The sequence below is a fragment of the Actinomadura sp. NBRC 104425 genome (genome assembly GCF_030269545.1).
In the GTDB taxonomy this organism is placed as follows: domain Bacteria; phylum Actinomycetota; class Actinomycetes; order Streptosporangiales; family Streptosporangiaceae; genus Spirillospora; species Spirillospora keratinilytica.
In genome coordinates, this window is the sequence record NZ_BSTN01000037.1 from 1 (window position 1) to 41843 (window position 41843).

At 74.0% G+C, this 41843-nt stretch carries 40 protein-coding genes and 1 pseudogene; 24 read left to right on the plus strand and 17 right to left on the minus strand.

Annotated elements, in window-relative coordinates; translation table 11 throughout:
- Positions 1 to 667: 667 nt before the first annotated feature.
- The 3 genes from QSK22_RS31015 to QSK22_RS31025 all read left to right on the plus strand — a co-directional run bounded on the left by QSK22_RS31015 (position 668) and on the right by QSK22_RS31025 (position 3355).
- Complete coding sequence (locus QSK22_RS31015) at positions 668 to 1543, plus strand: DMT family transporter (RefSeq protein WP_285498025.1); 876 nt, start codon at positions 668 to 670, stop codon at positions 1541 to 1543.
- A gap of 252 nt (positions 1544 to 1795) precedes the next feature.
- The gene (locus tag QSK22_RS31020; protein WP_285498026.1) at positions 1796 to 2584 is read left to right on the plus strand and encodes a tetratricopeptide repeat protein; all 789 of its coding nucleotides are present in this window, start codon (positions 1796 to 1798) and stop codon (positions 2582 to 2584) included.
- 153 nt (positions 2585 to 2737) lie between these two features.
- Complete coding sequence (locus QSK22_RS31025; protein WP_285498063.1) at positions 2738 to 3355, plus strand: lytic polysaccharide monooxygenase auxiliary activity family 9 protein; 618 nt, start codon at positions 2738 to 2740, stop codon at positions 3353 to 3355.
- Here QSK22_RS31025 and QSK22_RS31030 read toward each other — a convergent pair.
- Positions 3352 to 3540, minus strand: a pseudogene (locus tag QSK22_RS31030) (ATP-binding protein); the annotation flags it as partial. The gene QSK22_RS31025 and the pseudogene QSK22_RS31030 overlap by 4 nt on opposite strands.
- Positions 3541 to 3838: 298 nt before the next feature.
- Between QSK22_RS31030 and QSK22_RS31035 the strand changes: the two are divergent.
- Positions 3839 to 4489, plus strand: coding sequence for a TetR/AcrR family transcriptional regulator (locus QSK22_RS31035; RefSeq protein WP_285498028.1), 651 nt, complete (start codon positions 3839 to 3841; stop codon positions 4487 to 4489).
- On the opposite strand, the gene QSK22_RS31040 is transcribed toward QSK22_RS31035, so the two are convergent.
- Positions 4486 to 5031, minus strand: a complete 546-nt coding sequence (locus tag QSK22_RS31040) for a MarR family winged helix-turn-helix transcriptional regulator (RefSeq protein ID WP_285498029.1) — start codon at positions 5029 to 5031, stop codon at positions 4486 to 4488. The genes QSK22_RS31035 and QSK22_RS31040 overlap by 4 nt on opposite strands.
- Before the next feature lie 125 nt (positions 5032 to 5156).
- Between QSK22_RS31040 and QSK22_RS31045 the strand changes: the two genes are divergently transcribed.
- Positions 5157 to 5915: a dioxygenase family protein gene (locus QSK22_RS31045; protein WP_285498030.1), complete on the plus strand. Its 759-nt coding sequence runs from the start codon at positions 5157 to 5159 to the stop codon at positions 5913 to 5915.
- 43 nt (positions 5916 to 5958) lie between these two features.
- On the opposite strand, the gene QSK22_RS31050 is transcribed toward QSK22_RS31045, so the two are convergent.
- The gene (locus QSK22_RS31050) at positions 5959 to 6792 is read right to left on the minus strand and encodes an NAD-dependent epimerase/dehydratase family protein (protein ID WP_285498032.1); all 834 of its coding nucleotides are present in this window, start codon (positions 6790 to 6792) and stop codon (positions 5959 to 5961) included.
- Positions 6793 to 7448: 656 nt separating this feature from the next.
- Between QSK22_RS31050 and QSK22_RS31055 the strand changes: the two genes are divergently transcribed.
- Entirely contained in the window at positions 7449 to 7961 is a 513-nt protein-coding gene (locus QSK22_RS31055) for an O-acetyl-ADP-ribose deacetylase (RefSeq protein ID WP_285498033.1), read from the plus strand.
- Positions 7962 to 8003: 42 nt separating this feature from the next.
- On the opposite strand, the gene QSK22_RS31060 is transcribed toward QSK22_RS31055, so the two are convergent.
- Complete coding sequence (locus QSK22_RS31060) at positions 8004 to 9644, minus strand: AMP-binding protein (RefSeq protein WP_285498034.1); 1641 nt, start codon at positions 9642 to 9644, stop codon at positions 8004 to 8006.
- A gap of 220 nt (positions 9645 to 9864) precedes the next feature.
- On the opposite strand from QSK22_RS31060, the gene QSK22_RS31065 reads away from it, so the two are divergent.
- Positions 9865 to 10689 carry a class I SAM-dependent methyltransferase gene (locus tag QSK22_RS31065; protein ID WP_285498035.1) on the plus strand — a complete coding sequence of 275 codons (825 nt, stop codon included), beginning with the start codon at positions 9865 to 9867 and terminating at the stop codon, positions 10687 to 10689.
- 12 nt (positions 10690 to 10701) lie between these two features.
- Here the strand turns inward: QSK22_RS31065 and QSK22_RS31070 are convergent, their stop codons facing one another.
- Positions 10702 to 11460, minus strand: a complete 759-nt coding sequence (locus QSK22_RS31070; RefSeq protein WP_285498036.1) for an SDR family NAD(P)-dependent oxidoreductase — start codon at positions 11458 to 11460, stop codon at positions 10702 to 10704.
- Positions 11461 to 11619: 159 nt separating this feature from the next.
- Between QSK22_RS31070 and mshA the strand changes: the two genes are divergently transcribed.
- From mshA to QSK22_RS31085, 3 genes are read left to right on the plus strand one after another with little or no spacing between them, the layout of a single operon-like run.
- Positions 11620 to 12930: a D-inositol-3-phosphate glycosyltransferase gene (gene mshA / locus QSK22_RS31075; protein ID WP_285498037.1), complete on the plus strand. Its 1311-nt coding sequence runs from the start codon at positions 11620 to 11622 to the stop codon at positions 12928 to 12930.
- The gene (locus tag QSK22_RS31080) at positions 12927 to 13442 is read left to right on the plus strand and encodes a type III secretion system chaperone family protein (protein ID WP_285498038.1); all 516 of its coding nucleotides are present in this window, start codon (positions 12927 to 12929) and stop codon (positions 13440 to 13442) included. The genes mshA and QSK22_RS31080 overlap by 4 nt, the downstream gene beginning before the upstream one ends.
- A gap of 36 nt (positions 13443 to 13478) precedes the next feature.
- Positions 13479 to 14225 carry a phosphoglyceromutase gene (locus tag QSK22_RS31085; protein WP_285498039.1) on the plus strand — a complete coding sequence of 249 codons (747 nt, stop codon included), beginning with the start codon at positions 13479 to 13481 and terminating at the stop codon, positions 14223 to 14225.
- A gap of 161 nt (positions 14226 to 14386) precedes the next feature.
- Here QSK22_RS31085 and phoU read toward each other — a convergent pair whose 3' ends face one another.
- The gene (gene phoU, locus QSK22_RS31090; protein WP_285498040.1) at positions 14387 to 15046 is read right to left on the minus strand and encodes a phosphate signaling complex protein PhoU; all 660 of its coding nucleotides are present in this window, start codon (positions 15044 to 15046) and stop codon (positions 14387 to 14389) included.
- A 222-nt stretch (positions 15047 to 15268) separates the two neighbouring features.
- Here phoU and QSK22_RS31095 point away from each other — a divergent pair, with 222 nt between their 5' ends.
- The gene (locus QSK22_RS31095) at positions 15269 to 16573 is read left to right on the plus strand and encodes a sensor histidine kinase (RefSeq protein WP_285498041.1); all 1305 of its coding nucleotides are present in this window, start codon (positions 15269 to 15271) and stop codon (positions 16571 to 16573) included.
- Positions 16574 to 16664: 91 nt separating this feature from the next.
- Positions 16665 to 17336, plus strand: a complete 672-nt coding sequence (locus tag QSK22_RS31100; RefSeq protein ID WP_502872392.1) for a winged helix-turn-helix domain-containing protein — start codon at positions 16665 to 16667, stop codon at positions 17334 to 17336.
- A gap of 110 nt (positions 17337 to 17446) precedes the next feature.
- On the opposite strand, the gene QSK22_RS31105 is transcribed toward QSK22_RS31100, so the two are convergent.
- Together QSK22_RS31105 and QSK22_RS31110 are read right to left on the minus strand one after the other, a co-directional pair.
- Complete coding sequence (locus tag QSK22_RS31105) at positions 17447 to 18472, minus strand: copper chaperone PCu(A)C domain-containing protein (protein ID WP_285498043.1); 1026 nt, start codon at positions 18470 to 18472, stop codon at positions 17447 to 17449.
- 227 nt (positions 18473 to 18699) lie between these two features.
- Positions 18700 to 19503: a hypothetical protein gene (locus tag QSK22_RS31110; protein ID WP_285498044.1), complete on the minus strand. Its 804-nt coding sequence runs from the start codon at positions 19501 to 19503 to the stop codon at positions 18700 to 18702.
- A gap of 371 nt (positions 19504 to 19874) precedes the next feature.
- On the opposite strand from QSK22_RS31110, the gene QSK22_RS31115 reads away from it, so the two are divergent.
- Together QSK22_RS31115 and ispF are read left to right on the plus strand one after the other, a co-directional pair.
- Positions 19875 to 20357: a CarD family transcriptional regulator gene (locus QSK22_RS31115; RefSeq protein ID WP_067910339.1), complete on the plus strand. Its 483-nt coding sequence runs from the start codon at positions 19875 to 19877 to the stop codon at positions 20355 to 20357.
- Positions 20358 to 20379: 22 nt separating this feature from the next.
- Positions 20380 to 20850: a 2-C-methyl-D-erythritol 2,4-cyclodiphosphate synthase gene (gene ispF / locus QSK22_RS31120; RefSeq protein WP_285498064.1), complete on the plus strand. Its 471-nt coding sequence runs from the start codon at positions 20380 to 20382 to the stop codon at positions 20848 to 20850.
- A gap of 390 nt (positions 20851 to 21240) precedes the next feature.
- Here the strand turns inward: ispF and QSK22_RS31125 are convergent, their stop codons facing one another.
- Complete coding sequence (locus QSK22_RS31125; RefSeq protein WP_285498046.1) at positions 21241 to 22212, minus strand: hypothetical protein; 972 nt, start codon at positions 22210 to 22212, stop codon at positions 21241 to 21243.
- Between the two features lie 190 nt (positions 22213 to 22402).
- On the opposite strand from QSK22_RS31125, the gene QSK22_RS31130 reads away from it, so the two are divergent.
- Positions 22403 to 23179, plus strand: coding sequence for a DUF6585 family protein (locus QSK22_RS31130; RefSeq protein ID WP_285498047.1), 777 nt, complete (start codon positions 22403 to 22405; stop codon positions 23177 to 23179).
- Positions 23180 to 23187: 8 nt separating this feature from the next.
- Here the strand turns inward: QSK22_RS31130 and QSK22_RS31135 are convergent, their stop codons facing one another.
- Positions 23188 to 24834 (minus strand): LCP family protein, encoded by a 1647-nt coding sequence (locus QSK22_RS31135; protein ID WP_285498048.1) that lies wholly within the window; start codon positions 24832 to 24834, stop codon positions 23188 to 23190.
- Positions 24835 to 25115: 281 nt separating this feature from the next.
- Between QSK22_RS31135 and QSK22_RS31140 the strand changes: the two genes are divergently transcribed.
- Positions 25116 to 26315: a glycosyltransferase family 2 protein gene (locus QSK22_RS31140; RefSeq protein ID WP_285498049.1), complete on the plus strand. Its 1200-nt coding sequence runs from the start codon at positions 25116 to 25118 to the stop codon at positions 26313 to 26315.
- A gap of 121 nt (positions 26316 to 26436) precedes the next feature.
- Complete coding sequence (locus QSK22_RS31145) at positions 26437 to 27318, plus strand: hypothetical protein (protein ID WP_285498050.1); 882 nt, start codon at positions 26437 to 26439, stop codon at positions 27316 to 27318.
- On the opposite strand, the gene QSK22_RS31150 is transcribed toward QSK22_RS31145, so the two are convergent.
- Both QSK22_RS31150 and ispD read right to left on the minus strand, forming a co-directional pair.
- Complete coding sequence (locus tag QSK22_RS31150; RefSeq protein WP_285498051.1) at positions 27315 to 28109, minus strand: glycerophosphodiester phosphodiesterase; 795 nt, start codon at positions 28107 to 28109, stop codon at positions 27315 to 27317. The two genes, QSK22_RS31145 and QSK22_RS31150, sit on opposite strands and share 4 nt — an antisense overlap.
- A complete protein-coding gene (ispD, locus tag QSK22_RS31155) occupies positions 28106 to 28882 on the minus strand; it encodes a 2-C-methyl-D-erythritol 4-phosphate cytidylyltransferase (protein ID WP_285498052.1) in 777 nt (258 codons plus the stop codon). The genes QSK22_RS31150 and ispD overlap by 4 nt, the downstream gene beginning before the upstream one ends.
- Positions 28883 to 29058: 176 nt before the next feature.
- Between ispD and QSK22_RS31160 the strand changes: the two genes are divergently transcribed.
- From QSK22_RS31160 to QSK22_RS31185, 6 genes are all read left to right on the plus strand, one after another.
- Positions 29059 to 30567, plus strand: a complete 1509-nt coding sequence (locus QSK22_RS31160; RefSeq protein WP_285498053.1) for a CDP-alcohol phosphatidyltransferase family protein — start codon at positions 29059 to 29061, stop codon at positions 30565 to 30567.
- On the plus strand, positions 30564 to 31196 hold the full coding sequence (locus QSK22_RS31165) for a DUF5941 domain-containing protein (RefSeq protein WP_285498054.1): 633 nt from the start codon (positions 30564 to 30566) through the stop codon (positions 31194 to 31196). The genes QSK22_RS31160 and QSK22_RS31165 overlap by 4 nt, the downstream gene beginning before the upstream one ends.
- Positions 31193 to 31924: a phosphocholine cytidylyltransferase family protein gene (locus QSK22_RS31170; protein ID WP_285498055.1), complete on the plus strand. Its 732-nt coding sequence runs from the start codon at positions 31193 to 31195 to the stop codon at positions 31922 to 31924. Before QSK22_RS31165 ends, QSK22_RS31170 begins: the two co-directional genes overlap by 4 nt.
- 89 nt (positions 31925 to 32013) lie before the next feature.
- Positions 32014 to 33069, plus strand: a complete 1056-nt coding sequence (locus QSK22_RS31175) for an iron-containing alcohol dehydrogenase family protein (protein WP_285498065.1) — start codon at positions 32014 to 32016, stop codon at positions 33067 to 33069.
- On the plus strand, positions 33059 to 33886 hold the full coding sequence (locus QSK22_RS31180) for a CDP-alcohol phosphatidyltransferase family protein (RefSeq protein ID WP_285498056.1): 828 nt from the start codon (positions 33059 to 33061) through the stop codon (positions 33884 to 33886). The genes QSK22_RS31175 and QSK22_RS31180 overlap by 11 nt, the downstream gene beginning before the upstream one ends.
- 94 nt (positions 33887 to 33980) lie before the next feature.
- Positions 33981 to 34835, plus strand: coding sequence for a glycosyltransferase family 2 protein (locus QSK22_RS31185; protein ID WP_352231505.1), 855 nt, complete (start codon positions 33981 to 33983; stop codon positions 34833 to 34835).
- A 3-nt stretch (positions 34836 to 34838) separates the two neighbouring features.
- Here QSK22_RS31185 and QSK22_RS31190 read toward each other — a convergent pair whose 3' ends face one another.
- The 4 genes from QSK22_RS31190 to QSK22_RS31205 form a co-directional block, all read right to left on the minus strand.
- Entirely contained in the window at positions 34839 to 37388 is a 2550-nt protein-coding gene (locus QSK22_RS31190) for a HelD family protein (protein ID WP_285498058.1), read from the minus strand.
- Positions 37389 to 37539: 151 nt separating this feature from the next.
- Positions 37540 to 38274, minus strand: a complete 735-nt coding sequence (locus QSK22_RS31195; protein WP_285498059.1) for an acetoacetate decarboxylase family protein — start codon at positions 38272 to 38274, stop codon at positions 37540 to 37542.
- Positions 38275 to 38295: 21 nt separating this feature from the next.
- Positions 38296 to 38799, minus strand: coding sequence for an SRPBCC family protein (locus QSK22_RS31200; RefSeq protein WP_285498060.1), 504 nt, complete (start codon positions 38797 to 38799; stop codon positions 38296 to 38298).
- Positions 38800 to 38886: 87 nt separating this feature from the next.
- Positions 38887 to 39552: an HD domain-containing protein gene (locus QSK22_RS31205; protein ID WP_285498061.1), complete on the minus strand. Its 666-nt coding sequence runs from the start codon at positions 39550 to 39552 to the stop codon at positions 38887 to 38889.
- A gap of 109 nt (positions 39553 to 39661) precedes the next feature.
- Here QSK22_RS31205 and QSK22_RS31210 point away from each other — a divergent pair, with 109 nt between their 5' ends.
- On the plus strand, positions 39662 to 41695 hold the full coding sequence (locus QSK22_RS31210) for an outer membrane protein assembly factor BamB family protein (RefSeq protein WP_285498062.1): 2034 nt from the start codon (positions 39662 to 39664) through the stop codon (positions 41693 to 41695).
- Between the two features lie 22 nt (positions 41696 to 41717).
- On the opposite strand, the gene QSK22_RS31215 is transcribed toward QSK22_RS31210, so the two are convergent.
- Positions 41718 to 41843: integrase core domain-containing protein (locus QSK22_RS31215; RefSeq protein WP_285498066.1), on the minus strand; the 126-nt coding region annotated here is incomplete at its 5' end.

Sequence of the window (41843 nt, forward strand, 5' to 3'; positions counted from 1 at the left end):
GGCCATCGCGTTGTCTCCTTCTTCTTGATCATCCATCTCGAAGGATCTACGCGGTGGCCGTCTCACGTCACGACGCCACGCTCTTCACCTGCGGAAACTCGTACACCACCTCCGTGGACGCAACCGGTCTCTCTGCTGATTTTGCAGCGATCCGGCGGTTGTGCAACTGCGCAGGTCAGCGCGGCGCCTACGCGGTCCCACGCAGCATCTCATAGCGCCACGATGCTACTGAGCTTTGCGTCAGTTGCGGGTTCGGCCGCGCGCATCCGCCGCACCTCGGCTGACTGCGGCCGGGGCAACGGTGGGACGGGCTCCTCGGAATCTTCGGGCCGGGCGTCGGGGGACATGCCGCGATACCGATAGACCCCACCTCTCAGTAGTACGTCGAGCTGTGCGAAGTACAAGCCGCCGCCTACCGGCAGGGCGGTCGCGCCGGGGAGGCGTGTGGCGGCTGGTCGAGGGCGTTCGAGTGGACGCCGGCCCGGGTTAGGGTGGCGCTCATGAGTTCGGCCGTGCTCTCCCCTCCCGCCGCGTAGGGCGGGCCACCAGGGTTGACGAGCGCGCGGGATGAGGTTCCTCCGCGCGCCGGTGCGGTGTGCCCGCAGACGGAAGTACACGACCACTTCCTCACGCGGAGAACGAACACGTGTCGAACACCGTCGTCCGCGTGCCTGCGGCACGCGGACTTCTGTATCTGGCCATCGCCGGAACGACCTGGGGCACCACGGGCGCGGCCGTGGACCTGGCCTACCGGTCGAGCGACCTGGGGCCGATGGCCGTCTCCTTCTGGCGGTACGTCAGCGGCCTGGCCCTGCTGCTCCTCGTACGGCCCGCCCTACGTCCGTCCGGGACACAGCCACGCCTGTCCCACCGCCTGGTGACGGGGCTGGGGCTCGCCGTCTTCCAGACCGCCTACTTCGGCTCCGTCCAGGCCACGGGCGTGGCGGTGGCCACCATCGTCACGCTGGGGGCCGGGCCGGTGCTCATCGCCGTGGGCGCCCGTCTCGGGTTGGGCGAGCGTCTCGGCGGGGGCGGCGTCGTGTCTCTGGCAGCGGCTCTTACCGGGCTCTCGGTGCTCGTCCTGGGGGACGACGCGGGGACGGTGCATCCGCTAGGCGTGGTGCTCGCTCTGCTGTCGGCCGCCGGATACGCCGTGGCCACGTTGCTCACCCGCTGGGCGGGCCCGGACCAGGACTCGTTCACCACAACCCTGTGGGCCTTCGGCATAGGCGCCGTGGTGCTCCTGCCCTTGGCGGCGGCGGAGGGGCTGCTGCCGCACACCGCCGACCCGGTGCGGGTCCTCGGCCTGCTGGCCTACGTGGCGGTGATCCCGACCGCCCTGGCGTATCCGCTGTACTTCGCGGGCGCCGGGGCCGTCCGCGCCGCCACCGCGTCGGTCGTCATGCTGCTGGAACCGGTCAGCGCGGCCGTCCTCGCCGTGGCCGTGCTGGGTGAGCACCTCACGCCCGCCGCACTGGTCGGTTCCTTGTTGCTGCTGGCTGCCGTCATGGCGCTCACCTTCGCCGAGACCCGCCGCTCGTAGCCGCTGCGCCCTGGCCGCCCCAGTGGCGGCCAGGGCCGGTGCCGTCCGCGCGGTCAATGCGTCGGGGTGCTCGTGGCGGGTGAGCGCTTCACCCTGCGGCCCTGGTGGGCGTTGCTCGTCGAGACTCGGCGCTCGTGGCCGCTGTGTCCGGTCGTCCTGGCGGCGGTCGGGCATACGGGCCGGAAAGGGACGTGTTGCCAGCGCGATCCCGGGGGGTATTTCCGGCGTCCCAAGTCATTGGAGGCGATGTGCATGGGGTCGGTTGTTGAAGCAGCGGTGGAGGCGTTCCGGGCGGCGCAGCGCGGGAGCCGGGAGGCGCGGGCGCGGCTGGAGGAACTGCGGGGGCCGCTCGTCGCGCTTGCCGACGAGGGCGACGTGGAGGCGCAGAACGCGCTGGGCGGTATCGCGCTGGAGCACGACGGCGACGCGGAGACCGCGCTGCGGTACTGGACGCTCGCGGCGCAGCGGCGGCATCCGGCGGCGCAGCGGGGGCTGGGGCATTTGTACGCGTCGGGCAAAGGCGTGGAACGGGACGTGGAGAAAGCGGCGGAGTTGTTCCGTCCCGCGGCGCTCGCCGGCGACCATTTCGCCATGTACAACCTGGCGCTGCTGCATCTGCGGGAGGAACGGCTCGCCGGGTGCATGAGCCGGGATGAATTGGTGTCCCTGCTGGAGGGGGCCGCCGACCGGGGGTTGGCGGAGGCCGCCGCGGAGCTGGGGAATCTGCTGGCCAAGGAGGACCGGGACGAGGAGGCGTTGCAGTGGTATCTGCGCGCCGCGCACGCCGGGTACCCGGAGGCGATGTACGTGGCGGGGTGCTGGTACCGGGACGGCTACGGCACCGAACCCGATTCGGTGCAGGCCGTGCGGTGGTTCCTGGCGATGCTCGGCGCGGGCTGCGGGGACGGCGTGCACGAGGCGATCAAGCTGGCCGGCGGCATGACCGACGAGCAGATCCGCCGCGCCGCCGCGCTGGCCGGAGATCCCAACTGCGGTGACGCCCTCATTTCCACCGTTCGGGGACGCACCACCGTCGATTAGCGTTTCCGGCCGTGAAAGCTTTCACGGCTTGGATGACGTCTTTGCGGCACCGGGTTAGCATCCGGCCTGGGAGCGCTCCCAATCCGGCAACCCCGCCACCGGAACGGAGAATGCGCGATGCGCCTCAACCGAATGCTCCGCCGTGCCGTGACAATGCTCTCCGCGGCGGCGCTCCTGCCGCTCGTCTGGGTCGACACCGCGGCGGCGCACGGATCCGTCATCGACCCGGCGTCCCGCAACTACGGCTGCTGGCTGCGCTGGGGCAGCGACTTCCAGAACCCCATCATGGCGGAGCAGGACCCCATGTGCTGGCAGGCGTGGCAGGACAACCCCAACGCCATGTGGAACTGGAACGGCCTGTACCGCGACAACGTGGGCGGCGACCACCAGGCCGCGATACCCGACGGGCAGCTGTGCAGCGCCGGCCTGACCCAGGGCGGCCGCTACCGCTCCCTGGACGCCGTCGGCCCGTGGACGATGACCGACATCTCCAGCACGTTCACCATCAACCTGTACGACCAGGCCAGCCACGGCGCCGACTACATCCGCGTCTACGTCACCCGCCAGGGCTACGACGCCCTCACCCAGCCGCTGCGCTGGAGCGACCTGGAGCTGGTCCGCGAGACGCCCAAGTACGCCCCCGCCAACAACTACGTGGTGTCCAACGTGAGCGTGTCCGGACGCAGCGGCCGCCACGTCGTCTACACCATCTGGAAGGCGTCGCACATGGACCAGACGTACTACTTCTGCAGCGACGTCAACTTCCGCTAGAGCCGCCCGTCCCGTCCCGCCGGAACCCGCGCCGCGTCCGGCGGGGCGCCCTTTTCCCCGCGGGCGGGCAGCCGCACGGTGACGACCAGCCCGCCGCCCTCCCGCGGCTCGGCGGCGACCGTCCCGCCGTGGGCCGTGGCCGTGGCGCGCACGATCGACAGCCCGCGGCCCGAGCCGCGCGGTCGGTGAACAGTCGGCCCAGCCCGAACGCGGCGGCGGTCACCACGGCCGGCGCGCCGGCAGCTCCTCGAATGCGAACGGCTTGACCGGGTAGTCGTCGGCGCCCAGGCGCGGCCGGGCGACGCGGGCGGGCACCGCGGACGCGGCGGTGGGCATCATCGCCGCCACCCTGGTGATCGGGGCGGTCGCCGGGCTGTATCCGGCGGTCCGCGCGGCCCGGCTCGCCCCGGCCGAGGCCCTCGCCGCACCGTGATGACCGTGTTCGGCCGGGCGGGGAACCCCGGGTTCCCTACGATGACCTGCATGGAGTCGACGACGCGGAGGGTGACGGACGAGGCCGGGGCGCGGCCGCCGGGGCGCGGAGCCCAGGCGGCCCGCAATGACCGGCTGATCCGCGAGGCGGCCCGGGCGGTGTTCACCGCCGACCCCGAGGCGCCCATCGCGGCGGTGGCCCGGCACGCGGGCGTCGGCATCAGCGCCCTGTACCGCCGGTACCGCAGCAAGGAGGACCTGCTCCGGCGGCTCACCGCCGAGGCCATGGACCGCTACCTGGCCGAGGTGGAGCGCGCGCTCGCCGACGACCGCGACCCGTGGACGGCGTTCGCCGACTTCATGCACCGCTGCCTGGACCTGGGCGCCGGTTCGCTGGGCATGCGGCCGGTGCGCGGGATGCCGGCGACCGAGGAGATCGCCGACCGGGAGGAGCGGATGCAGGCGGCCACGCGCCGGCTGCTGGACCGCCTCAAGGCCGCGGGGCTGCTGCGCCGCGACATCGAGGTCGGTGACGTCGCCGTCGTCCTGGAGAACGTGCAGGCCCTGCGCGTCGGCGACGCCGAGCGCACCGCGCGGCTGCGGCACCGCTACCTGACGTTCCTGCTGGCGGGGCTGCGGCTGTCCGCGGACGTCGAGCTGCCCGGCCCCGCCCCCGCCTGGGAGGAGCTGCGCGCCCGTTAGGACGGGCCGGCAGGCGTGCCGGCGGGGCAGTCGGTGGCGTCGGTTCCGCAGGGGCCGAAGATGTCGGGGCTGCCGGCGGCGCCGGGGTCCAGGTTGGCCAGCAGCGTGCGCAGGATCTCGCGCAGCCGCAGCACGTCCTCGCGGCTGAGCGGGTCGAACAGGTGGCGCCGCACCGTTTCCACGTGCCCGGGTGCGGCCGCCTCCAGGACGGTGAAGCCCTCGTCGGTGAGCTCGGCGATGGTGGTGCGCCGGTCGCCGGGGTCCTTGACGCGGCGCACCCAGCCCGCCTGCTCCAGCCGGTTCACCGCGTGCGACAGGCGGCTCGGCGAGGAGCGCACGACCGCGGCCAGCTCGGTCATGGTCAGCGCGCGGCCCGGCGCCTCCGACAGCATGGCCAGGATCACGTAGTAGGTGTGCGGCAGGCCCGAGTCGCGCTGGAGCTGCCGTTCCAGCGTCTCGTTCAGCAGCCGGGTCGTCCACAGGAAGGCCCGCCAGGTCTGCTGCTCCTCGGCGTCCAGCCAGCGCGTCCCGTCCTCGGCCATGCCCGTGATTTTACTTGAAGATTCAAGACTTGAAGATTCAACAAACCCGGCGTATGCTGCCGCCAGGTTTGTCCAATTTTGAACTACATGGACCGAGTGGAACGGGGACGATGATGACCGCCCGGATGCCCGTGCTCTACCTCAGCCACGGCGCCCCGCCCCTGGCCGACGACCGCGTCTGGAGCGGCCAGCTCGCCCGCTGGTCCGCCGGACTGCCGCGCCCGAGCGCCGTGCTCATGGTGTCCGCCCACTGGGAGGAGGCACCGCTCACGATCGGCGCCACCCGCACGGTGCCGCTGGTGTACGACTTCTGGGGCTTCCCCCGGCGCTACTACGAGGTGACCTATGAGGCCCCCGGCGCGCCCGAACTCGCCGACGCGGTGCGCCGCATGCTGCCCGGCGTCCACCACGACCCCGAACGCGGCCTCGACCACGGAGCCTACGTGCCGCTCAAGGAGATGTATCCGGACGCCGACGTGCCGGTGCTGCAGATGTCCATGCCCACCCTCGACCCCGAGCGGCTGTTCGAGCTCGGCCGGCGGCTGGCCCCGCTGCGCGACCAGGGCGTGCTGATCGTCGGCAGCGGCTTCACCACGCACAACCTGCGCGCGATGGCCCCCGCCTCCGACGCCCCGCCCCCCGCGTTCACCGTCGAGTTCGACGACTGGGCCGACCGCTCGGTCGCCGCCGGAGACGTCGACGCACTGCTGGACTTCGAGGCCAAGGCCCCCGCCGCCCGCCTGGCGCACCCCCGCACCGAGCACTTCGCGCCGCTGTTCGTGGCCCTGGGCGCCGGCGCCGACGACGCCGACGCCCCCCGCGGCCGCTCGGTGATCGACGGCTACTGGTTCGGGATGGCCAAGCGGTCCTTCCAGTTCGGCTGAGCACCCCCCGCGCGGCCCCGGAGCGGGGCGCCGCGCCGTGCGGTCAGCCCATCTCCTTGAAGCCGTCCCGCCAGGTGGACAGCCGCGGCTTCCAGCCCAGCTTCTTGGCCTTGGCGTTGGAGATCGGACGGCCGTTGGCGGCGGCGTGCCGCGCGGTGCCCGGCGTCGGGGCGCCCAGCGCCGCGCAGAAGACCGGCAGCCAGTCGGCGGTCGTGGCGGGCTCGTCGTCGACGACGTTCACCGTGCCCGCCGGCCAGTCCAGCGCCGCCAGCGCGGCCGAGGCTGCGTCGTCGACGTGCACGAACGAGGTCCACGTGGGGTTCAGCCGCAGGTTGCCCGCCTTCGCCCGCTGGGCGATCGCGCCGTCCGGCGCGTACCAGGTGCCCGGGCCGTACAGCGCCCCGTACCGCAGCACCACCCCGCGCGGCATGCCGCCGACCATCTCCTCCAGCGGGCCGACGCCCGCGTACGGCGGCAGGGACGGGTCGAGCGGGTCGGTCTCCACGGCCGGGGTCGTCCCCGGCGCGTACAGCCACGCGACGCTCTGCGCGATCATGAACTCCACGCCGGCGGCCCGCGCCGCCGCCACCAGGTTGCGGGTGCCCTCCACCCGCAGCCGGGAGTTGGCGTCGAAGTCCTCCTCGGACAGGTCGGTGAGCTGGTGGATGATCACGTCGGGCCGCGCGGCCAGGACGGCCTCGCGCAGCCCGTCGGCGTCGTAGACGTCCACGACGGCGGGCGTCGCATGCTGGTCGGCGATGGACTTGGCGCGTTCCGGCCGCCGGGTCGTCCCGGTGACCTGGTGGCCCGCCTGCACGAGCATCGGGACCAGCCGGCGCCCGATCACCCCGGTGGCGCCGGCGACAAAGATCTTCAAGGGGGGTACCTCCACGACATTCATGCCGTTGTGGTCGTCACCACGGCAGGATAATGCGGCATCGCACACCGTTTCGCCTCCGCCTGACGGACCGGTGGCTTGTGGCCCGTGTCCACCATCGGTTCGGTCGCTGTCCCATGTCGATGATGCGGCAAGTGTCGCCCAGACCGCGTGCGGCACGCGGATCGACTCCAGCTTTTCAGGTATCTCGCGTTTCCGGTAGTTGAATTTCGAACGACGCGCCCGCCGCCGGAGCCTCACCGGCGACACGATGTGCAGGCGCATGCCTTTCGGGCCGCCAGAGCCGTCTCTATCGGGTCTGTTCGGGCTGCGCCATAAATCAGCTCATAAAACTACTACCCGTCGCAGGCGGCCACCGGGGCCGCCGCGGACGACGGGAGGAACCACGGGTTCGGTCGAAGAAGTGCTGACGGGGCGCGGTCTGCCGGTCGCCGGACTGGCGGGCCGGCCGCCGCGTTCGCCGTCGGGGAGCGGCGGCGGACGGCCGCGAGCGCGAACTGCACGTGGACGCCGCCACCGGCAAGGTCGTCGCCGACGACTCCGATGACGACTCCGATGACGACGGCTGAGGAACGTCCGGCAGAGGGCGACACCGCGCCGCGGGAATGAGATCGTACGCGGGGAGGTGACGGCCGATGCAGATCACGCTGGTTCAGGGGGACATCACCGAGCAGCAGGTGGACGCGGTGGTGAACGCGGCCAACTCGTCCCTGCTCGGCGGAGGCGGAGTGGACGGCGCCATCCACCGCAGGGGCGGCCCGCAGATCCTGGAGGAGTGCCGCAGGCTGCGCGCCGCCCAGTACGCCGGGGGCCTGCCGACGGGCCAGGCCGTGGCCACCACCGCCGGACGGTTGCCCGCCCGCTGGGTGATCCACACGGTGGGGCCGGTCTACTCGGCCTCCGAGGACCGGTCGGAGCTGCTGGCGTCCTGCTACCGCGAGTCGCTGCGCGTGGCCGACGATCTGGGCGCGCGGTCGGTCGCGTTCCCCGCGGTGTCGGCCGGTATCTACGGCTGGCCCATGGACGACGCGGCGCGCATCGCGGTGCGGACCGTGCGCGGCACGGCCACCACCGTGCAGGACGTGCGGTTCGTGCTGTTCACGCCGGACGCCTACGAGGCGTTCGCCAAGGCCGTCGGCGACGGCTGAGCACCCCGGGCCCGTGGGCATGCGGGCCCGGGGCGCGGGGCGTCAGGCATCGGCGGCCAGGGCGCGGGCGGCGGCGTAGTCGGCCTTGCCGTTGGGCAGGCGCAGGCTGCGCCGCGTCCGCGCGAACGCCTTGGGGATCTTGTATCGGGCCAGGTGGCGGGCGCATCCGTCGCGCAGCTGCGCATCACTCGGGCCGTCGTCGTCTCCGTCGCCGGCCACCCGCAGCACGGCGACGATCTCGGTGCCCCACCGCTCGCTCGGTCGCCCCACGACCAGGGCGTCCAGCACGCCCGGCAGGTCGCGCAGCACGCCCTCCACCTCTTCGGCGAACACCTTCTCCCCGCCGGTGTTGATCGTGGTGGCCTCGCGGCCGTGCACCTCGACCGTCCCGTCGGCCAGCAGCCGGGCCCGGTCGCCGGCGATGACGACGCGTTCGCCGTCCACGGTGCGGAAGGTGGCGGCGGTGCGCTCGGGGTCGCCCAGGTAGCCGAGCGGGATCGTACCGGCCTTGGCCAGCCAGCCCAGCTCGTCCTCGCCGGGGGACAGGCGGCGGGTGCGGTCGGCGCTCACCACCCGCGCCTCGGGCGTCGGGACGAACGGGCCGTCGGCGGCGCCGCGCCGGGTCACCTGGAAGCCCGACTCCGAGGAGCCCAGCACGTCCACGATCCGCACGTGCGGCAGCCGCTCCTGCAGCCGCCGCTTGACGTCCGGGCTGATCGCGGCGGCCGAGTTCAGCAGCGTGCGCAGCTCGGGCAGCTCGACCTCGCCGCGCTCCAGCTCCGCCAGAATGGGCCGGGCGAACGCGTCGCCGACCACCGGGATCCGGGTGACGCGCTCGCGCGCGGCCGTGGCCACCAGGTCGGCGGCGTCCAGCCCGTCGGTCCGGCCGGGGAACACCACGCAGGCGCCGCCGCACCAGCCGCCCAGCGCCGACCACGTGCCGCCGCCGTGCATCAGCGGCGGGCCGACCAGCACCCGGTGCCGGGAGCGCTTGGCGCGTTCGACGGCCTCGTCCAGGTCGGTGATGGGCGTCCCATCGCGGCGGGCCAGGCCGAGCGGGCCGATCATCAGGTCGCCGATCCGCCACAGCACGCCCTTGGGCAGCCCGGTCGTCCCGCCCGTGTAGAGGATGTGCAGGTCGCCGGGGTCGGGCCGGACGCCGTCGAGCGGGGTCGCGGGGGCCTCGGCCAGCGCGGTCTCGTAGTCCAGCGCGCCGGGCGCGAGGGGCGTGCCGGAGTCGTCGGGCACCTGGATCAGCAGCGGGGCCCGGTCGAGCCGCTTGGCCACGCGCTCGATCACGGGGGCGAAGCAGGCGTGGTAGAGGATGGCGGCCGGGCGGGCGTCGCCGAACAGCTGCGCCAGCTCGTCGTCGACGTACCGGTAGTTGACGTTGAACGGCGCGACGCGGGCCTTGTGCGCGCCCAGCAGCCCCTCCAGGTACTCGGGCCCGTTGTGCAGGTAGAGCGCCAGGTGGTCGTGCGGCGACTCCCACGGGTGAGCGGCCTCGCCCCGTACGCCGAGGCCGTGGGCGTGCAGGACGTGCGCCAGCCGCCGCGTCCGCTCGGCCACCTCGGCCCAGGTGCGCCTGCCGTCGCGCCACACCACGCACTCGCGGTCGGGCACCGCGGCGGCGATCGCCTCGTGCAGGGTCGCCAGGTCGAGTTGCGCCTTCGGCTGCGGCATCGGCACTCCCTTCGCACACGCTCCAGGAAATCACCGTAACCAAATACTTACCGAATCTCATTCAGTTGTGGCGAAAAACGCCCGGCGTGTCCGTGTTCGCCCTGCCCACCGCCGGGGGCGACGGCCATGACCACATGGTCGTGCACCGCCGGTTCGCCGGACGACCTGGCCGGAAGCGGCAACGACCTGTGCACAACAGGACACACGGCACAATCACTGCGTGACCCCCCGCACGACCAGGCCCCGGGGAGAGGTCACCCGGGGCACCACCGCCCCCAACCGGCTGCGCCGCGTCGACCGCTGGATCACCGCCACCCAGACCGGCCCCCTGCGCACCGGCCCGCGCCCCCTCGTCGTCGACCTCGGCTACGGCGCGTCACCCGTCACCACCGTCGAGCTGTACACGCGGCTGCGGCGCGTGTCCCCGCGCGCGGAGGTCGTCGGCATCGAGATCGAACCCGCGCGCGTCGCCGCCGGCCTGGCCTTCCTGGACAAGGCACCCGGCCGCTACCAGGGGCTGTCGTTCCTGCGCGGCGGCTTCGAACTGCCCGTCGAACGGCCGCCCGTCCTCGTCCGCGCCTTCAACGTGCTGCGGCAGTACCCGGAGGCCGCGGCCTGGCAGGCGTGGGACGAGCTGTCCGCGCGGCTGGCGCCCGGCGGCGTCCTGGTCGAGGGCACCTGCGACGAGATCGGCCGCCGCGCCGTCTGGGTGACGCTGCGCGGCGGCCGACCGCAGACCATCACCTTCGCCACCCACGTGGCGTCCCTGGAACACCCCTCCGACCTGGCCGAACGCCTCCCCAAGACGCTGATCCACCGCAACGTGCCCGGGGAGCGGGTGCACGCGCTGCTGAGCGCCTTCGACCGCTGCTGGGCGATGGCCGCACCCCACTCGGCGTTCGGCCCCCGCGCCCGGTGGATCGAGGCGGTCGCCCTGCTCGCCCGCACCCACCCGGTGCACACCCGCCCGCCCCTCGGGGGCCGGGCGCGCTGGCGGCTGGGCGAAGTCACCCTCCCCTGGTCGGCCGTGGCGCCCGGCCCGTGACGCGTCGCGCGCTCAGACCCGGTGGACCTTGTGCGCGGCCGCCTGGACGCGGGGCTGCACGTCGATGCGGTCGATGTTGACGTGCGACGGCCGCGTCACCACCCACGCCACGCAGTCGGCCACGTCCTCGGCTACCAGGGGCTCCGGGACGCCCGCGTAGGTCTGCTCGGCCTTTTCCGCGTCGCCGCGGAACCGCACCAGGGAGAACTCCTCGGTCTTCACCATGCCCGGCGCGATCTCGGTGATCCGCACCGGCTCGGCCACCAGCTCCAGACGCATGACCTCGTTCACCGCGTACGCGCCGAACTTGGCCGCGTTGTAGCCCGCGCCGCCCTCGTACGGCTGGTGCGCGGCCAGGGACGTGATATTGACCACGTGCCCGTCGCCACTGGCGATCAGCTTGGGCAGCAGCGCCTTGGTGACCCGCAGCAGCCCCAGCACGTTGATGTCGTACATGCGGGCCCAGTCGGCGGGGTTCGCCTCGGCCACAGGCTCCAGCCCGAGCGCGCCGCCGGCGTTGTTGACCAGCACGTGGCACGTGTCGACCGCCGCGGCCAGGGCGTCCACCGACTCCTGCGAGGTCACGTCCAGCGTCACCGCGACCGCCTTGCCCGCGCCCGGCACGTTCTCGGCGATCTCCTTGGCCAGGGCGTCCAGCCGGTCGCGCCGCCGCGCCGCCAGCACCACGTTGAACCCCTCGGCGGCCAGCCGTCTGGCCGTAGCCGCCCCGATACCGCTGCTTGCTCCGGTCACTACCGCCGTCTTACGCATGCCCCCCAGCTTTGCAGGACACGACCGGTGCGCGCACAGCCGGGACCGGGGCTCGGCCGCGCCGTGACATCGATCACGGCCAAGGCGCACCCGGTTGGCGACCATCGCCCGGGAACACCGATGCGGGGGGATAGGTTGCAGTAGCGGAGGTGGTGTCCGGTGCCGCGTCGAATCAACCATGTTGCGACGATCAGCGTTCACACGTCCCCTCTCGACCAGCCCGGTACCGGAGACGCGGGCGGCATGAACGTGTACGTCGTCGAGGTGGCCAAACGGCTCGCGGCACGCGGCGTCGAGGTGGACATCTTCACCCGCGCCACCTCGCGCGCGCTCCCGCCCGTCGTCGAACTGGCCCCCGGCGTCGTCGTCCGCAACGTCGTCGCGGGGCCGTTCGAGGAGCTGGACAAGACCGAACTGCCCCGCCACCTGTGCGGCTTCACCACCGAGGTGCTGCGCGCCGAAGCCGACCACGACCCCGGCCACTACGACCTCCTGCACACCCACTACTGGCTGTCCGGGCAGCCCGGATGGACCGCCAAACGCCGGTGGGGCGTGCCGCTGGTGCACTCGATGCACACCATGGCCAAGGTCAAGAACACCGCGCTCGCCGACGGCGACACGCCCGAGCCGCAGGACCGCGTCGAGGGCGAGGAACGGATCGTCCGGACCGCCGACCGGCTCGTCGCCAACACCGCCGAGGAGGCCGGCCAGCTCACCCGGCTGTACGGGGCGCGGCCGTCCCAGGTCGAGGTCGTCGCCCCCGGCGTGGACCTGTCGGTCTTCCGGCCCGGCACCGCGCTCGCCCGCGGGCTGCTGCCGCACCGCACCGGACCCGCCCGCCGCCGCCTCGGCCTGCCGCGCGACGCCTACGTCCTGCTGTTCGTCGGCCGCATCCAGCCGCTCAAGGCCCCCGACGTGCTGCTGCGCGCCGCCGCGCGGATGCTCGCCGACGAGCCGCGCCTGCGCGGACGGCTGGTCGTCGCGGTCGTCGGCGGCCCCAGCGGCAGCGCCCGCTGCCGCCCCGAGGGCCTGCGCTCCCTGGCCGCCGAACTCGGCCTGGCGGACGTGGTGCGCTTCGAACCGCCCTGCCCCCAACCTGAGCTGGCCGACTGGTACCGCGCCGCCGACGTCACCGTCGTCCCGTCGCACAGCGAGTCGTTCGGCCTGGTTGCGGTGGAGTCCCAGGCGTGCGGCACGCCCGTCGTCGCGTCCGCCGTGGACGGGCTGCGCACCGCCGTGCGCGACGGCGAGTCCGGTGTGCTGATCGCGGGCCACGACCCCGCCGACTACGCCGCCGTTCTGCGCCGCCTGCACGCCGAACCCGGGCTGCACGCCCGCCTCGCGCGCGGCGCCGTGCGACACGCCGAGCGTTTCGGGTGGGACGCCACCGTGGACCGCCTCCTGGAGGTGTATACCGGTGCACTGTCCACGTTCGCGACGTCCCGCATCCTCGCCGAGGTGACAGTGTGAGTGCCGCAGGTTCCTCCGATCCGGTCTCGGTGATCGAGAAGACGCTGCGCGAGGCGGAACTGGAGTACCAGACGCCGCGCGACGGGGCGTTCCTGGTGAAGCTGCCCGGACAGCGCAAGCTCGCCACCATGACGTGGCTGATCGTCGGCGACCACAGCCTGCACGTCGAGGCGTTCTTCTGCCGCCGCCCCGACGAGAACCACGCCGAGTTCTACCGCTTCCTGCTGGAGCGCAACGGCCGCATGTACGGGGTGAGCTTCGCCCTGGACGAGGTCGGCGACGTCCACCTCGTCGGCCGCCTGCCGCTGGCCGCCATCACCCCCGACGAGATCGACCGGCTGCTCGGCTGCGTGCTGACCTACTCCGACGACAACTTCAACAAGGCGCTGGAACTCGGCTTCAAGACCTCCATCCAGCGCGAGTGGGACTGGCGCGTCAAACGCGGCGAGAGCCTGGCCAACCTGCGGGCCTTCGCCTCCTTCGCCGACCCCGCCAACCGCGACCCGCGCTGACCCCCGGTTCACGCCGGACGGATAAGCTTCCTTGCCATGGCGACCCTGGTACTGCTGCGGCATGGCGAAAGCGTCTGGAACGCGGAGGGGCTGTTCACCGGGTGGGTGGACGTCGACCTGTCCGCCAAGGGCGAGAGCGAGGCCACCAAGGGCGGCGACCTGCTGCTCGACGCCGACATCACCCCCGACGTGGTGCACACCTCGCTGCTCAAGCGGGCGATCCGCACCGCCAACATCGCGCTGGATGTGGCCGACCTGCTGTGGATCCCGGTGCGCCGGTCCTGGCGGCTCAACGAGCGGCACTACGGCGCGCTGCAGGGCAAGAACAAGGCGCAGACCCGCGAGGAGTTCGGCGAGAAGCAGTTCATGATCTGGCGCCGCTCCTACGACACCCCGCCGCCGCCGATCAAGGACGACGACCCGCTGTCCCAGGTCAACGACCTGCGCTACGCCGGCCTTCCGTCCGAGCTGATCCCGCGCACCGAGTGCCTGGCCGACGTGGTCGACCGGCTGCTGCCGTACTGGTACGACGCGATCGTCCCCGATCTGGCCGCGGGCCGCACCGTCCTGGTCGCCGCGCACGGCAACTCGCTGCGCGCTCTGGTCAAGCACCTGGACGACATCTCCGACGAGGACATCGTCCACCTCAACATCCCCACCGGCATCCCGCTGGTGTACGAACTCGACGACGACTTCGCCCCCCTCAAGCGCGGCGGCGAATACCTCGACCCGGCCGCCGCCAAGGCCGCCATCGAAGCCGTTGCGAACCAGGGCAAGAAGTAACCCACCCGCCGCACCGCCCGGCAGCCGGCCCGTCACGGCATCGCATGCGGCCGCCCGGTGATGTGGGGCATGCCGGGCAACCCTTCAAAGAACGGCGAACGTGAAGGCCCCGTCCCCGCGTGACGCGGGGACGGGGCCTTTCGCGGGTTCGGGGTTGTGGGTCAGGGGTCGACGATCTCGGCGGGGCGCTGGCCGGTCACCATGTAGACGACGTTCTCGGCCACGTGCACGGCGTGGTCGGCGAACCGCTCGAAGTAGCGGCCCGCCAGGGTGATGTCGACGGCGGGCTCGACGCCGTGCTTCCACTTGGGCGACAGCAGGATGTCGAACAGCTTGCGGTGCAGCCGGTCCATGGCGTTGTCGTCCTCGTCGAGCTCCAGGCCCATCTCCACGTCCCGCGCCGCGATCACGCTGCCGGTCTTGGCGATCATGCGCTCGGCGATCTGCCCCATCTCCAGCACGACGGCCTGCAGCTCCGGCGGGACCGCCGAGTCGGGGTGGCGGCGCCGGGCGGTCTTGGCGATGTGCACCGCCAGGTCGCCCATCCGCTCCAGGTCCCCGCTCATCCGCAGCGCGGTGATCAGGGTGCGCAGGTCCCCGGCGACCGGCTGCTGCCGCGCCATCAGGTCGAACACCGTCTCCTCGATCTCCGCGTCGATCTTGTTGACGTGCTCATCGGCGCTGATGACCTCCTCCGACAGCCGCAGGTCGGCGTCGAGCAGGGCGGTCACCGCGCGGGCCATCGCGGATCGGACCAGCCGGGTCATCTCCACCAGCTTGTCCGAAAGGCCGTCGAGTTCCTCGTGGTAGAGGTCGCGCACTTGTGAATCCTCGCGTGTTCCGGGACGGGGGAAAGGACTGGGGAAAGGGAGTGGTCGGGGCACGGGCCGGGGGAACGGGCCACCGGGCGGACTCGCCCACGCCACAGCCTGCCCGATGGGCATGAACGATGCCGAATGGCCGGGTGAACATTGGAGGAACGCCGCCGCGTCCGGTACCCCTGCGGTGTCTGACAGGCGTCAATAACACTTACGATCCCATATGTGGAGGTGGAGATTGTCGCTGGTCTGGCCGCGGTTGCGGGTCTCGCGATCGGGCTCGCGACGGGATTGGCGGTGCGAGTGAGCGAAAGGGCCCAGCGCGCAGTCCCGCCGACGACCCAGCAGAGTGTGCTGCCCCCCGGGGTGGCCTCGGTGCTCAGCGTGCTGCGCTCGTCCGGCGTTGTCGTGGACGCCGAGGACCGGGTCGTGCGGGCCAGCTCCGCAGCCCGGGCGTTCGGCCTGGTCAGCGGCGACCGCCTCATGGTCGACGAGGTGCTGGCGATGGCCCGCCTGGTGCGCCGCGACGGCGAGATCCGGGAGACCGAGATCCAGGTCGGCCCGTCCCGCGCCCGCGGCCGCGCCGAAGGGCGCTGGTTCGCCGTGCGGGTCGCCCCGCTCGGCTCCCAGGGCCTGGTGCTGGTGCTGGCCGAGGACCTGACCGAGATGCGCCGCGTCGAGGCGATCCGCCGCGACTTCGTCGCCAACGTCAGCCACGAGCTCAAAACGCCCGTCGGCGCCCTGTCGCTGCTGGCCGAGACGGTCGAGAGCGCCGCCGACGACCCCGAGGCGGTGCGCCGCTTCGCCGGGCGCATGCAGCAGGAGTCGGTCCGGCTGACCAACCTGGTCCAGGACCTGATGACGCTGTCGCGCATCCAGGGCGACGAGCCGCTGCCCGAGCTGCGGCCCGTCCCGCTGGACGGGGTGATCGCCGAGGCGATGGACCGCAGCCAGATCAAGGCCGGTGCCAAGAACATCCGGCTGACCAGCGGCGGGCAGCGCGGCCTGGAGGTGCGCGGCGACGAGGAGCTGCTGGTCACCGCGCTGCGCAACCTGATCGACAACGCCGTCGCCTACAGCCCCGAGAACACCCGCGTGGTGGTCGCCACCCGGCGCTGCGACGACCAGCGGCACGTCGAGATCAATGTGACCGACCAGGGCATCGGCATCCCCGAAAGCGACCTGGAACGGATCTTCGAACGCTTCTACCGGGTCGATCCGGCCCGCTCCCGCCAGACCGGCGGCACCGGCCTCGGCCTGGCCATCGTCAAGCACGTCACCACCAAGCACGGCGGCGAGGTGACCGTCTGGAGCAAGGAGGGCTCCGGGTCCACGTTCACCATCCGGCTGCCGCTGCTCGGCGGGGCGCACGCCGCCCGGTCGGAGACCGGGGCGGGCGGCCTGCACGGCGGGCCGCCGTCCGGCGAGCGCGCCCGGATGGGCGACCGCCGCCCGCCGATGCCCGCCGACGACGGCTCCATCGTGTACCCGACCCCGCCGACCTCGGAGGGCCCGGCGTGGATGTCGTGACCACCGCACCGCCTGCCCTGCCGGCGGGGGCCGCCCCGCCCGTCCAGGGACCCGCCAAGTCATACGCCCGGGAGGCAACACCGTGACCCGCGTGCTCGTCGTGGAAGACGAGGAGTCGTTCAGCGACGCACTTTCCTACAACCTGCGCAAGGAGGGCTTCGAGGTCGCCGTGGCGGCCACCGGCCCCGACGCGCTGGACATCTTCGAGCGCAACGGTGCCGACCTCGTGCTGCTCGACCTGATGCTGCCCGGACTGCCCGGCACCGAGGTGTGCCGGGAGCTGCGCGCCAGGTCCAACGTGCCGGTGATCATGCTGACCGCCAAGGACAGCGAGGTCGACAAGGTCGTGGGCCTGGAGCTGGGCGCCGACGACTACGTCACCAAGCCGTTCTCCACCCGGGAGCTGATCGCCCGCATGCGCGCGGTGCTGCGCCGCCAGGGCGAGGTGGAGGAGCTGGCCCCGGCGGTGCTGGAGGCCGGGCCGGTGCGCATGGACGTGGAACGCCACGTCGTCAGCGTCAACGGGTCCCCGATCCAGCTTCCGCTCAAGGAGTTCGAGCTGCTGGAGGTGCTGCTGCGCAACGCGGGCCGGGTGCTGACCCGCATGCAGCTCATCGACCGGGTGTGGGGCGCCGACTACGTGGGCGACACCAAGACCCTGGACGTCCACATCAAGCGGCTGCGCGCCAAGATCGAGGAGACGCCGTCCCAGCCGCGCTACATCGTCACCGTGCGCGGCCTCGGCTACAAGTTCGAGCCCTGATCCGCTCCGCGGCCCCGAACGGCGGCGGCCCGTACGGCGTCAGCCGTACGGGCCGTTTCGTGCGTTCCGCACGGCCCTGAGATGCGCTCAGAGCCGCTCGCGGCGTGTCGTCAGTGGTCGTCCGCAGAGTCGTCCGCGGCCGGGCTCTGCGACGTCTCGGCCGCCGGGGACTCCTGCCCGGCCTCCTCGCCGGCGGGCGAGGCGGAGCCGGTCGGCCGGTGCGCGCCCTCGTGGCCGCCTGCGGTGGGGCTCGCCGGGGCGGACGGCGTGGCGGTGGCGCCCGCGGCGGGCGTTCCGTCGGACACCGGGGCGTAGGTGGCGAACTCGCCCTGCTGCGGGATCACGGGGACGTTCACCTCGATGCTGCCCGCGTGCTCGAACCGCAGCGTCACCCGCACGACCTCGCCGCCGAGCAGCTCGTCGTTCGGGCCCGTCAGTACCACGATGGGGCCGCCTTTTCCGGCCTGGGTGGGCTCGGGCGCGGGCGCGCCGGTCTGCGGCGCCCCGGTCCGCTGACCGGCGGTCGGCGACGGCGAGGACGTGCTCTCCTCGTTCGCGGTGGCGGTGGCGGTGGCGGTGGCGGTGGCGGTGGCGGTGGCGCGGGGCGTGGCCGTGGCGCCGCCCTCCTCCGTGCCGGTCGGGCCGGCCTCCGGACTGGGCGACTCGTCGCCGGCCTCGGGCGAGCCGGTCGCCTTGGGGGAGGCGCTCGGGCTCGCGGTGGCGCCGGGCTCGGCCGCGGCGCCGCTCAGCGTCACAGCGGTGGCCACGCCGTTCTCCTGCGCGGCGGGCAGCACCACCGCGCCGCCCGCGATACGGGCCTGCGCGAACGTGGGCGAGGAGACGCTCACCAGGCGGTCCTGCCGGCCCCTGACCTGGTTGATGATCGTCGCGTACAGCGGCAGCGAGCTGTTCGGGCCGAACTGCATGCCGGGCTTGGGGCCCAGCAGGAACATGTTGCGGACGTCGACCTGCGAGATCTTCGCGCCCTTCGGCACCGAGGCGTTGACGCCCTCGGTCAGCTGGGTGGGCGCGGCGGTCTGGGGTTCGCTGCCGGCGCCGCAGCCGGAAATCACCGGCGCGATGGCGACGGCACCCGCGATGGCGAGTGCGACCACTCGACGGCTGTCTCGGATCACGGCGTCGTTAACTCCTCGCGAAAGGGCGTTTGGAAGGCGTGGCGGCGGTGTGCAGGGGGGCACGACCCCCGCGCTCCGGGGTACGGACGGCGTAACCGCGCCAGGGGAAGCGTAGCGAGGTCTCGCAGGTGACTGCGTTCTGGGGGGCCCTTCAGCGTGGAACGCCACGTCGGCCGCCGGTGGCGCGCGCCCGCGACACGCCCCGACACGCCCGGGGCGCGCCCCGGCTACGCCAGCGCCTTGATCTTTTCGGTCAGGTCCGCGCCCGGCTGCGGCGAGTACAGCACTGCGGAGACGACGCCGTCCGGCGCGACGAAGACGGCGGTCGGCACGGCGGACGGTGCCGCGGACGCCGGTGCGGCACCGGACGCGGTCGCCGTCGGGCTCGCGGACGCGACGGGCGGGGCGTAGGTGCCGGCCAGGACGTTGCCGGTGTCCTCCAGGAGCACCGCCGTGCCGTGGTGGGCGGCCCCCGCCAGCTGGCGCAGGCGCCGCACGGCCTCCTCCGGCCTGCTCTTGTCGGCGCGGCGGTCGACGGTGAGCCAGAACCGCAGCTCGAACTCCTGGGTGCGGGCCGCCAGTTCGGCCACCAGCGCCTCGCAGCGGCACTCCGGCGGCGCGATGAGGATCACCCCGGGGCGCAGGTCGCGCAGCGGGATCTGGACGCGCTCGCGGCCGATCAGCGCGACCTTGGCGTCCGGCAGGTAGCCGCCGATCCGGCCGACTGCGGCGGTGGGATGCGGGGCCAGCATGGGCGTGCTGGGACGCGGCGCCGGACGCGGCCCGAACACCGTCATCAGCACCCCGCTGGCCAGCGCGACCAGCAGCGCGCCCGCGATGATCGGGACCACCAGGCCGTACCGGGTGAACGGCCGGGTCAGCCGCCGGATCCGCTCGCGCCGCCGCCGCTGGCGCTCCTCGCGGTGGTAGGCGATGACGTCGCGATCGAGCTCGCGGGCGTCGTCGGGCACCACGACGTCGACAGGGGGCAGCCCGTAGTCGTCGGGCTCGGGGTCGCCGTCTGGCCTCACGCCGCACCTCACATCCTCGGTCGCCGTGTACCGGGACGCTCGCCCGAGAGCGCTCGCCCCTCGTGCCCCTTTTCTTCCGTGTCGGGCGCTTCGTACCCGCACGGCCCGGCATGTTCACCTCATCACCTCCCAGTATGAGCCGCCCGGGCCGGGACGACAGAGGGTTGCCGTGCACCGTCCGGACCGATGCGCCGAGGTGCGAGCCCGCGGATCCGGCCCGGCTTTCCCTGCCGGTATGGCCGGTCATGCATCTTTCACGGCCTTTGTCAAGGCCCCAATTAAGGGGTTGACCTGCGCATTTGTCCTTAAGGTCGGTGCGGCCACCGACGGGTCCGTGCTACCCTTGCTCTAGCGGAAGGGGTACTTGTCACATGACTTTCCAGGTCGGCGACACCGTCGTCTACCCCCACCATGGGGCTGCTCGGATCGAGGCCATCGAGACTCGCACCATCAAGGGTGAGGAAAAGACCTATCTGGTCTTGAAGGTCGACAAGGGCGACCTGACAGTGCAGGTTCCAGTGGAGAACGTCGAAGAGGTCGGCGTTCGCGATGTCGTGGGCCAAGAAGGTCTGGAGAAGGTGTTCGAGGTGCTGCGCGCACCCTACACCGAAGAGCCGACCAACTGGTCGCGGCGCTACAAGGCGAACCTGGAGAAGCTCGCGTCCGGTGACGTCAACAAGGTCGCCGAGGTCGTGCGCGACCTGTGGCGCCGCGACAAGGAGCGCGGACTGTCGGCCGGTGAGAAGCGGATGCTCGCCAAGGCCAGGCAGATCCTGGTCAGCGAGCTCGCGCTGGCCGAGAAGACCAACGAGGACAAGGCCGAGGCCCTGCTGGACGAGGTGCTGGCCAGCTGAGGTGACCGCCAAGTCCCCACGGGTGGGCGTCGGAACCGACGTCCACCCGTTCGCTTCCACGGACCGGCCGATGCGGCTCGCCGGGCTCGACTGGCCCGGTGAGGGCCCCGGCCTGGCCGGGCACTCCGACGGCGACGTCGCCGCGCACGCCGCCTGCGACGCCCTGCTGTCGGCATGCGGCCTGGGCGACCTCGGCGCCGTGTTCGGCACCGACGACCCGCGCTGGTCCGGCGCCTCCGGCGTCGATCTGCTGCAGGAGGTGGCGCGCCGCGTCGACGAGGCCGGCTACACGATCGGCAACGTGGCCGTCCAGATCATCGGCAACCGGCCCAAGGTGGGCCGCCGCCGCAGCGAGGCCGAGAAGACCCTCGCCGAGGCGCTGGGCGGCGCCCCCGTCAGCCTCTCGGCCACCACCACCGACGGCCTGGGCCTGACCGGCCGAGGCGAAGGCCTGGCCGCCATCGCCACCGCCCTGGTCTTCCCCCGAACCTGACCCCGCCCCGAGCCGAACGATCCAGGGCACCGCGGCCGCCACCGCGCTGGAACCCAGCGCCACGCCCGGGGCGGCGGCCCGGATGGCGACCGTGCCACCGCCCTCCAGCCGGGCGCGCTCCTGGTACGCCTCGCCGATCGGCCGCGCCCCATTCGGCCTGCCGGGCGGCCCAGCCGACCGCCATGCAGGCGTTGAACGGGCCGAAGGTGAACCGGCGGCGGCCGTCAACCAGACCCGCACCCGCAAGCCCGACCAGCACGCGTGTGCCGATGGCTGCGCCGACGCGGGCAGCTCGCGCGCCGGGCGAGACGGGTTGTGCGCGCTGCAAGCGCCGCCGGTGCCGGCCGCGAACCATGATTCGGTCGCGGTGGGGCGCCTTGCGGGCGTGGGTCAGGGGGCGCGCTCGGTGTCGCCGGGCGGGGTGGGGGAGCTGCGGAGTGAGCCCGACGGCGGGTCCCAGTCCCAGACGGCGAGGCCGTCGGTGCGGCCCGCGTCCCCGTTGGGCTCGGCGTCCTCGCCGGGGGTGAATGTGCGTGTGGTGGTGGGCGTGTCGTCGCCGGCGTCGGGGTCTTCGGCGCGGTCGACGAGTGTCAGGTCGGCGTCCTCGTCCGGGGCGGGGATCTCCACCGTTTTCGCCTCGGCTCCGGCCTCCGGCTCAGGCTCTGGCTCCAGTTCGGGCTCGGGTCCGTGCTCTGGTTCCGGTTCGAGGGCGGGGCGGGCGGCGGCGGGCATGGGCACCGTGAGCTTCGGGGCGGGCTCGTCCCGGGGGTGCGGGTCCAGTTGCTCGGACGCGGCGACGGCGGCGGGAGGCGTGAAGGACTGAGGCGCGGGCTCGTCCCATGGAATGGGAGGCGGCTGCGCGGGCGCGGGCGCGGCGGGCTTCGCGGCCTCGGCGGGCGCGGGGCGGCGGCCCCCGGCGCGGGCCTGGCGCAGCATGGTCAGCCACAGCCAGACGCCGATGATGAGCACGGCCTCGGGCGCGATCGCGACGCCCGCGCGCAACTGGTCGTCCGGAAGGGACGCCAGACCCCAGACGGCGTGCTGCACGCCGAGCGCGGCCATGCCCGCCAGCAGCGCGGCCAGCAGCGTCCAGCGGACGAACCGCGACCACCAGCGCGCATGCCGGGCGACCACCAGCGACAGGATGACCACCGCGACCAGCACATCGGTCATCACCGGATAGGCCCAGGCCCAGCGGCGCGGCACGCGCCCGGCAAGTGCGGCATCGCACAGCACGTCGTAGGTCAGGACGAAGGCGCAGGCGGCGAGCGCGGTGACGGCCAGGCCGGCGGCTGCGGTGAGCAGGCGCCGCAGGACCGTGCCGCGGGGAGCGTCCGGCTGGCCGGAGCGATCAGTGGACATGTGGGCTCGTCTCGGGGCGTGGACCGGGGTCGGTGGACGGACCGGCCCGGCGGGGGCCGGGCGGCTCCTCCTATCTTCGCGACCATCGGCGCGGACCGGGTGCGTCACACGCGGGGACCGCCCTGACCGGGGCGGTGATTTCCTCCGCTCTCGATGGGGTAGGCGGTTATTTGTGCCCTTCCCCTCGTCCGTGCTGGATCAGGCGGCTCGCAGGGAGCTCGGCGAGCCGATCCGCGCCTTCGACGCCCGCGGCGCCCGCCGCCGCGCACTGGCCCGCCCGGTCCTCCTGACGGCGGCGGCCGCCGCATTCGCCGCGCCGGCCGCGGCGGCCTTCGGCAGTGACCGGCTGTTAGCAGGCGTGCCCGCCGCCCTGTCAGCCGTCGTCTGCCTGTACGCCGCCGTCTGGACCTTCCGCAGAGCCGCCGGGAACCTGCTCCGCTCCGGAACCCCCCGCGTCCTCTATCTGTTCGTCCACGGGCTCGTGGTGGACGACGGGAGGCGCCTGGCCACCCACCACTGGGACGAGCTGACCGCCGTCACCGTGTCGGGGGTCCAGGCGGCCGAGGGGGCGCCCACCCGGTGGCGGGTGACGGTCACGGCGGCCGACGGCCGCGAGATCGCGCTCGGCGACGGCACACCGGACGCGGGGGTGCTCGGCGAGATCGTCTCCGCCGAGGTGACCACGCGCGCCGTGCCCCGGATCATGGCCGCGATCGAGGCGCGCGAACGCGTCCGGCTCGGGCCGTTCACCCTCGGCCCGCACGGCATCGACAAGGACGGCGACCGGCTGCCCTGGTCGTCGGTCGCCGAGGCCGGCATCGACAACGGCATGGTGTACGCGCGCGACGCCGACGGCCTGGTCGAGATGACCGCCCTGGCCGCGCGGGTGCCCAACGCGGCGGCTTTCGTGGAGGTGTGCCGCCGCGTAAGGGACGGCCGCCGCGACGACGGCGACCTGGTCCGCTGAGAACGCCGTTACGACTTGCAGAGCTTCTGTGTGGCGGTGCCGGTCTCGATCCCGGTCTCGGCGGGGCTGGGGGAGGGCGACGGGGAGGAGATCTTCACCCGCTTGGCGCCGTCCCAGTCGGCGCCCACCATGATCTGCACGCGCGAGCCCAGCGAGGACACCTTGCGCAGCTTGGCGTCCGGGATGGCGGCGGCGACGGTCTTGGCCTCCTTCGCGGCGTCCGGGCCGTACTGGATCTGCGTCGTCTGCAGGCCGCGCCGCGCCACGCCCGGCACCACCGTCACCGGGAAGCCGACGCGGCGCAGCTCGCCGCCCGCCCGCGTGGCCAGGCCCGGCGTGCCGATCGCGTTGAGCACCCGCAGCGGGATCTCGTCCGGCGGGACGGTCGGCCCGGTCGGCGTGGCGCTGGGCTTGGCCGACGACGGGCTCGGCGACGGCGAGGCCGGCGGCTGGTCGCGGTTGATGCGCTGGAACAGGTCGCGGGCGCGCCGCTGGTCCCACAGCACCGTCGACTGGGGCTGCGCCGAGTTCCACAGGGTGACGTTGTAGTCCTGGTCGGCCAGCGGGACCTTGGCGAAGGTGACGTGGTCGGTGGACAGATCCTTCATCTGGTCGGCGAGCTCGGGCATGTTCTCGGCCAGGTCCTCGTCGACCCGCAGCGACTTGAGCGCGGCGTTCAAAAAGCGCGTCGACTTGACCGGGTCGCTCAGCGTGCGGGTGCTGAGCGCCTGCTTCAGCATCGACGCCAGGAACCGCTGCTGCCGGTCGATGCGGCCGAGGTCGCTGCCGCCGGTCAGGGAGTAGCGGGCGCGGGCGTAGCTGAGCGCCTTCAAGCCGTTCAGGTGCGAGGTGCCCGCCGGCAGCACCAGCCCGCTCTTGCTGTCGTTGATGGGCTCCTCGGTGCACACGTCGACGCCGCCGAGCGCGTCCACCATGTTGATGAACCCGTAGAAGTTGACCTCGACGTAGTGGTCGATGGACACCCCGGTGGTCCGCTTGACCGTGTCGACGGTCAGGTCGGGCCCGCCGAACTGGTACGCCCACGTCAGCTTGCCGGGACGCGCCGGGACGAACGTGCCCTTGGCCCCCTCCGAGCCGTTGGAGCGGTGCGCCGGGATCGTCACATACGAGTCGCGCGGCAGGTTCACCACGGTGACGCGGTCGTGGTCGCGCGACATGTGCACCAGCATCATCGTGTCGGACCGCTCGCCGGGCTCGTGCCCCAGGCGCGCCGCCTTCTGCTGCGCGCGGGTCAGGCCCTCGCGCCGGTCGACCCCCGCCACCAGCACGGTCATGGCGCCCTTGGGGCCGTCCTTGTCGAGCCCGCCGACCTTCACCCGGTTGATGGCGTCGCTGACGTAGTTCTGGAACGCCCACGCGCCGCCCGAGGTCAGCAGCACGAACGCCGACATGGCCCCGGTCACCATGAGGAAGCGGCGCTGACGCCGCGCGCTGACGGCCGCGCGGGGGCTCAGCCCGGGGCCGGGGCGGCGCGGACCGCGCGGCCCGGCCACCGCGACGCGGGGAGCGGGCACGCCCTCGACGGTGACGCCGTCGATCTCCTCGTCGTCGGCCTCGCCGCCGCCGGACGGGCCGTCCGCGGGGCGCGGCCGGAAGTACCGCTCGAGCGGGTCGCTGTCGCGATCGTCCCTCATGCTGGCTCTGCCATCCTGGCCGCCGCCCTCCCGAAGCCTCATCGACGCCTGGCCGCCCGTCGCGCCGTAAGTGCCGCGAACGTTCCCCACTTTAAAGTGGGGGACACCGGTCCGTTCGCTACCTCAGGTTCGTGTCCTTGGAGTAACGTGGCGCCGTCTTGACCTCCTCCCCGGCGGCCGCACTCGCCAAGGGTGTCGTGAGCTGCGTCATGAACGAGCGAGCAAGAGAGGAAGGGGGGCTCTCCCCGGCCGACGGCCGGGGCTCGGCCCACGAGCCCAGAATGAAATCGTCTCCCCACGCGCACAGCACCGACGAGCAGCACACCGTGCACGCGACCGATCCGGACTCCGGCCGCGAACCCGTCTGGGACGCCGGCCGCGGTCCCGGCGGTGCGGGCGATACCGGCCGCGCCGCCGACCGCGACCCGGGCCCCGGCGAGTCGCCCGCCGTGTCGTCTGCGGTGTCGTCTGCCGTGTCGTCTGCCGAGTCCGGCCGCACCTGGCCCGCGGTGTCGGTGGTCATGCCGGTGCTGAACGAAGAGCGGCATCTGGCCGACGCGGTCCGGCGCATCCTGTCACAGGACTATCCCGGCGAGCTGGAACTGGTGCTGGCCATCGGGCCGTCCCGGGACCGCACGGAGGAGATCGCGCAGCAGCTCGCCGCCGAGGATCCGCGCGTCGTGGTGGTGCCCAACCCCACCGGCCGCACCCCGCAGGGCCTCAACATCGCCATCAAGGCGTCGCAGTACTCCATCATCGTCCGCGTGGACGGCCATTCCCTGCTGCCGCCCGACTACGTGCGGGTGGCGGTGGAGACCATGGAGGAGACCGGCGCCGACAACGTCGGCGGCATCATGGCGGCCGAGGGCATCACCCCGTTCGAGAAGGCGGTGGCCCGGGCCATGACGTCCAAGATCGGCGTGGGCAACGCCCGGTTCCACACCGGCGGCGAGCCCGGCGACGTCGAGACCGTCTACCTGGGCACGTTCCGGCGCAGCGCGCTGGAGCGCGTCGGCGGCTACGACGAGACGTTCGTGCGGGCCCAGGACTGGGAGATGAACCACCGCATCCGGCAGACCGGCGGCCGGATCTACTTCACGCCGCGCATGCGCGTCACCTACCGGCCGCGGCCGAACCTGCGCGCGCTGGCCAAGCAGTACTACCACACCGGCCGCTGGCGCCGGGTGGTCGGCCGCGAGCACCAGGGCACGCTCAGCCTGCGCTACCTGGCGCCGCCGATGGCGGTGCTGGCGATGGCCGCGGGCGCGGTGGCCGGGGCGCTCGGCTTCTGGCCGGGCTGGCTGGTGCCGGGCGCGTACGCGGCGGGCATCGTGGTCGGCGCGGTCGTGGAGGGCCGCGGCCTGCCGGTGTCGGCCTGGGTGCGGCTGCCGCTGGTGTTCGCCACCATGCACATCAGCTGGGGGGTCGGGTTCCTCACCAGCCCGCCCGGCCTGGGGCAGGCCTCCACCGCCAAGTCGTAGCCGCCAAGTCGTAGCCGCCGGGTGATGGCGGTCACCCGGGCGGCCCTGGCCACGACCACGTCTCACGGATACCTTGGGGTCGGCCGGGTGGGCGCCGCCCACCGCCGAGGGGAGGGTGGCCATGACCGGCGGAGCGCGGCACGGGATCGGCGCGGGGATCGGCATCGTCAGCACACCGGTGCTGTTCGCGTTGCTGGTCTTCGGAACCGAACGTCTGATCTACCAGTACCGGTACGTCGTTTCGTTTCTGTACCGGGACGAGTTCGCCAGGCCGGGCACCCTGCTCGGGGCGCTGCTGTTGCTGCTGCTCGCGGCGGGTGTCGCGGCACTGGTGGCGACCCGCGTCTCGCCGGTGGCGTCGCTGATCCCGGGCGCGGTGTTCACCCTGCACGGGCTGCTGTGGGCGGTGCTGCCGGGCCGCGCCATCCGCATGACGTCGGATCTGCCCGTGCTCGGCAGGGACTACGACCTGGCCCTGGGGCAGATCGGTTCCCTGGGGGTGACGCTGCTGATCGGCGTCGTCCTGGTGGCGGGCTCGGTGGTCCCGTCGCGCTGGCGGACCGCGCCCGCCTCGGGGCCCGGCCGCCAGGCGCAGCCGCACGGGCCGGCCTTCGCGGCGCCGGCCCGGCCCGCCCCCTACGGCGCCCAGCCGGGCCCGTACGGCTCCCAGCCCGCCGCCCAGCCCGGCCAGTGGGGGCAGGGCCCGCAGCAGCCGTGGCAGCAGCCGCAGCCCGGCCGGCCGCAACCTGGACAGCCCCAGCCCGCACAGCCGCAGCCCGCACAGCCGCACTCCCCGTACGGGCAGCCCCAGCCGCAGCCCGGGTCCGACCCGTCGCCCGGCGGCGCACGGCACGACCAGCCGCAGAACCCGGCCCTGCCCGCGTCCGGAAAGGACGAGGGCACGGCGCCCCGCTCCGGCGGCTCCACGCCCGGTGACGACGAGCCCGGCGAATGGACGCGCGTGTACGGCGGCGGTGACGACCGCCCGCCGCCGCCCGCCTAGGCCGACGCGGCGCCGTCCAGCGCGGCGACGACGCCCGGGACGTCGTTGACGACCACGGCGTCCACCCCCGCCCCGGCGTAGACGGGCGCCGTCTCCGCCGTCGGGCACCACGCCAGCACCTCCAGGCCCGCCTTGTGCGCCACGTCCACGCAGTGCTCCAGCGGACGCAGCCGCGAGTCGGGGTGCTCGAACCCGCACGACCCGGTGTGCAGGCCGACCGCCTGCACGCCCAGGCCCGACGCGGCGGGGATCGCGTGCCACAGCGGGAACCGCAGCCACGTCAGCAGGCCCACCGGCAGGTCGGGCAGGTTCTCCCGCAGGTACAGCAGCAGCGACGGGTCGAACGAGGTCACCAGCAGGGGGCGGCGGCGGGCCTCGCGGCGCAGCACCGGCACCAGCAGCGCACCGGTGCGCCGGGACGGCGGATCGACCGCGTCCTCCAGAATCGTCTTGACGTCCACGTCCACCGGCACGCCCGGCGGCAGCGCGTCGAACACCTCGGCCAGCAGCGGCAGCCCGCACTCGGCGGCCGCCGTGTCGACCAGGAACGCGCCGTCGGCGGTGGTCGGGTCGTGCCGCAGCACCAGCTCGTCGTCGGCGGTGCGGGTCACGTCGATCTCGACCCAGGCCGCGCCCGCGTCCAGCGCGGCCAGCAGCGACTCCAAGGTGTTCTCGGCGAGGGCGCGGGGGGCCGGCCCGGCGCCGTCCGCGCCGGGCGGGCGGGGCGGCGTGACGTGCCCCGAGCCCAGGCCGCGATGACCGATGACGGTGGGCGGATTCTCGAAGATCACGTGTGCTCCGGGGGGTCGGCGGCTTCCTGCTCGGCGTTTCGCTCGGTGTCGTGCCCGGTGTCCTGCCCGGCGATGCGCGCGGCGATGTGCTCGGCCAGGGCGATGTCCAGCGGGTGGGTGACCTTGAGGTTGTGCTCGCTGCCCTCGACCACCCGGATCGGCACGTCGGGAAGGTAGCGGTGCACCACCCCGCAGTCGTCGGTGGCGACCAGGCCGGGATCGGCCAGCGCCAGCTCGTAGGCCTTGCGGACGGTCCCGAGCCGGAAGCCCTGCGGGGTCTGGAAGCGCACCAGCGTCGACCGCGGCGGCATGTCGGCGACCAGCCCGCCCCGAACGGCCACGATCGTGTCGGAGGAGGGCACGCCCACCGCCACCGCGTCGTGGTCGGCCAGCGCCGCCAGCGTCCGGTCGATCACCGCGCGGTCCACGAACGGGCGGGCCGCGTCGTGGAACAGCACGCGGGTGTCGTCGGGGCGGTCGGCCAGCGCGGTCAGCGCGGCGGCGGTGGACGCGGTGCGCGTGTCCCCGCCCTCGATCACACCCGTGACCTTGCGGAACGGGGCGGCCAGCGCGGCGGCCTCGCGCAGATGCCCGGCCGCCATCACCACCAGCACCTCCGCCACGCCCGGATGGCCGTCGAACGCCGCGATCGCGTGCGCCAGGATGGGCCGCCCGCCGACCTCCAGCAGCTGCTTGGGCCGGCCGGCGCCCAGCCGCGCGCCGACCCCGCCGGCGAGCACCACCGCCACCGTCCGGGGCGCGGCATCCCTCACAGCGTCCGTCGCGGTGTCCACTGTCAATGTGACCTCTCACTCCGTGGTCATGCCGCTACGCTGGGCAACCGTTCCGTGCCGGCGCCGGTGTCGCGCTCGCCGGCCCGGCGCCGCGCGACGCCCGCGCGGTGCGCATCCCTTCTCCTACCCTGTCGCGACGCGATCCGGAGGCGCCGATGACCGTGACGGTGATCATGGCGACCGGGTGGGACGGCGGCGGCCCGGACCCGGGCCCCACGGCCGTCCTGCCCTGCGGAGGCGATCCCCGCCGGGCCGCCGGGACGGCCGGCGAGCCGCCCACGCTCCTGACGCGCCTGTGCGAGCAGCTGGCAAGGCTCAACGTACCGGATCCGGTCATCATCACCCGGCCCGAAATGGCGCCCGCTCTGCACAAGGACGGCCACTTCGTGGTGGAATCGCCGGGCCCGGCCGCCGACCTGCGGGAGATCGCCCGGGTCGCCGGGCGCGCCGACGGGCCGCTGCTGCTGCTCCCGGGCGACGTGGTGATCGGCGCCGAGCTGCTGCGCCGGCTGCTGCTGGACGGCGACGACGCGCCCGCCGCGGCCGTCACCGTGCCGCGAGACGGGGGATACGGCACCGTGCCGGTGCGCCGGTACGACGGATGGATCATGTCGGCCGGGTCGCCGTACCACCGGGTGACCGCGCCCGACGCCGCCGCGCCCGGCGTGCTGCGGGTGGCCGCCGACCGCACCGGCGACCTCGCCGACCTCGCCGCGCGGCTGGCGAACCTGCTGCGGGACGCCCGCGCGCTGCCCCTGACCGTCGTCGAACCCGAGGCGGCGCACCTGCTGCTCGTGGGCCTGGTGCGCACGGGCGTGCCCGTGCGCGACTGCGGCGACCCGCGCCTGCCCTGCCCGCGCGCCCGCGACGCGCAGGCCGCCGTCGCCGCCTGCGAGGCCGTACGCAACGCCGCCGAGCAGAAGGTGCGGCTCGCCGCGTCCGTCAAACGCGACGACGGGCTGTTCGCCACCTACGCGGTCGCCCCCTACAGCCCCCGCCTGGTGCGGTGGGCGGCCCGCCGGAGGCTGACGCCGATCACCGTGACGTGGATGTCGCTGGGCATGGCGGTCCTGGCGGCGGTCTGGTTCGCCGCGGGCACCCGCGGCGGCATGGTCGCGGGCGCCGCGCTGCTGTACGCGGCGTTCGTGCTGGACTGCGTGGACGGCCAGCTCGCCCGGTTCACCCGCCGCCGCACCGCCCTCGGCGCCTGGCTCGACGTGGTCCTCGACCGCGTGAAGGAGTACGGCGTGTACGCGGGGCTGGCGGCGGGCGCCGTCGCCGCCGGGCACGGCTCCGGCGGGGTGTGGGGGCTGGCGGTCGCCGCGCTGACGCTGCAGACCGTCCGGCACGCGCTCGACCACTCGTTCGCCTCGCGTCCGCCCGCCCCCGGCCGGAGGCCCCTGCCCCGGCGCACCCTGCCCCTGACGACCCCCGACGACGGGCCGATCGAACGCCGCCCGGTGACCGGGAGGGCCAAGCGCTGGGCCGGGAAGGTCGTCGCGTTTCCGCTCGGCGAGCGGATCGCCCTCATCGCCGTGACGGCGGCGCTGTCCGACGCGCGCGTGACGTTCGTCGCGTTGCTCGCCTGGGGCGGCCTGGCCCTCGCCCACCGGCTCGCCGCCCGGGTGCTCGCCGGGCGCAGGAGGAAGGCGGTCCTGCGATGACGACGGCGATCCAGGCGGCGGACGCCCGCGTCCCCGTCCCGCCGCACCTGCTGCGCGACGACGGCCCGATCTGCCTGGCGCTGGCCAGGCTGGCCCGGGGCCGGCTGCCGCCGCTGCCCGGCGTCCTGGCCGCCGCCGCCCTCGCCGCGGTGCTGATGACGGCCGGTCTCGGCGCCAACCGGGGCCCGGCGCTCTTCCTGCCGGTGGCGGTCGTGCTGCTGACCGGAGCGGCAGCGACACATCCGCATAACGGACGGTTCGACTGGCTTGTCCCGCCCGTGCTGCGCGCTATCGAGTATGGTTACCTGGCCGGACTGGGGCTCGCGCAGGGCGTGCCGGCACCGCTGGTGTACGTGCTGCTCGCGGTTCTGGCGTACCACCACTACGACACCGTGTACCGCACCCGGCTGGGGCTGCGGCCGGGCGCCTGGGTGCTCCGGGCCGGTCTCGGCTGGGAGGGCCGCATGCTGGTCGTGGCGGCGGCGGGCCTGGCCGGGCCGCTCCCGTTCGCGTACCCCGCGCTGGCCGCCTACCTTGGCGTGTTGTTCGCGGGCGAGAGCCTCACGACCTGGTCGCGGACCGGGCGCGACAGCGGCGTGATCGTCGACCTGGAGGAAGAGGAATCATGATCGGCATGGTGCTGGCGGCGGGCGCCGGACGCAGGCTGCGGCCGTACACCGACACGCTGCCCAAGGCCCTGGTCCCGGTGGACGGTGACACCGCCATCCTGGACATCGCCCTGGGCAACCTGAGCTCGGTCGGGCTGACCGACATCGTGATCGTCGTCGGCTACCGCGCCGAGGCGGTCGAGACCCGCAAGGCCGACCTCGAGCGGCGGTACGGCGTGTCGATCACCCTCGTCCACAACGACAAGGCCGAGGAGTGGAACAACGCCTACTCCCTGTGGCTGGCGCGTGAGCACTTCTCCAAGGGCGTCCTCCTGGTCAACGGCGACACCGTGCACCCGGTGAGCGTGGAGAAGACGCTACTGGCCGGGCGCGGACCGGACATCCTGCTCGCGGTGGACAATGTGAAAACTCTGGCCGACGAGGAGATGAAGGTCACCCTCGACGGGCAGGGGAACCTGGCCCGCATCACCAAGCTGATGGACCCGGCCGAGGCGTACGGCGAGTACATCGGCGCCACCCTCATCGAGCCCGCCGCCGCCGGGCCGCTGGCCGACGCGCTGCAGGCCACCTGGGAGCGCGACCCCGACCTGTACTACGAGGACGGCTACCAGGAGCTGGTCAACCGGGGCGGCCGCGTCGGCGTGGCCCCGATCGGCGCCGTGGAGTGGGTCGAGGTCGACAACCACGACGACCTGGCCAAGGCCCGCCGGATCGCCGCCGGCTACTGACCCGGGCGCCGCGTCGCGGTATCCCTGCCCCCTCCCCTCCGCCGTACGGGACGACCGAGCGAGGAACGCACATGCCTCTGCTGACGCGGATGCTCACCGCGCCGCTGTCCATCGACGTCCGCCGCGGGGCCGTGGCCGCCCTGGGCGACCTGCTGGCCGACCGCCGCATCGCCACCGAGGGCCGGGTCGCGATCGCCGTGGGCCCCGGCCAGGGCGACCAGATCGCCGAGCAGGTGCGGCCGTCGCTGGAGGACTGCGAGCTGTTCCGGGTGGAGGGCGGCACCGTCGACGCCGCGGTCAGCCTCGGCTCCAAGCTGCGCGGCGGGTCCTACGAGGCGGTGGTCGGCATCGGCGGCGGCCGCACCATCGACGCCACCAAGTACGCCGCCACGCTCGCCGGCATCCCCATGGTGTCGGTGGCCACCAACCTGTCCCACGACGGCATCTGCTCCCCGGTCGCCTCGCTGGAGCACGACAAGGGCAAGGGCTCGTTCGGCGTCGTCATGCCGCTGGCGATGATCGTCGACCTGGACTACGTGCGGGCCGCGCCGCAGCGGCTGGTGCGCGCGGGCATCGGCGACGTGGTCAGCAACCTGTCGGCCGTCGACGACTGGCTGCTGGCCGCCGAGGCGTGCGGCGAGCCGGTCGACCGGCTGGCGCTGACGCTGGCCCGCACCGCCGCCGAGGCGCTGCTCAACCAGCCCGGCTCGGTGGAGTCCGACCGGTTCTTGACCGTTCTGGCGGAGGGACTCGTACTGTCCGGCATGGCCATGTCCTTCGCCGGCTCGTCGCGGCCCTCCAGCGGCGGCGACCACGAGATCCTGCACGCCATCGACCAGCTGTTCCCCGGCACCGCCAACCACGGCGAGCTGGCCGGGATCGGCGCGGCCTTCTGCTACCACCTGCGCGCCGTGCACACCGGGACGGGCGCCGACCGGCTCGCCGAGATCATGGCCTGCCTGGAGCGGCACGGCCTGCCCCGGCTGCCGGGCGACGTCGGGCTGACCGTCGAGCAGTTCGCCGAGGCCGTCGCGTACGCCCCGCGCACCCGGCCCGGCCGCTATACGATCTTGGAGCATCTCGGCCTCGACAAGGGCGCGATCCTCAAGGCGGTTGAAGAGTATGTCCAAGCCCATGGAGGCTGAGCTGCCCGCCGACGCCCACCGGCCGTCCCGCAGCATGGCGACGGTCGCGGACGTACGGCGCTACGGGCAGCCGCCCGGCCTCAAGGAGCGGCGCAACGAGGAGCACTGGGCCGGGCGCCTGTACATGCGCTCGCTGTCGCCGTACTTCGCCTGGCTGTCCCTGCGGCTGGGGTTCACCCCCAACCAGCTCACCTATCTGATGATGGTCTGCGGTGTGGCCGCGGGCGCCGTGGTGTCGCTGCCGGTCGAGCCGCTGTGGACGGCCCTCGGCGGCGCCCTGCTGATCCAGGCGTACCTGCTGCTGGACTGCGTGGACGGCGAGGTCGCCCGCTACCTGCGGCAGACGTCGGTGACCGGGGTGTTCCTGGACCGCATCGGCCACTACCTGTCGGAGGTGGCGCTGCTGATCGGCCTGGGGTACGCGGCGCAGGGCGGCTGGCGCACCGGCGGGTACGCCGAGCTGGGCCTGCTGGCCGCGGTGGGCGCCGCGCTGATCAAGGCCGAGACCGACAACGTGGTGGTGGCGCGGGCCAAGTCGGGCCTGCCCGCCGACCCGGCGGGCGGCGAGCGGGCGCTGCGGCCCCGCTCCACCGGCATGGCGCTGGCCCGGCAGGCCGCGTCCATGCTGCGCTTCCACCGCATCATCGGCGCAGTGGAGCTGTCGCTGCTGATCCTGGCCGCCACCGTGCTGGACACGGTGCTGGGCACCGAGACCCCGGCCGCGGTCCGGGTGCTGACCGTGGCCGTGGCGGTCGTCGCGGTCGTGCAGACGCTGCTGCATCTGGTGAGCATTCTGGCTTCTCGGAGGCTTCGGTGACGGCTACCTGGACGGGGGCACTGTGACCCAGGGCGAACGGACTGTCGAGCCCCGCGCCGGCGGGGACCTGTCGCTGAGCGTCGTCGTGCTCACCATGGGCAACCGGCCCGAAGAGCTCGCCCGCGCGGTGCGCAGCGCCCTCGACCAGGAGCATGTGGACGTCGAGGTCGTCCTCGTCGGCAACGGCGTCTCCGGTGACTGGTGGCCCGGCGACGACGAGGTGTTCGACGACAAGCGCGTGCAGCTGATCCGCCTGCCGACCAACGTGGGCATCCCGGCCGGCCGCAACCGCGGTGTGGAGGCCTCCAGCGGCGATGTGATCCTTTTCCTGGACGACGACGGGTGGTACCGTTCGCCGCGGCTGGGTGTGCACGTGCGCGACCGCTTCTCCGCCGAGCCCGACCTCGGGATCATCTCCTTCCGCGTCCGCGATCCCGAGGGCGGACGAGGCGAGCGGCGGCACGTGCCCCGGCTGCGTGCGGGCGACCCGGAGCGGTCGTCGGAGGTGACGACGTTCCTGGGCGGCGCCTGCGCGGTCCGCCGCGCCGCGTTCGACGCCGGGGGCGGGCTGCCGGAGGACTTCTTCTACGCCCACGAGGAGACCGACCTGGCCTGGCAGGTCCTCGACGCGGGCTACCGCATCGTCTACGACGCGTCCGCGGTGATGTACCACCCGGCGGTGCTGCCGACCCGGCACGCGATGTTCTACCGCTACAACGCCCGCAACCGGGTGTGGCTGGCCCGCCGCAACCTGCCGTGGCCGCTGGCGCTGACCTACGTGGCCGTGTGGCTGGGCATGACGGTGCTGCGCGAACGCAAGCCGAGCGCGCTCAAGCCCTGGTTCAAGGGCTTCTTCGAGGGGTGGCGCAAGCCCGCGGGCCGCCGCCGCCCCATCTCCTGGCGCACCGCCTGGCGCATGACCCGCACGGGCCGCCCCCCGATCATCTGACCGTCAGTCGGCGGGGGGCCGGTCGCCGGTCAGGGTGTCGCGCCACCGCGGGCTGGTGGTCAGCACGGTCAGCCGCTGGGTGGCGCGTGACACCGCCACGTAGAGGACGCGCAGGCCGCGCGGCGACTGGGCGGCCACGGTCTCCGGCGCGACGATCACGGCCGCGTCGAACTCCAGGCCCTTGGCCTCCAGCACGTCGAGGACCTGCACGCGTTCGGGGAAGCCGGCGGCCAGGCGGTCGCGGTCGGCGGCGGTCCAGGCCACGGCGGCGCCGGCCCGGTCGCCCGCGTCCGGGGCGCCGGTGAGCGGGAGGGCGGTCTGGCCCTCCTCGGCCCGGTCCCGCAGCTCCAGCGGCACGATCAGCCCGATCGTGCCCTCCACCTGCGTGAGCAGTTCCGCCACGGCGGCGCGGGCGGAGGAGATCAGGTCGGCTCCGGGCACCACGCGGACGACCGGGGCGATGCCGGAGGTCCGCACGGCGCGGGCCGGGCGGGCGTCGGGCAGGGCCAGCGCCAGCACCCGGGACGCCACGGCGGCGATCTCGGTGGAGTTGCGGTAGTTGGTGGTCAGCTCGTACTCGTAGCGGGCCCGGGCGGGGGGCTTGCGGGGGCGCCGCCGGGACGACGAGCGGCCGCGCCGGGCGGACGGCTTGGCGGGCTTGGCGGGTTTTTCGACGCCGAGGGCGGCGTCCATGGCCTCGCGGGCGGCGTCCAGGTCCTCCCAGGCGCTCTGCGCGGGGTCCTCGACGATCGTCCAGCTCGCGTGCCGGCCCCGGCGGCCGAGCATGCGCCACTGCATGGGCGACAGGTCCTGGGCCTCGTCCACCACGATGTGGGCGTACTCGGGCCGCTCCTCGACCACCTCGTCGTCGACCCGGCGGGCCTGCTCCAGGCGCTCGATGGACGTGGTGAGCTCCTGCAGCTGCGGCTCCCACGACTCGTCGGCGACCTGCTCGCCGGTCAGGATGTTGACGCCGTCGACGACGAACGGGTCGTCCTCGGCGGCGGGGCGGCGGCGGGCCGGCGGGCGGGGCGGGGAGCCGAGCAGCGCGTCCAGTTCGTCCAGCAGCGCGATGTCCTGGTAGGTCAGCACGGGCTCGCTGTCGGAGCCCGAGGGCCCGAGGGCCGCCGACCACGCCTCGGCGAGGCGGGCGACGGCGTCGCGGTCCAGGTCGCGGCCCGCCGCGCGGCGCAGGCGGTCCGGGTCGCCCAGGGAGCGCAGCACGTCCAGCGGGCGCCGCAGCGGCCACCAGGCGAGCAGGAACCGGGTGAATTCGGGCTGCTCGCGGACGCGGGCGTCGAACTGCTCGCGCGGCGTGCCGCGGTCGCCGGAGCGGGTGCGGCGGGCGGCCGGGGCGTCGCCCTCGTCGAGGGCGGCCAGGCCGTCGGCGGCCAGCAGCGCGTTCCAAAGGCCCGCGTCGGCCTCCTGCGCCCGGGCGGCGTCCTCCGGGCCGCCGAGGGCGGTGAAGCGCTCCCACAGCGCGTCCAGCAGCGCTTCGGCGGCGCGGGCGCGGGCGGCGTTGACCGAGCCGCGGCTGCGCCGGTGCAGGTCGGCGCGCAGCCGGTCGAGCCGGGCCCGGTCGAGCCGGACGACCACGCCCTTGTGCACGACGCGCAGCTCGTCGGGCGCGCCGGGCGGATGGTCGGTGACGGCGCGGCGCAGCACCCGGGCCATGACCGCCGAGCCCTTGATCCGGGCCAGTTCGGGGGTGTCGTGGGTGCGGGCCGACACGCCGTCCACCAGGTCGCCGAGGGACCGCAGCGCCGCCGATTCCTCCCCGAGGGACGGCAGGACGCGCTCGATGTAGGCGGTGAACCGCCGGTTGGGGCCGACCACCAGCACGCCGCGCGAACCGAACCGCCGCCGGTGCCGGAACAGCAGGTAGGCGACGCGGTGCAGGGCGACGGCGGTCTTGCCGGTGCCGGGGGCGCCGCGCACCAGCACGGTGCCGTCGGCGGGGGCGCGGATCACCTCGTCCTGTTCGCGCTGGATGGTGGCCACGATGTCGCGCATGGCGCCCTCGCGGGTGCGGGCGAGGGAGGCCAGGAACGCGCCGTCGCCGACCACCGCCAGGCCGTCGGCGGCGGACGGGTCGAGCAGGTCGTCCTCCAGGTCCACCACCGTGTGGCCGCGCGAGTGCAGGACGCGGCGGCGCACCACGCCGCGCGGGTCCTCGGGGGTGGCGCGGTAGAAGTCCTCGGCGGCGGGCGCCCGCCAGTCGATGACCAGCGAGTCGTGGTCGCGGGTGCGCACGCCGATGCGGCCGATGTAGCGGACCTCCCCGCTGTGCAGGTCGAGGCGGCCGAACACCAGCCCGTCGTCGGCGACGTCGAGGGCCTGGGCGCGCAGCGCCGCCTGGTGCACCATGGCGTCCCGGTCGACCAGCGAGCCCTTGGTGCCCGCCAACGCCTGCCGGTAGCCCTCGCGCAGCATGGCCTTGGCGTCCTCGCGCATCTCCTCCAGCCGCGCGTACGCCCGGTCGACGTACCGCTGCTCGGCGGCGATCTCCTGGTCCTTGACCGTCTCGGTGGCCTTGGCGGACCCATCCGTCACCGGGGACGACATTCCGGGCTGCTCCCTCGCGACCTGCGCTGACCTGCTGTCTCGCCGAGGTGCTCGGCGGTGCGCCCCCAAGGGGCGAAAGAGACAGCTTACGCGGTCGCGGCGCGGCCCGCGGCACGCGGCGATCAGGCTGCGGGGCGGTTCAGGCGGGCACCTCTTCGGCGGCGTCGAACGCCATGGTCATGTGCGGGATGGTGCCGCTGCTCAGTGCGGGGGCGCGGTGCAGGCCGAGGCCGCGCAGCTCCTCGGCCACGGGGTGGTCGCCGAGCCGGACCCGGGCGCCGCCGGGCCGTATCCGCAGCCTGGACGGCGACACCGTCCAGGGGATGCGGCGGGTGACGCCGTCCAGGCACGAGTAGGCGTCGAGGCGGGGCGCCGTGCGGCCGCCGGGGAGCCCGGTGGGGACGGGCAGGCCGGGCTTGACGGCCAGTTCGATCGCGGTGCGGCCGCCGAACCGCACGGCGCACCGCTTGATCCGGCTGCTGAAGTGCATGGGGATGTCGGCCGGCACCTTGGGGAAGCCCCAGATGGACCGGCCCGCGTCCAAGGTGAACTTTTGATCGACCGGCAGCCAGTGGATGAACGCCCCCACGCGCGTAAGGCGGCCCCCGGGGGCGCCGGGGGAGCGGACGAGGAAGGCGACGGCGAACTCGTGGTACCGGCCGAGGTCGCCGTCGGAGTACCGGACGAACGCCAGCGAGCAGATCGCCCGGCCGGGCAGCGGCTCGGCCACCGCCAGACCGGAGTAGTCGATCAGGTTCTGCGCCGGGCCCGCCGGGACGGCGAACGCCGCCGAGGCCACGGCGGCGTCCCGGACCCGCACGGGCAGGGCCACCCGTTCGCCCCGGATCACATGGACATCGGCGGCGGTGCTCACACCACTAAGTAGAACAGGTTCTCATTCTGTTGTCACCCCGCCGGACAGCGCGGCCGCGATGCGCTCCAGCGTCCGGCGCATGCCGCGCCGGTTGACCTCGGCGCGCCGCTCGGCGGGCACGCCGGTGAACACCCTGCCCAGCAGCGACACGAACCCGGCGCCCCGCTGGTCGCGGCGCAGGTCTTGCCAGTACTCGCTGAGCCGCGTGGAGTTCTCGCCGACCGCCTCCACCCGGTAGCCCCACAGCGCCACCGGCATCCCGAAGCTCGACACCCGGAACGCGAACACCTCGCCGGGCACCGACGCCGTCACCTCGCAGGTGGTGAACCACACCCGCCAGCCGATCCGGTTGAAGCCGACGAACCGGGTGCCCTCGCCGGCCGGCCCGCGGCCGCCGCGCACCCGCACCGCGAACAGCTCCGGGCTCCACTCGGGCATCCGCCACGGGTCGGCCACCGCCTCCCACACCGCATCGGCGGCGGCGTCGACCAGCACGCTCTCCTCGGCCACCCACTCGCGTTCCATGCCCCGATGATCCCGCACCGCAGGTCCCGCCGCTGGGCGCGGGGCCCTGCCGCCGGGCGCGGCGTCGGGGGCGCGGGCCGGGTCCGGTCAGCGCAGGTGGGCGAAGCGGGCCCGCCAGGTGGCGTACCATTCGGCGAACCACGGGTCGCCGCGGGTCGGCAGTTCGGCCAGCGGGATGATGTAGGTGCAGGTCTCGGCGTAGTAGCGGCGCTGGAAGTCGGGCGGCATCCGGTCCAGGGTCTGGACGTTGCTGACGCGGTCGGCGAGCTTGACCAGGATCGCCTCGCGCGGGGCGTCGCGCAGGCGGCGCAGGTAGGCGGTCTTGGCGGCGCGTTTGGCCTGGCGGCCGAGCCCGCCCGCCTTTCCGGGCGAAGCCCCGGGGGTCCGGGGGTCCGCCCCCGGAGACGGCAGGGCGGGCGGCTTGGTCACCCACTCGACCAGCTCGGCCACCCACGGGCCGAACTCGGCCTCCACGTCGCGGGCGGTGGCGCCGGTGTCCTCCACCACGTCGTGCAGCAGCGCGGCGGCCAGGATGGACGCGTCGGTCACGCCGCGTCCGCGCACCAGGACTTCGACGGCCTCCAGCAGGTGCTCCAGGTAGGGGGCGCCGGTGGGCCGGGTCTGGTCGCCGTGCCAGCGGCGCGCGGCGGCCGCGGCCCGGTCCAGCACGGCCAGGTCGCCGGGGGCGGCGCCGGACTCGGCGATGGCCGCGCGGGCCTGGTCCCACGTCCGCCATGTGGTGAACAGTTCCACCGGAATCTCCGTTCTGGCCGGGCCGTGTCGCGCGGGGGGCGCGGGACACGGCATGGTGGGAGACGGTCTTGCAGCACAGTACGTGACGGCGGAAGGAGGCGGCACGGGCGTGGGCGGCAGGCGGTTCGGCGGGCGCCGGCGGGCGGCGGTCGGTGTCGTCTGCGGCGTGCTCGTCGTGGCCGTCTGCGGGGTGCTGGTGGTGCGGGTGGTCACCCGCGCCGAGTGGTGGCAGGTGCGGCACAGCGTCACCGCCGTGCCCGTCTCGCCCCTGGCGGACGTCGGCCCCCCGCCCGGCCCGCTGGCGACGAGCTGGCAGCAGTCGGCACCGGTGCACCGGGGGCCGCTGGCCGGGTACAACAGCGTGGCGTTCGAGGTGGCGTACGGCCAGGCGGTGCTGGCCTCGGGAAGCGGCCTGGACGTCCGTGACGCCCGCACCGGCGCCGCCCGCTGGAGCTACCGGCGCATGGGCTGGACGATGCTCGGCTGGGCGGCCACCGGCACCCGGCTGGTCGGCTACTTCGAACGCGACGGCGACCGCGGCGAGCGGATGATGGTGGGCTTCGACGCGCTGTCGGGCGCCGAGCTGTGGCGGCAGTCCGGCGAGACGCCCGCCTCGGTGGCCCGCACCACGCTGCGCTGGCCCGCCGGCTCGGACACCGTGCTCACCACCGACGGCGACCGCCGCGTCCTGTACGGGCGGTCGGCCGCCAACGGGGCCCGGCTGTGGACGCAGCGGCTCCCGGAGGGCTGCCGGCTGTTCGAGGGCGCCGCGCACGCCTCCGGCTCCGTGGAGAAGACGGCCGTCCTCGCCCTGGAGTGCGGCAAGGGCCCGAGCCGCCTGATCGCGGTCCGGCCGGACACCGGCGCCGTGCGCTGGACGCGCTCCCTGGACTCGGCGGACGCCCCCGAGGTGACGGTGCTGGACGGCGTCACGCTCGCCGCCGACGGCACGGCCCTGCGGGCCTACCGCGACAACGGCGACCGGCTCGCCGAGTGGTCCGGCGAGAACGTGTGCGACGACGTCATCTGCCCGGCCGTGGTCGCCGGGGGGCGCCTGGTCGTGGCGTACCGGCCGGACGGCGCGCGCCGGGGCGAACAGCGGCTGGAGGCGGTCGAGACGTCGTCGGGGCAGACGGCCTGGCGCCGCGACGCCCCCGAGTACGCGGCGCTGGCCGCGGCGGGCGGCCGGATCTACGCGCTGCGGCCCCGGCTGTCGAGCGCGCTGCTGCCCGCCGGGGTGGACGTCGTCGCCCCCGCCGACGGCGCAACCCAGACGGTCGCGGCGCCGTTCGCCATGGACCCGGAGCTGGACGGGGCGCGGCCCTGGCTGGCGGCGGCGGGCGGGCTGCTGTACGCGGCGGTGCCCACGGCGACGCCGCGTCCCGGGGGCGCGGCCCGGCTGGTGGCGCTGCGCGGCGGGTCGGCCGGGCCGGGCCCCGCCGAGCTGGGCGGCACCCCGGCGGCGGACTGGCCGGACGCCTGCGCGCTGCTGCAACGGCCCGACCTGCTGGCCGCCCGGCTGGATCCCGACAGCGCCCGCCCCGACGGCGACCGGATCGGAGAGCAGAAGCTGCCGCATGCGGTGAGCTGCACCTACCAGGCGCCGGAGCAGGAGGGGCTGCCGGACGTCCCGCCGCTGACCGTCGCGCCGTCCGGCGGACCCTCCGAGCAGCCCTCCGGCCTCCCGGCGGAGCCGCGGGGCTCGGCGTCCCCGGAGCGCAGCGGCTCGGCGTCGCCGAGCGCGAGCGCCTCCGGTGGGAAGAGCCCCGGCCCCGGCGGGGACGGCGGCAGCCCCACCCCCGAGCCGAGCGAGAGCGGCACGGGGACCGGCGACGACGAGTGGGGCGCCCGCAGCCTCACCGTGACCGTCAAGTGGGTGGCGCCCACAGGGCAGGCCGCGTCGGCGCTGATGGAGTCGCTGCGGGCGGTCCAGTCCCAGGCGCGGCGGCGCACCGACATCGGCGGGGACGAGGCGTACGAGCTGGGCCCCACGGCCGGGACGATCGCCGTGCGGGTCGACCGCTACATCGTCGTGGTCACCGCCGCCCGCCCGCTCGGCGCGGCCAGCAGGCTGGCGCGCGCCGTCGCCGTCGGGCTGGCCGGGGGAGCGGGGCGCTCCCCGCAGCCGTCCAACTCGTCCTGACCGTCCCGGGGGCGGTGCCTGGCTAGTTGTTCTGTCCTGACAGGTTGGTGACGCGGCTGGCGGGTGGGAGGCCGCCGAGTGCGGTGTGGCCGCGGTGATGGTTGTACATGTGCAGCCAGGGCGCAAGCGCGGCGCGGCGTTCGCTCTC

What these genes read in the sequence shown, in the direction of transcription:
- QSK22_RS31020 (WP_285498026.1), top strand. Translation starts at nt 1,796, where the DNA reads ATGGGGTCGGTTGTTGAAGCAGCGGTGGAGGCGTTCCGGGCGGCGCAG.
- QSK22_RS31025 (WP_285498063.1), top strand. Translation starts at nt 2,738, where the DNA reads ATGCTCTCCGCGGCGGCGCTCCTGCCGCTCGTCTGGGTCGACACCGCG.
- QSK22_RS31035 (WP_285498028.1), top strand. Translation starts at nt 3,839, where the DNA reads ATGGAGTCGACGACGCGGAGGGTGACGGACGAGGCCGGGGCGCGGCCG.
- QSK22_RS31040 (WP_285498029.1), bottom strand. Translation starts at nt 5,031, where the DNA reads ATGGCCGAGGACGGGACGCGCTGGCTGGACGCCGAGGAGCAGCAGACC.
- QSK22_RS31045 (WP_285498030.1), top strand. Translation starts at nt 5,157, where the DNA reads ATGCCCGTGCTCTACCTCAGCCACGGCGCCCCGCCCCTGGCCGACGAC.
- QSK22_RS31055 (WP_285498033.1), top strand. Translation starts at nt 7,449, where the DNA reads ATGCAGATCACGCTGGTTCAGGGGGACATCACCGAGCAGCAGGTGGAC.
- QSK22_RS31060 (WP_285498034.1), bottom strand. Translation starts at nt 9,644, where the DNA reads ATGCCGCAGCCGAAGGCGCAACTCGACCTGGCGACCCTGCACGAGGCG.
- QSK22_RS31070 (WP_285498036.1), bottom strand. Translation starts at nt 11,460, where the DNA reads ATGCGTAAGACGGCGGTAGTGACCGGAGCAAGCAGCGGTATCGGGGCG.
- QSK22_RS31085 (WP_285498039.1), top strand. Translation starts at nt 13,479, where the DNA reads ATGGCGACCCTGGTACTGCTGCGGCATGGCGAAAGCGTCTGGAACGCG.
- QSK22_RS31115 (WP_067910339.1), top strand. Translation starts at nt 19,875, where the DNA reads ATGACTTTCCAGGTCGGCGACACCGTCGTCTACCCCCACCATGGGGCT.
- QSK22_RS31125 (WP_285498046.1), bottom strand. Translation starts at nt 22,212, where the DNA reads ATGTCCACTGATCGCTCCGGCCAGCCGGACGCTCCCCGCGGCACGGTC.
- QSK22_RS31135 (WP_285498048.1), bottom strand. Translation starts at nt 24,834, where the DNA reads ATGAGGGACGATCGCGACAGCGACCCGCTCGAGCGGTACTTCCGGCCG.
- QSK22_RS31140 (WP_285498049.1), top strand. Translation starts at nt 25,116, where the DNA reads ATGAAATCGTCTCCCCACGCGCACAGCACCGACGAGCAGCACACCGTG.
- QSK22_RS31145 (WP_285498050.1), top strand. Translation starts at nt 26,437, where the DNA reads ATGACCGGCGGAGCGCGGCACGGGATCGGCGCGGGGATCGGCATCGTC.
- QSK22_RS31160 (WP_285498053.1), top strand. Translation starts at nt 29,059, where the DNA reads ATGACCGTGACGGTGATCATGGCGACCGGGTGGGACGGCGGCGGCCCG.
- QSK22_RS31165 (WP_285498054.1), top strand. Translation starts at nt 30,564, where the DNA reads ATGACGACGGCGATCCAGGCGGCGGACGCCCGCGTCCCCGTCCCGCCG.
- QSK22_RS31170 (WP_285498055.1), top strand. Translation starts at nt 31,193, where the DNA reads ATGATCGGCATGGTGCTGGCGGCGGGCGCCGGACGCAGGCTGCGGCCG.
- QSK22_RS31175 (WP_285498065.1), top strand. Translation starts at nt 32,014, where the DNA reads ATGCTCACCGCGCCGCTGTCCATCGACGTCCGCCGCGGGGCCGTGGCC.
- QSK22_RS31180 (WP_285498056.1), top strand. Translation starts at nt 33,059, where the DNA reads ATGGAGGCTGAGCTGCCCGCCGACGCCCACCGGCCGTCCCGCAGCATG.
- QSK22_RS31185 (WP_352231505.1), top strand. Translation starts at nt 33,981, where the DNA reads ATGGGCAACCGGCCCGAAGAGCTCGCCCGCGCGGTGCGCAGCGCCCTC.
- QSK22_RS31200 (WP_285498060.1), bottom strand. Translation starts at nt 38,799, where the DNA reads ATGGAACGCGAGTGGGTGGCCGAGGAGAGCGTGCTGGTCGACGCCGCC.